At 72.6% G+C, this 57,060-nt stretch carries 51 protein-coding genes and 2 tRNA genes (1 of these 53 cut by a window edge); 28 read left to right on the top strand and 25 right to left on the bottom strand.

Annotation, left to right across the window (positions count from 1 at the left end; genetic code table 11):
* Positions 1–39 precede the first annotated feature (39 nt).
* The 4 genes from CRP30_RS17200 to CRP30_RS17185 all read right to left on the bottom strand — a co-directional run bounded on the left by CRP30_RS17200 (position 40) and on the right by CRP30_RS17185 (position 3,624).
* Entirely contained in the window at positions 40–549 is a 510-nt protein-coding gene (locus CRP30_RS17200) for a Clp protease N-terminal domain-containing protein (protein ID WP_097185215.1), read from the bottom strand.
* Positions 550–564: 15 nt separating this feature from the next.
* Complete coding sequence (locus CRP30_RS17195) at positions 565–792, bottom strand: hypothetical protein (RefSeq protein WP_097185214.1); 228 nt, start codon at positions 790–792, stop codon at positions 565–567.
* 50 nt (positions 793–842) lie between these two features.
* Positions 843–1,628 carry a transglutaminase-like domain-containing protein gene (locus CRP30_RS17190; protein WP_097185381.1) on the bottom strand — a complete coding sequence of 262 codons (786 nt, stop codon included), beginning with the start codon at positions 1,626–1,628 and terminating at the stop codon, positions 843–845.
* A gap of 64 nt (positions 1,629–1,692) precedes the next feature.
* Positions 1,693–3,624, bottom strand: coding sequence for a putative bifunctional diguanylate cyclase/phosphodiesterase (locus CRP30_RS17185; RefSeq protein ID WP_235003499.1), 1,932 nt, complete (start codon positions 3,622–3,624; stop codon positions 1,693–1,695).
* A 329-nt stretch (positions 3,625–3,953) separates the two neighbouring features.
* Between CRP30_RS17185 and CRP30_RS17180 the strand changes: the two genes are divergently transcribed.
* From CRP30_RS17180 to CRP30_RS17170, 3 genes are all read left to right on the top strand, one after another.
* A complete protein-coding gene (locus tag CRP30_RS17180; RefSeq protein WP_097185212.1) occupies positions 3,954–4,325 on the top strand; it encodes a glyoxalase superfamily protein in 372 nt (123 codons plus the stop codon).
* 61 nt (positions 4,326–4,386) lie between these two features.
* Positions 4,387–5,421, top strand: coding sequence for an LLM class flavin-dependent oxidoreductase (locus tag CRP30_RS17175; protein WP_097185211.1), 1,035 nt, complete (start codon positions 4,387–4,389; stop codon positions 5,419–5,421).
* Positions 5,422–5,493: 72 nt separating this feature from the next.
* Positions 5,494–6,138, top strand: a complete 645-nt coding sequence (locus CRP30_RS17170; RefSeq protein ID WP_097185210.1) for a hypothetical protein — start codon at positions 5,494–5,496, stop codon at positions 6,136–6,138.
* Here CRP30_RS17170 and nadC read toward each other — a convergent pair.
* From nadC to nadA, 3 genes are read right to left on the bottom strand one after another with little or no spacing between them, the layout of a single operon-like run.
* Positions 6,127–7,023, bottom strand: a complete 897-nt coding sequence (nadC, locus tag CRP30_RS17165; protein ID WP_235003498.1) for a carboxylating nicotinate-nucleotide diphosphorylase — start codon at positions 7,021–7,023, stop codon at positions 6,127–6,129. The genes CRP30_RS17170 and nadC overlap by 12 nt on opposite strands.
* Positions 7,020–8,687, bottom strand: coding sequence for an L-aspartate oxidase (locus tag CRP30_RS17160; RefSeq protein WP_200814823.1), 1,668 nt, complete (start codon positions 8,685–8,687; stop codon positions 7,020–7,022). The genes nadC and CRP30_RS17160 overlap by 4 nt, the downstream gene beginning before the upstream one ends.
* A gap of 1 nt (position 8,688) precedes the next feature.
* Positions 8,689–9,702, bottom strand: coding sequence for a quinolinate synthase NadA (nadA, locus tag CRP30_RS17155; protein WP_200814822.1), 1,014 nt, complete (start codon positions 9,700–9,702; stop codon positions 8,689–8,691).
* A gap of 71 nt (positions 9,703–9,773) precedes the next feature.
* Between nadA and CRP30_RS17150 the strand changes: the two genes are divergently transcribed.
* Positions 9,774–10,484, top strand: a complete 711-nt coding sequence (locus CRP30_RS17150) for an NUDIX hydrolase (RefSeq protein ID WP_097185208.1) — start codon at positions 9,774–9,776, stop codon at positions 10,482–10,484.
* 13 nt (positions 10,485–10,497) lie between these two features.
* On the opposite strand, the gene CRP30_RS17145 is transcribed toward CRP30_RS17150, so the two are convergent.
* Positions 10,498–10,860: a cupin domain-containing protein gene (locus tag CRP30_RS17145; RefSeq protein WP_097185207.1), complete on the bottom strand. Its 363-nt coding sequence runs from the start codon at positions 10,858–10,860 to the stop codon at positions 10,498–10,500.
* A gap of 122 nt (positions 10,861–10,982) precedes the next feature.
* Here CRP30_RS17145 and CRP30_RS23110 point away from each other — a divergent pair, with 122 nt between their 5' ends.
* The gene (locus tag CRP30_RS23110) at positions 10,983–13,007 is read left to right on the top strand and encodes a transcriptional regulator (RefSeq protein WP_097185206.1); all 2,025 of its coding nucleotides are present in this window, start codon (positions 10,983–10,985) and stop codon (positions 13,005–13,007) included.
* 7 nt (positions 13,008–13,014) lie between these two features.
* Here the strand turns inward: CRP30_RS23110 and CRP30_RS17135 are convergent, their stop codons facing one another.
* Positions 13,015–14,274 carry a lytic transglycosylase domain-containing protein gene (locus tag CRP30_RS17135; RefSeq protein WP_159961772.1) on the bottom strand — a complete coding sequence of 420 codons (1,260 nt, stop codon included), beginning with the start codon at positions 14,272–14,274 and terminating at the stop codon, positions 13,015–13,017.
* 246 nt (positions 14,275–14,520) lie between these two features.
* Positions 14,521–14,593, bottom strand: a tRNA-Arg gene (locus CRP30_RS17130).
* A gap of 204 nt (positions 14,594–14,797) precedes the next feature.
* On the opposite strand from CRP30_RS17130, the gene CRP30_RS22555 reads away from it, so the two are divergent.
* The 3 genes from CRP30_RS22555 to CRP30_RS17115 all read left to right on the top strand — a co-directional run bounded on the left by CRP30_RS22555 (position 14,798) and on the right by CRP30_RS17115 (position 17,662).
* Positions 14,798–15,313: a single-stranded DNA-binding protein gene (locus tag CRP30_RS22555; RefSeq protein ID WP_159961770.1), complete on the top strand. Its 516-nt coding sequence runs from the start codon at positions 14,798–14,800 to the stop codon at positions 15,311–15,313.
* Positions 15,314–15,414: 101 nt separating this feature from the next.
* Positions 15,415–17,085 carry an energy-dependent translational throttle protein EttA gene (gene ettA, locus CRP30_RS17120; protein ID WP_097185203.1) on the top strand — a complete coding sequence of 557 codons (1,671 nt, stop codon included), beginning with the start codon at positions 15,415–15,417 and terminating at the stop codon, positions 17,083–17,085.
* Between the two features lie 163 nt (positions 17,086–17,248).
* The gene (locus CRP30_RS17115; protein ID WP_097185378.1) at positions 17,249–17,662 is read left to right on the top strand and encodes an acyl-CoA thioesterase; all 414 of its coding nucleotides are present in this window, start codon (positions 17,249–17,251) and stop codon (positions 17,660–17,662) included.
* Between the two features lie 161 nt (positions 17,663–17,823).
* Here CRP30_RS17115 and CRP30_RS17110 read toward each other — a convergent pair whose 3' ends face one another.
* The 6 genes from CRP30_RS17110 to CRP30_RS17085 all read right to left on the bottom strand — a co-directional run bounded on the left by CRP30_RS17110 (position 17,824) and on the right by CRP30_RS17085 (position 25,018).
* Positions 17,824–18,420 (bottom strand): biotin transporter BioY, encoded by a 597-nt coding sequence (locus CRP30_RS17110; RefSeq protein ID WP_097185202.1) that lies wholly within the window; start codon positions 18,418–18,420, stop codon positions 17,824–17,826.
* A gap of 90 nt (positions 18,421–18,510) precedes the next feature.
* Positions 18,511–20,094, bottom strand: coding sequence for a glycoside hydrolase family 13 protein (locus CRP30_RS17105; RefSeq protein WP_200814821.1), 1,584 nt, complete (start codon positions 20,092–20,094; stop codon positions 18,511–18,513).
* Between the two features lie 39 nt (positions 20,095–20,133).
* Positions 20,134–20,565 carry a globin gene (locus CRP30_RS17100; RefSeq protein WP_097185201.1) on the bottom strand — a complete coding sequence of 144 codons (432 nt, stop codon included), beginning with the start codon at positions 20,563–20,565 and terminating at the stop codon, positions 20,134–20,136.
* Entirely contained in the window at positions 20,562–21,872 is a 1,311-nt protein-coding gene (locus CRP30_RS17095) for an MFS transporter (protein WP_097185376.1), read from the bottom strand. The genes CRP30_RS17100 and CRP30_RS17095 overlap by 4 nt, the downstream gene beginning before the upstream one ends.
* On the bottom strand, positions 21,869–22,867 hold the full coding sequence (locus CRP30_RS17090) for a mechanosensitive ion channel family protein (protein WP_097185375.1): 999 nt from the start codon (positions 22,865–22,867) through the stop codon (positions 21,869–21,871). The genes CRP30_RS17095 and CRP30_RS17090 overlap by 4 nt, the downstream gene beginning before the upstream one ends.
* A 78-nt stretch (positions 22,868–22,945) precedes the next feature.
* A complete protein-coding gene (locus tag CRP30_RS17085; protein ID WP_097185200.1) occupies positions 22,946–25,018 on the bottom strand; it encodes a prolyl oligopeptidase family serine peptidase in 2,073 nt (690 codons plus the stop codon).
* Between the two features lie 188 nt (positions 25,019–25,206).
* On the opposite strand from CRP30_RS17085, the gene CRP30_RS17080 reads away from it, so the two are divergent.
* The 7 genes from CRP30_RS17080 (at position 25,207) to CRP30_RS17050 (ending at position 31,030) form a co-directional block, all read left to right on the top strand.
* Positions 25,207–25,746, top strand: a complete 540-nt coding sequence (locus tag CRP30_RS17080) for an HNH endonuclease (RefSeq protein WP_235003497.1) — start codon at positions 25,207–25,209, stop codon at positions 25,744–25,746.
* Positions 25,747–25,756: 10 nt separating this feature from the next.
* Positions 25,757–26,632 (top strand): SCO6745 family protein, encoded by an 876-nt coding sequence (locus tag CRP30_RS17075; RefSeq protein ID WP_097185199.1) that lies wholly within the window; start codon positions 25,757–25,759, stop codon positions 26,630–26,632.
* A 198-nt stretch (positions 26,633–26,830) separates the two neighbouring features.
* Positions 26,831–27,898, top strand: a complete 1,068-nt coding sequence (locus CRP30_RS17070) for a hypothetical protein (RefSeq protein WP_097185198.1) — start codon at positions 26,831–26,833, stop codon at positions 27,896–27,898.
* A 1-nt stretch (position 27,899) separates the two neighbouring features.
* The gene (locus CRP30_RS17065; protein ID WP_097185197.1) at positions 27,900–28,574 is read left to right on the top strand and encodes a class F sortase; all 675 of its coding nucleotides are present in this window, start codon (positions 27,900–27,902) and stop codon (positions 28,572–28,574) included.
* Positions 28,575–28,606: 32 nt separating this feature from the next.
* Positions 28,607–30,040: an amidase gene (locus CRP30_RS17060; protein WP_097185196.1), complete on the top strand. Its 1,434-nt coding sequence runs from the start codon at positions 28,607–28,609 to the stop codon at positions 30,038–30,040.
* 29 nt (positions 30,041–30,069) lie between these two features.
* A complete protein-coding gene (gene ctaJ / locus CRP30_RS17055; RefSeq protein ID WP_097185195.1) occupies positions 30,070–30,465 on the top strand; it encodes an aa3-type cytochrome oxidase subunit CtaJ in 396 nt (131 codons plus the stop codon).
* A 109-nt stretch (positions 30,466–30,574) separates the two neighbouring features.
* On the top strand, positions 30,575–31,030 hold the full coding sequence (locus CRP30_RS17050; protein WP_097185194.1) for a DUF5130 family protein: 456 nt from the start codon (positions 30,575–30,577) through the stop codon (positions 31,028–31,030).
* A gap of 171 nt (positions 31,031–31,201) precedes the next feature.
* On the opposite strand, the gene pepN is transcribed toward CRP30_RS17050, so the two are convergent.
* Positions 31,202–33,754, bottom strand: coding sequence for an aminopeptidase N (gene pepN / locus CRP30_RS17045; RefSeq protein WP_097185193.1), 2,553 nt, complete (start codon positions 33,752–33,754; stop codon positions 31,202–31,204).
* 142 nt (positions 33,755–33,896) lie between these two features.
* Here pepN and CRP30_RS17040 point away from each other — a divergent pair, with 142 nt between their 5' ends.
* Positions 33,897–34,562, top strand: a complete 666-nt coding sequence (locus CRP30_RS17040) for a mycothiol-dependent nitroreductase Rv2466c family protein (RefSeq protein WP_097185192.1) — start codon at positions 33,897–33,899, stop codon at positions 34,560–34,562.
* A gap of 3 nt (positions 34,563–34,565) precedes the next feature.
* Here CRP30_RS17040 and CRP30_RS17035 read toward each other — a convergent pair whose 3' ends face one another.
* Positions 34,566–36,254, bottom strand: a complete 1,689-nt coding sequence (locus CRP30_RS17035) for an MFS transporter (protein ID WP_097185191.1) — start codon at positions 36,252–36,254, stop codon at positions 34,566–34,568.
* Between the two features lie 224 nt (positions 36,255–36,478).
* Between CRP30_RS17035 and CRP30_RS17030 the strand changes: the two genes are divergently transcribed.
* Positions 36,479–37,240, top strand: coding sequence for an SDR family oxidoreductase (locus CRP30_RS17030; protein ID WP_097185190.1), 762 nt, complete (start codon positions 36,479–36,481; stop codon positions 37,238–37,240).
* 78 nt (positions 37,241–37,318) lie between these two features.
* Here the strand turns inward: CRP30_RS17030 and CRP30_RS17025 are convergent, their stop codons facing one another.
* The gene (locus tag CRP30_RS17025) at positions 37,319–37,984 is read right to left on the bottom strand and encodes a DUF429 domain-containing protein (RefSeq protein ID WP_097185189.1); all 666 of its coding nucleotides are present in this window, start codon (positions 37,982–37,984) and stop codon (positions 37,319–37,321) included.
* 26 nt (positions 37,985–38,010) lie between these two features.
* Between CRP30_RS17025 and CRP30_RS17020 the strand changes: the two genes are divergently transcribed.
* Entirely contained in the window at positions 38,011–38,502 is a 492-nt protein-coding gene (locus CRP30_RS17020) for a ribose-5-phosphate isomerase (protein ID WP_097185188.1), read from the top strand.
* A 13-nt stretch (positions 38,503–38,515) separates the two neighbouring features.
* On the opposite strand, the gene CRP30_RS17015 is transcribed toward CRP30_RS17020, so the two are convergent.
* The 4 genes from CRP30_RS17015 to CRP30_RS17000 are packed head-to-tail and all read right to left on the bottom strand — an operon-like array spanning position 38,516 to position 42,411.
* Positions 38,516–39,124 (bottom strand): maleylpyruvate isomerase N-terminal domain-containing protein, encoded by a 609-nt coding sequence (locus tag CRP30_RS17015; RefSeq protein WP_097185187.1) that lies wholly within the window; start codon positions 39,122–39,124, stop codon positions 38,516–38,518.
* An 8-nt stretch (positions 39,125–39,132) separates the two neighbouring features.
* Positions 39,133–40,377: a GNAT family N-acetyltransferase gene (locus CRP30_RS17010; protein ID WP_097185186.1), complete on the bottom strand. Its 1,245-nt coding sequence runs from the start codon at positions 40,375–40,377 to the stop codon at positions 39,133–39,135.
* A gap of 52 nt (positions 40,378–40,429) precedes the next feature.
* On the bottom strand, positions 40,430–41,104 hold the full coding sequence (locus CRP30_RS17005; protein ID WP_235003496.1) for a response regulator: 675 nt from the start codon (positions 41,102–41,104) through the stop codon (positions 40,430–40,432).
* Positions 41,095–42,411: a sensor histidine kinase gene (locus CRP30_RS17000; protein WP_235003495.1), complete on the bottom strand. Its 1,317-nt coding sequence runs from the start codon at positions 42,409–42,411 to the stop codon at positions 41,095–41,097. The genes CRP30_RS17005 and CRP30_RS17000 overlap by 10 nt, the downstream gene beginning before the upstream one ends.
* 232 nt (positions 42,412–42,643) lie before the next feature.
* Between CRP30_RS17000 and CRP30_RS16995 the strand changes: the two genes are divergently transcribed.
* From CRP30_RS16995 to CRP30_RS16960, 8 genes are all read left to right on the top strand, one after another.
* The gene (locus CRP30_RS16995) at positions 42,644–43,630 is read left to right on the top strand and encodes a sigma-70 family RNA polymerase sigma factor (RefSeq protein WP_097185185.1); all 987 of its coding nucleotides are present in this window, start codon (positions 42,644–42,646) and stop codon (positions 43,628–43,630) included.
* Positions 43,631–43,703: 73 nt separating this feature from the next.
* A complete protein-coding gene (locus tag CRP30_RS16990) occupies positions 43,704–44,081 on the top strand; it encodes a VOC family protein (protein WP_097185184.1) in 378 nt (125 codons plus the stop codon).
* A gap of 298 nt (positions 44,082–44,379) precedes the next feature.
* The gene (locus CRP30_RS16985) at positions 44,380–45,480 is read left to right on the top strand and encodes an alcohol dehydrogenase catalytic domain-containing protein (RefSeq protein ID WP_235003494.1); all 1,101 of its coding nucleotides are present in this window, start codon (positions 44,380–44,382) and stop codon (positions 45,478–45,480) included.
* A 47-nt stretch (positions 45,481–45,527) separates the two neighbouring features.
* A complete protein-coding gene (locus CRP30_RS16980) occupies positions 45,528–47,084 on the top strand; it encodes a sugar ABC transporter ATP-binding protein (RefSeq protein ID WP_200814820.1) in 1,557 nt (518 codons plus the stop codon).
* Between the two features lie 43 nt (positions 47,085–47,127).
* A complete protein-coding gene (locus tag CRP30_RS16975) occupies positions 47,128–48,156 on the top strand; it encodes an ABC transporter permease (protein WP_097185181.1) in 1,029 nt (342 codons plus the stop codon).
* 16 nt (positions 48,157–48,172) lie between these two features.
* Positions 48,173–49,222, top strand: coding sequence for a sugar ABC transporter substrate-binding protein (locus CRP30_RS16970; protein ID WP_097185371.1), 1,050 nt, complete (start codon positions 48,173–48,175; stop codon positions 49,220–49,222).
* Between the two features lie 152 nt (positions 49,223–49,374).
* Entirely contained in the window at positions 49,375–51,567 is a 2,193-nt protein-coding gene (gene helR, locus CRP30_RS16965; protein ID WP_097185180.1) for an RNA polymerase recycling motor ATPase HelR, read from the top strand.
* Positions 51,568–51,639: 72 nt separating this feature from the next.
* Entirely contained in the window at positions 51,640–52,731 is a 1,092-nt protein-coding gene (locus CRP30_RS16960) for a GNAT family N-acetyltransferase (protein WP_200814819.1), read from the top strand.
* 328 nt (positions 52,732–53,059) lie between these two features.
* On the opposite strand, the gene CRP30_RS16955 is transcribed toward CRP30_RS16960, so the two are convergent.
* Positions 53,060–53,659 (bottom strand): CGNR zinc finger domain-containing protein, encoded by a 600-nt coding sequence (locus CRP30_RS16955; protein WP_097185179.1) that lies wholly within the window; start codon positions 53,657–53,659, stop codon positions 53,060–53,062.
* A 145-nt stretch (positions 53,660–53,804) separates the two neighbouring features.
* Here CRP30_RS16955 and CRP30_RS16950 point away from each other — a divergent pair, with 145 nt between their 5' ends.
* Both CRP30_RS16950 and CRP30_RS16945 read left to right on the top strand, forming a co-directional pair.
* Positions 53,805–54,986, top strand: coding sequence for a multidrug effflux MFS transporter (locus CRP30_RS16950; protein WP_159961768.1), 1,182 nt, complete (start codon positions 53,805–53,807; stop codon positions 54,984–54,986).
* 54 nt (positions 54,987–55,040) lie between these two features.
* Positions 55,041–57,005: a glycoside hydrolase family 2 protein gene (locus CRP30_RS16945; RefSeq protein ID WP_097185177.1), complete on the top strand. Its 1,965-nt coding sequence runs from the start codon at positions 55,041–55,043 to the stop codon at positions 57,003–57,005.
* 11 nt (positions 57,006–57,016) lie between these two features.
* On the opposite strand, the gene CRP30_RS16940 is transcribed toward CRP30_RS16945, so the two are convergent.
* Positions 57,017–57,060: transfer RNA gene (locus tag CRP30_RS16940), tRNA-Gly, on the bottom strand; it runs 27 nt beyond the window's last position.

Genomic DNA, 57,060 nt, shown 5'->3' with positions numbered 1-57,060 from the left:
ACGGCCGGTCCTGGTGTTTCCACCCCAGCCTGACCGCGGTCAGGCTGCTTCGATACCGGCCTCGGCGTATGCGGCCTCCCGGAGCCGGTCGCGGTCGACGCCGAGGGCGGCGAGTGCCCGGACGACGGTGCCGTGCTCCAGCCGGCTGATGGCCGCGACGACGTGGGCGCCCGTCAGTCCGCCGCGCTTCGCCGACTTCGACAGCGCGACGGCCTCCTGGAACACCTGCTGCGCCTGGGGTGTCGAGCGGAAGGCGCCGGTGGGCGAGCTGTGGAGCCCGGCCGCGCCGGGGGAGCCGTGCTCGGCCTCGACGCCCACCGCGGCGAGCGCGCGCTCGTGGATCTCCTCGATCGCGGTGCGCAGCTGCTGCGGGTCGACGCCGAACCGCTCGAGGGCGCGGGCCGCGGAGCCCTCGGGCAGGGACGTCGCGGCCAGCAGCAGGTGCTCCGGACCGGGCGTCTCCTCACCGGCCCTGCGCGCCTCGGCCTCGGCCGCCGTGAGCAGCTGCTTGATCGTGCGCATGTCCCGCACCGCGGTGACGAGTCCCATCGGTGTTCCTCCTGATCAGCGGCCGCGCCGGGCGCGGACCTCGGATGCGAACTTCTTGTGCGCGGCCTGGGCGCTGATCCCCAGCGCCTCGCCCACCTGGGCCCACGTCCAGCCCTGGGCGATCGCCTCGACGACCGCGTCGGACTCGAGTCGGCCGGCCAGCCGGCGCAGTGCCACGACCGCGGCGAGGGCAGCCTCCGGGTCATCGGGAGCGGGGAGGGGCTGCGCTGCGACCACGTCCATCAACCTATATTGATGACTGGGATCCGTCAACCATCGTTGATGGCCCGCCGTCAGGGCAGGGGGAACGGGGCGTCGTCCGGTGCGGGGAGGGGGCCGTCCGTCGTGGCCGTGACGGTCATCGTCCGGAACTGGGCCACCCCGCCGAACAGGGACAGGAACGCGGTGTCGGCGGCGTCCCGGCCGGAGCAGATCCGCACGAGCGAGCGGGTGGGGGCCAACCGGGTCGCGTCGACGACGGACCACACGCCGTCGACGTCGGCCTCCACGACGGCGTGGAAGTCCATGGGCGACAGTCCGGGCGCGTATGCCGCGACCAGCCGGGCCGGGATCTCCAGCGCCCGCAGCAGGGTGATGGTCAGGTGCGCGTAGTCGCGGCAGACGCCCTGGCCGAGCAGGAGCGTGTCGACGGCGGTGTCCACCGGACGGCTCGAGCCGGCGGTGTAGACCAGTCGGCGGTTCACCCACGCGGCGACGGCCGGGACCAGCTCGGCGCGGGGGAGCGTCCGGTCGAACTCGGTGCTCGCGAAGCCCTCGAGCTGGTCCGACGGGCAGTAGCGGCTGGGCCGCAGGGCCTCGGCCCACTCCGCCGGCGTCACCTTCCGCGGTGCCGCACCCTCCTCGACCGACGCCGAGTACGTGACCGTCGTGTCGCCCGCCAGGAGCTGCAGCCGGTGCACGCGTGCGCCGTGCACCTCGAACTCCTCCGGCTCGACGGCGGTGCCGCCGGAGAGGACGGTCAGCTGCTCGGTCGCCGGATCTGCGACGGCGATCTGCAGCAGGGCGGTCGCCGGCTCGGGGGAGGACATCGTGAGCGTGGCGGCGACCTCGGAGCGCATCGCGTCATCCTCGCCCACCTGGGGTTTCGTGCGCATGACGGCGATCACGCGGGACGAGGTCCCTCTAGTCCTCCGAGTCCAGGGGCTCGTCGAAGACCGTGCCGGTGGCGAAGGCCCCCGTGTCGTCCAGATCGGTCGCGCGCAGCGACGGGTGGCTGCGCTGCTGCGGCACGGAGGGGATCTCCCGGTCCTCGGGCAGCAGGTCGCCGGCGACGGCCTCGGCCGGGGCGTCCGTCATCTCGCCGATGAACACCTCGGCCGGGCTGGGCAGGGGGGCCGGGCGGCCGAAGGCGTAGCCCTGGGCCATGGCGCAGCCGTGGTCGAGCAGCCATGCGGCCTGGTCGAGGTCCTCGATGCCCTCGGCGATGACCTGCAGGCCCATGCCGCGGCCGAGCTGGAGGAGGCCCTGCACGAGCGCGGCGGTGGCAGGCTCGGTGACGACGTCGGCGACGAAGGACCGGTCGATCTTGACGGTGTGGATCGGCAGCCGGTGCAGGGCGGTGATCGCCGAGTAGCCGGTGCCGAAGTCGTCGAGGGCCAGGGTGACGCCCTGGTCGGTGACGACGGCGACGGAGTGCAGGGTGGCCTCGGCCGCGAAGAGCGCCGTCGACTCGGTGATCTCCAGCTCCAGGCGGTGGGGGGCCAGCCCCGACTGTGCGAGCGCGTCGGCGACCAGCTCGCTGAAGCCCTCCTCGGCGAGGTGGCGGGCGGAGACGTTGACGTGGACGCGCAGGTCGTCGGGCCACGCGGCGGCGTCGGTGCAGGCGCGGTGCAGCACCCAGGCGCCCAGCTTGGAGGTGAGCCGGTTGTTCTCGGCGGCGTCGAGGAAGGCGGCGGGGGGCAGCAGGCCGCGGGTCGGGTGCTCCCAGCGCACGAGCGCCTCGTAGCCCAGCAGCGCCTCGTCCGCGAGGTGCACGATCGGCTGGTAGAAGAGCCGCAGCTCCTCGTTGTCGAGGGCGTGCTTGAGGTCGGTCTCCAGTTGCAGCGCGTCCACGTCGCCGCGCGTGAGCGCGCCCTCGTGGACCTCGATGCGGGCCCGGCTGCCGTCGGCCTTCGCGCGGGTCAGCGCGCTCTGTGCCTGGCGCAGCAGGTCGTCGGGGGTGGTGTCAGAGCCCAGCGTGAGGCCGACGCTGGCGGAGAGGGTGATCTCGCGGTCCTGGACGATGAACGGTTCGTCGAGGACGGCCAGCAGGCGGTCGGCGAGCGCGCGCAGCCCCTCGAGGTCCTCGACGTCCTCGGCGACGACGAGGAACTCGTCGGCACCGAGCCGCACGGCGGTGTCCTCGACGCGGGTGCTCCAGCGCAGCCGGTCGGCGATCTGGCTGAGCAGCAGGTCGCCGGCCTCGTGGCCGAGCGAGTCGTTGACGGCCTTGAAGCGGTCGATGTTGAGGTGCACCAGGCCGACCTGCAGCCCACGGCGGCGGGACAGGGCGACGGCGTGCCGCAGGCGGTCGGTCAGCGCGCGGCGGTTCGGCAGCCCGGTGAGCGGGTCGGTGAACGCGCGGCGGACCAGGTCCTCCTCGGCGCGGCGACGGTCGGTGACGTCGACGAGGGAGAGGACGACGAACTGCGCCTCGCCGTTGCTGTGCCGGACGATCTCGTGCGACTGGACGACCCACAGCTCCGTGCCGTCGGAGCGCCGCAGCCGGCGCTCGCCGTCCAGCAGGAGGTTCGGGTCCAGGTGCGCGGGCTCGTTCGGGCCCGGCACCAGGCCGAGGTCGGCGACCGGCGGGTCGTCGGGGTGGGCGAAGAGGTCGACGTGCCGGCCGGCCAGGTCCTCGGCGGTCCGCCCGGAGAGGGCACAGAGCATGGGGTTGCCGACCAGGATGCGGCCGTCGAGGTCGACGAGGGCCTTGGGGATGGGCGCGGACAGGAACAGCGCCTGGAACAGCTGACCACGGTCGGCGAGCAGGGTGTCGATGGCCCGCATGCGCTGCCCGGCTGCACTGCCGGTAGCGGCGGGCGTCCGGGGCACCTCGGAAGCGGGAAGAGTCACCACCACAGGGTCACGCATGGTGGGCGGGAAGTGACGGACCCGGATCACGGAGAGTCGTGTTCATGCCGTCACGTTGCGTGAGTTCGGCTCGCGCGTTCGGCGTCTTGTGCCAACGCGGCGACGTGCGTCGGTCACATTGTCGTACGGGTCTGCCCTGGTCGGCCTCGCCGTAGGGCTGCCGACCACGCGGTGTACCGCGAGGTCGGCGACCTCACCGCGTGGGTGACGCCCCTGCGCAGGCATCGCGGTCATGGGGTGTCACCGAGGGCGGGCAGGGTCGGACCACGGGTGCGGCCCCCGCCGAGCCCCCTCGGAGAGGAAGAGTCGTCATGGACTGGAAGCTCGAACTGGTGGCGGTCCCGGTGACGGACGTCGACCGCGCGAAGGCCTTCTACGTCGACAAGGCGGGATTCGTCGCCGACCACGACCACCGGGTGAGCGACGAGATCCGGTTCGTGCAGCTGACGCCGCCGGGCTCGGCCTGCTCGATCGCCCTGGGGACCGGACTCGTGGACACGCCGCCCGGTTCGGCGCAGGGCCTGCAGCTCGTCGTGCCCGACATCGAGGCGGCGCGCGCGGAACTGCTGTCCCGCGGGGTGGAGGTGGGGGACGTCGACCGGCAGCCGTGGGGCGCGTTCGTCTACTTCACCGATCCCGACGGGAACGGCTGGTCCGTCCAGGAGCTCCCCGCCCGCGGGTGACGCGGGAACAGTCGCGGCCGCCGCAGCGCTGCGTCGGTCACACGAGCGAGAGGTGAGTGCGGTGGAGAAGAAGATCGGGTTCCTGTCCTTCGGGCACTGGCAGCCCATCCCCGGGTCGCAGGTGCGCACCGGCAGAGATGCGCTGGTGCAGAGCGTCGAGCTGGCGGTGGCCGCCGAGGAGCTCGGCATCGACGGCGCCTACGTGCGGGTGCACCACTTCGCCCGCCAGCTCGCCTCGCCGTTCCCGCTGCTCGCCGCGATGGCCGCCCGGACCCGCCGCATCGAGGTCGGCACGGGCGTCGTCGACATGCGCTACGAGAACCCCCTGTACATGGCGGAGGAGGCCGCGGCGACGGACCTGCTCGGCGACGGCCGGCTGCAGCTCGGCATCAGCCGGGGCTCACCGGAGACAGCGCTGCGCGGCTCGGAGGCGTTCGGCTACGTGCCGCCGGACGGGAGCACCGACGCCGACCTGGCCCGCGACAAGACCGCCCTCTTCCTGGCGGCCCTCGAGGGGCAGACCGTCGTCGACGCCGACCCGGGCATGACGGGTGGGGCTCGTGGGCGGCTGGCGATCCAGCCGCAGGCGCCCGGGCTGCGCGAGCGGATCTGGTGGGGTTCGGGCACCCGCGCCACCGCCGAGTGGACGGCGCAGCAGGGGATGAACCTGATGAGCTCCACGCTGCTGGTCGAGGACACGGGTGTGCCGTTCGACGAGCTGCAGGCCGAGCAGATCGCGCGCTACCGGGCCGCCTGGGCCGACGCCGGCTGGGACCGCGAGCCGCGCGTCTCGGTCAGCCGCAGCGTGCTGCCGATCGTCAGCGACGAGGACCGCGCCTACTTCGGCAGCGAGCGGTCGAGCCAGGACCAGGTCGGCATCCTCGAGGGCGTGCGCGCACGGTTCGGCAAGAGCTACGTCGGTGAGCCCGACCAGCTGGCCGAGGAGTTGGCCAAGGACGCCGCCGTCCGCGAGGCCGACACCCTGCTGATCACGGTGCCCAACATGCTGGGAGTCGACTACAACGCGCGGCTGCTGGAGAACATCGCGACGCACGTGGCGCCCGCGATTGGCTGGGTGCACCCCGCCCACCGCTGACCGTCACCCGACCGACTGACTGACCCCGGACCGAGCGGACGCGGGTGCCGGTGGTGGACCAAGCTGCCGGGCGTGACGACGGACGACGAGAACCGCTGGTCGGAGGCGCAGTCGCTGCTCGACCGGAAGCCGACCGAACCGGCTGAGCGACGGCTCCGGCGCTCCCGCCGTCGACGGCTGCTCACCGCTCTCGGGGCATCGCTGTTTCTCGGAGCGCCGATCGGCATCCTGGCGTACCGGTTCGCCGATGACGCCGCTTCCAGCTCCCCGGTCGACGTCCCGACGGGACAGGTGGTGGCCGGAGTCGTCCTCGCCCTGGCGGGCCTGGTGCTGGCGGGCGTCGGATTCGTGGCGCAGCTCCGTGCCAACCGGCGGATGTCGGCATGGAACAGCCCGCTGTACGTGCTGACCAAGGAGCAGCGCAAGGAACTCCTCGCCGTCGTCCGCGGGCGGGTCACCGTGGGTTCCGACCGCCTCCCCCTGGCCCGGCACCTGGCGTCGAACACACTCCAGCAGCGCGCGACGCTGCCGCTCATGCTCGGCGTGACCGCGTTCTGGCTCGGGCAGGCGGTCGCCCTCTCCTCGTGGTGGTACGCGACCATGGCCGGAGTGTTCGTCCTGCTGATCGGCGGCAGCGTCCCGTTCGTCCTGCGGCAGGAGCGGCAGGCCCGTCGCTTCCTGGAGCAGTACCCCGCCCCCGACGTCTTAGCCGCGTAGGTCGAAGCCCAGGTCGAGGACGGGCGCGCTGTGGGTGAGCGCGCCGACGGCGAGGTAGTGGAGGCCGGTGGCGGCGACCTCGGCGGCCCGGTCCAGCGACAGCCCGCCACTGGCCTCCAGCCGAACCCCGGAACCGCGCACCAGCTCGACGGCGGACCGGGTGGCGGCCGTCGAGAAGTTGTCGAGCAGGACGAGCTCGACCCCTGCCGCGGCGGCCTCCCGCACCTGGTCGAGGGTGTCGCACTCGACCTCCAGCGCGATACCCGGCGCGGAAGCCCGCACGGCCTCGACGGCGGCGGTGATGCCGCCCGCAGCAGCCACGTGGTTGTCCTTCACCAGCGCCGCGTCGCCGAGCGCCATCCGGTGGTTGACCCCACCGCCGCACCGGACGGCGTACTTCTCCAGCGCCCGCAGCCCCGGGGTGGTCTTGCGGGTGTCGCGGATCGCGGCGTCGGTACCGGCCACGGCGGCCACCCAGCGGCGGGTCAGGGTGGCCACTCCGGAGAGGTGGCTGACCAGGTTGAGCGCCGTGCGCTCCGCGGTGAGCAGTGACCGGGTCGGCCCGGTGACGGTCAGGGCCGGCTGCCCGGGCCGGGCGTCGTCCCCGTCGGCGGCGCACAGGACGACGTCGACCTCCGGGCCGCCCACCAGGTCGAACACGGCCCCGGCCACCGCCACCCCGGCAAGCACTCCGCGGGTGCGCGACACGATGTCACCGGTCGCCCGGGCGTCGGCCGGCACCGTCGAGTTCGTGGTGACGTCGGGGCCGAGCGCGAGGTCCTCCTCGAGGGCCCGGCGGACGACGCGCACCACCTCCGCCGGGTCCAGCCCGGCCGCCGTCAGCATCTCCGCCAGCTGGGGGCGCAGCACCCCGTCGCCGGTCACGCGACCACCTGCGCGGCGGCGAGGGTCCGCACGGCGTCCGTCCGCGTGTGCACGTGCCCGCTCCGGTCGAGCCGGTGCACGAGGCGGACCTGCCACTCCGGCCGCGTCGCGGGGTGGTCGAGCCGTCGGTGGCACCCACGGCTCTCGGTGCGGGCCAGGGCGGCGGACGCGAGGAGCGTGGCGACCGTGTGCAGCGCCGTCGTCTCCACCGCAGCGCAGTCCAGGACGCCGTCCGGCGCGAGCCGGGGGAGCGCGGTGAGCACCCCTAGGAGCTCGGTGAGCCCGTCGGCGTCGCGCGCGACCCCCGCGTGCCGGGTGGCCGCGGCCGTGATGGCCGCGCGGGCTGCCGGGCCGATGGCGCCGGTGGGGCCGACTGCCGCAACCGGAGCAACGGCCGGCGGGAGCTCGTCGGCCAGCAGCGCGGCGCACCGCAGCGCCGCGACGAGGCCCTCGGTGATCGAGTTCGAGGCCAACCGGTTGGCGCCCTGGATGCCGGTGCAGGCGACCTCGCCGACGGCGTGGAGACCGGGGACGGTGGTCCGTCCGTCGAGGTCCGCCACCACCCCGCCGCACGAGTAGTGCGCCGCCGGTGCGACCGGGACCGGTTCGCGGCCGAGGTCGAAGCCGGCGGCTGCGCACGCCCGGGAGATGCCGGGGAACCGGCGGGCGACGAACCCGGCACCGAGGTGGGAGGCGTCCAGGAACACGTGCTCGTCCCCGGTGGCGCGCAGGTGGGCGGCGATGGTCGCCGACACGACGTCGCGCGGAGCGAGGTCGGCCAGCGGGTGGGCGCCCAGCATGATCCGGCGGCCGGCCGCGTCGACCAGGAGCGCGCCCTCGCCGCGCACCGCCTCGGAGATCAGCGCCTGCTGTCCCTCGGCGTTCGGCCCCGACCACAGCACGGTGGGGTGGAACTGCACCATCTCGACGTCGGCCACCTCGGCCCCGGCCCGCAGTGCGAGGGCCAGCCCGTCGCCGGTCGCCCCGGCCGGGTTCGAGCTCGCGGCGTAGACCTGCCCGTAGCCGCCCGTGGCCAGGACGACGGCCCGTGCGAGCAGGTCGCCGGCGTCCACCAGTGCGCCGTCCTGCACGCCGGCGACCCGCAGGCCGACGACCCGACCGTCGGCCGAGCGGAGCGCGTCGAGCGCGACGGTGCGCTGGAGCACCTCGACGCCCCGGGCTCGCAGCGCGGCCGCGAGGGTCCGGGTGACCTCCGCGCCGCTCGCGTCGCCGCCCGCGTGCACGATCCGGTCGCGGCTGTGCCCGCCCTCGCGGGTCAGCGCCGGCCGGCCCGCCGCATCGAGGTCGAGCAGGGCGCCGAGCTCCCGCAGCCGGGCGATGGCCGCCGGTGCCTCGTCGACGAGGGTCCGCACCGCGCCCTCGTCGCACAGCCCGGCGCCGGCGACGAGCGTGTCCTGCACGTGCAGGTCGGCGTCGTCGTCCGGACCGAGCACGGCGGCCAGGCCGCCCTGGGCCCAGGCGGTGCTGCCGTCGCCCAGGTCGCCCTTGGTGACCACGGTGACCGCCCGGCCGGCATCGGCGAGCGCCACGGCGGTCATCAGCCCCGCCGCACCGGTGCCGACGACGACCACGTCGGTGCTCCGCGTCCATCCGGCCTCCGGGAGCGGCAGTGCCGGCACGACCCGGTTCAGGCTCGCGCCCACGTCACTCACCGACCGGCGACGGCGTGCCGATGGCCACCATCGCCTCGACGGCGGACCGGGCGCGGGCGGCGACGGCGGGGTCGACGGTGACCTCGTCGCGGCCCTCCCGCAGGGCGCGGAGCAGCTTCTCCGGCGTCGACATCTTCATGTACGGGCAGGCGGCCCGGGAGTTCACCGGCTCGAACGACGTGTACGGATTGGCCTGGCGCAGCTGGTGCAGCATGCCGATCTCGGTGGCGACCAGGACGCGCTTCGCCGTCGTCCGGCGGGCCTCGTCGAGCATCCCGCCGGTGGAGAGGATGTGCACCCGCTCGGTGGGCAGCTGGCCGTCGGAGACCATCCAGAGTGCGCTGGTGGCGCAGCCGCACTCCGGGTGCACGAGGAGCTCGGCGTCCGGGGCGGCCTCGACGCTGGCGCGCAGGTCGGTGGGGGAGATGCCCGCGTGCACGTGGCACTCGCCCATCCAGATCCGCATGTTCTCCCGGCCGGTGACCCGCTGCACGTGGGCGCCGAGGAACTGGTCGGGGAGGAAGAGCACCTCGCGGTCGGCCGGGATCGACTCGACCACCTCGACGGCGTTGGACGACGTGCAGCAGATGTCGGTCTCGGCCTTCACCTCCGCGGAGGTGTTCACGTAGGAGACGACGACGGCGCCGGGGTGCTCGGCCTTCCACGCGCGCAGCTGGTCGGCGGTGATGGTGTCGGCCAGCGAGCACCCGGCGGCGGCGTCGGGGACCAGCACGGTCTTCTCGGGGCTGAGGATCTTCGCCGTCTCGGCCATGAAGTGGACGCCCGCGAAGACGATCGTCGACGCGTCGCTGGCCGCGGCGATCCGCGAGAGGGCGAGCGAGTCACCGACGTGGTCGGCGACGTCCTGGATCTCCGGGGCCTGGTAGTTGTGCGCCAGGACGACGGCGTCGCGCTGCCGGGCGAGCCGGTGCACCTCGGCCCGCCAGGCCTCCCACTGGTCGGGCGTCCAGCTCGTGGCGGTGGGGACGGGCAGCGTTGCGGTCACCGGGACCTCCGGAGGAGTGGGGTTTCATACTCACAGTCGAAAACCTGCGGAGCGACCGTAGCATTCCCGTCGTGCCTTCCGTGTGGTCCTCGCCGGACCGGCCCGCCTATCCGCACCACGCGCTCGCAGCCGTGCTGCAGGTCCGGGCGGCGCGGCTGCACGTGATGCTCTGGCAGCGGGCGAACGACCCGTTCGCGGGGACCTGGGCGTTGCCGGGCGGACCGCTGCTGGCCGAGGAGACGCTGGGCGCGTCGGTCGCGCGGCAGCTGGCCAGCAAGGTCGAGGTGACGCACCTGGCGCACCTCGAGCAGTTGGAGACGCGCAGCGACCCGAGCCGCGACCCCCGCGGCAGGACGGTGGCCACCGCGTACCTCGGGCTCATCCCCTCGGACCTGGACCCGACGCTGCCCGAGGACACCGCCTGGCATCCCGTCGGCGCCCTGCCGCGGACGGCGTTCGACCACGGCTCGATCGTCGAGTCGGCGCTGGCGCGGCTGCGGGCCAAGCTCTCCTACACCAACGTCGGGTTCGCGCTGGCCCCGCCGGCGTTCTCCATCGCCGAGCTCCGCGACATCTACGTCGCGGCGCTCGGCTACGAGGTCACCGCCACCAACCTGCAGCGGGTGCTGCTGCGCCGGGGCGTGCTGGAGGCGACCGGCGAGATGGCCCCCCCGGGACGGGCCGGGGGGCGGCCGGCCATGCTCTACCGCTTCGCCGCCCCGGCCCTGGAGGTCACCGACCCGTTCGCCGTCCTCCGGCCGCCGTCGAACCGGCGGCGCTGACCCGGGCCGACGGTCAGGCGAACTTGGCCTTGGCGTGCTCGCTGAACTGCCGCATCGCCGCGACCGGCCCGATCTCGAGGAAGGCGGTGTCCTCGTCCATCCGGGCCGTGTGGCCCGCCGGCCAGTAGTAGGCCTGCCCGGCGCGGGTGATCTCCTCGTCGCCGTCGGCCCCGGTGAGCCGCACCGCCCCCTCCAGGACCAGACCCCAGTGCGGGCTCGGGCAGCGGTCGCCCGGCAGGCCCTCGAGCACCGGGCTCATGTCGGTTCCCGCAGGGACGCGGGCGAAGCGCACCGCCATGTCGCCCCACTCCGCGTACCGGGTGGTGATGCCGCCCTGCTGCACCTCGAGGGGGAGGTCGTCGAGCGCGCCGTTCATGGTCGTGTCCTCTCGTCGTCCGGGGCCGGCGTCCTCGCCGGTCACCGGGGAGGCGGAACAAACGTTGTTACGGCGGGGAGGTCGCCGCCCCTACGCTCGGGCGCCTCGGCGGCGGAGGCGCGATGACGGTGGGCGGGCCCGGCCAGGTCGCTGCGGACGGGCGCGTCGAGGCGACGTTGGCACGGGGCGAGTGGTCGGCCGCGCTGGGGCTGCTGCGGGGGCTGCAGGCGCAGCGTCCGCTGGCGCCGGCGGAACTGGGCCTGCTGGGTCGCGCCGCCTACGGCGCAGGCGAGTTCGAGGCCGCGATCACCGCCTGGGAGCAGCAGTGCGCGGTCTGCCAGTCGTCGGGGGACGACGCGGCCGCTGCAGCAGCGGCCGCGACGGTCGCCCTGTACCTGATGATGGACACCGGCCTCATGGCACCGGTGCGTGGCTGGCTCGCCCGGGCGGAGCGGCTGCTGGGCGACCGGCCCGAGTCGCCGACGCACGCCCTCGTCGCGATGGCCCGTACCTACGAGCGGTTCATGTGCGGCGATGCGGAGTCTGCCGCCCTCTGGGCGGAGCGGGCCATCGAGCTGGGTGGACGCCAGCGCGTCCCGTTGGCGGCCGCGCTCGGCCGGGTGGCGGCGGCGCGGCTGGTCATCCTGGGCGGTTCGGTGGAACGCGGGCTGGAGCTGCTGGACGAGGCGGCCGTCAGCGTGGTGTCCGGGGAGCTCGACCCGCTCGGTGCCGGGATGGTCTATTGCGAGCTGATCTGCGCGATGCAGGGACTGGCGCAGTACGACCGGGCCGAGCAGTGGACCGAGGCCATGGAGCACTGGCGGGTGGGCACCGCCTACGGCGGCATCAACGGGCGCTGCCGCGTGCACCGGGCCGAGATCCTCCGGCTGCGCGGGTCGTGCGCGGCCGCGGAGGAGCAGGCGCTCGAGGCGTGCCGCGAGTTGCGGCCGTGGATGCGCCGCGAGTTCGGCTGGCCGCTGACCGAGCTGGGCGCCATCCGGCTGCGGACCGGCGACCTGGCCGGAGCGGACCAGGCGTTCCGCGAGGCGCTGGAGCACGGCTGGGACCCCCAGCCGTGGCTGGCACTGCTCCGGCTGGCCCAGGGGGACGCCGTCGGCGCCGCGGCCATGATCGCCGACGCGTTGGAGCACCCGTGCCCGGTGCCGTCCAAGGAGTGGCCGCCCCTGGGCGCCCTCCGCCGGGCACCGCTGCTCGCGGCGCAGGTCGAGATCGCTGTCGCCGTCGGGGACGGGGAGACCGCCCGCCGGGCATCGGATCAGCTGTCCGACATCGCGGCGTCCTTCCGCAGCCGGGCACTGGCTGCGGCGGCCGCGCTCGGGCGGAGCCGGGTCGCGCTCGCGGACGGGGAGGCCGAGAGCGCCGTCCGGGAGTGCCAGGAGGCCCTGGCCGGCTGGAGCGAGGTCGGCGCCCCGTACGAGGAGGCCGCCGCGCGACTGGTCCTGGCCGACGCCGAGCGGCTCTGCGGCCGGACCGATCGGGCGCAGCGGGAGGAGCGGGCTGCACTCGCGACGGCGGACCGCATCGGTGCCCGACTCCCGGCCCGGGGCGCTCGTCGCGCGGGGCCGGCCCCTGCCCGGTCCGCCGGCGTGTTCCGCAGGGACGGCGACGTCCGGACCATCACCTTCGCGGGTCGGTCCGTCGTCCTCCGGGACCTCAAGGGCATGCGCTACCTGGCCCGGCTGATGGCGGCGCCGGACCGGGAGTTCCACGTCCTCGACCTGGCCGCCGGCGAGGTCGGCGAGATCGCGCCCACGGGCGGTGACCTCGGTCCGGCCGTCGACGGTCAGGCGCGGGCGGCCTACAAGCGCCGTCTGGCCGAGATCGACGACGACCTCGACGAGGCCGGGGCGCTCGGCGACTCCGAGCGCATGGCCCTGGCCCGAGCCGACCGCGACTACCTGCTCCGCGAACTGGCCGGGGCCTTCGGGCTCGGCGGGCGGGACCGGATGTCGGGGTCCGCGTCCGAACGGGCGCGCGCCAGCGTCACGCGGTCCCTGCGCTACGCCGTCGCACGCATCGCCGAGCACCATCCGGAGCTGGCCGACCATCTGGAGCGGATGGTCCGCACCGGCACCTACTGCTCCTACGTGCCGGACCCGCGGGTGCCGATCACCTGGGTGCTGTGATGCCCGTCTAGCAGACCGGGAGGTTCGGCAGGTCCGGGATGAGATTCCCCGGGACGTTGCAGGTGACTCCCTCGACGAGGTTCGCCACCGGCGCGGGGGGCGGAGGCGGGGTGACCACCGGCGCAGGAGCCGGTGCCGGAACGGGGAGCGGGACGCTCGGGACCGGCAGCGGGGGCTGCGCGGCAGGAGCAGGGGCGGCCGGTGCCGGTGCCGGCTGGCCGCCGGAGGTCGCCGGCGGAGCCTGACCCGACGCGGGCGGTGCGGACGAGCCCTGCTGAGGTGCCGCTCCGGCTCCACCGCCACCGGCAGCGGGGGGAGCGCCGTCGGCGGACGCGGGCTGGGCGGTCGGGGCCCCACCGCCGGCGGACGGCCCGGTGTAGGCGGTGGTCTGCTCCGGCGGCGACGACGTGGTGTCGCGGTAGCCGATGGCCGGGCCGGGCGCCGCCGGCGCGCTGTAGAAGCCGGACGGGGCGGGGACGCCACCGGTCGTGTTGCCCACCAGTGGCAGGTCGGCGACGGGCATCCCGGTGGCGTAGGCCCGGGCGAGGGCCAGGACCTCGGCCACGTACTCGTCGGAGTGGTTGTAGGCGAGGACGGCCTTGCGCTGGCCGGCGTCGGTCCGCAGGTTGCCGCCGGCGACGCACAGGTAGTTGGCCGCGGCCAGGGCAGCGTCGTTGATGTTGAACGGGTCGGTCACGCCGTTGTCGTCGGCGTCGATCGCGTAGGACCGCCACGTGGTCGGGATGAACTGCATCGGGCCCATGGCGCGGTCGTACGTCGTGTCGTTGTCCCACCGGCCGTCGTCGCTGTCGCCGATGTAGGCGAACTGTCCGCCGTCCAGGGCAGGACCCAGGATCTTCGGGGTGGCGGAGCCGTCGGGCCCGAGGACAGCACCGCCGTAGCGGCCGTGGTTGGACTCGATGCGGCCGATGCCGGCGAGCAGGGACCAGTCGAGGCCGCATTCACCCTTGGCAGACGCCATGCGGGCGGCGGCCACGCGGTACGCGTTGAGCGCGACGTTCGGGATGCCGTTGGCCGCGAGGCCGGTGACGACCACCTCCGGTGCGGGCTGCGGCCCGGCCGACTGGGCGGGCACGGCGGTCAAAGTGGTGGCGCCGCGCGGCGCCCCCTCGGAGAGCGCCGGGATCGACCACTGCGACGTGAGCGACCGTGGGAGGTCGGTGACCTGCCCGGCCGCGGAGAGCCCCTGCGACTGGGCCGGCGGGGCGACCATGGCGGTGAACGCGGCCACGACGCCGGCGGCCACGAACCACCGACGGCGGCCGTGAAGCCCACGCCGCCTCTCGCGCGCATGGTGCCGCCCGTCGCTGGGCGGCTCGACCTGACCGGACGACATCGACTGACCCACCGTCACTCCACACGATCCGTCGTTGGTTCGTTTGGTTCCCCCGTGACCTGGCGGACGCCGTCTACCCCGGTGGTTGCCGTGCAATGCATGAAACTGCGACCCGAATTCACGGGTACCTACGGCTCCGCGGACGGCGGGTGGGGGTGCGCCCGGCAGGGATCGAACCTGCGACCAAGTGCTTAGAAGGCACCTGCTCTATCCACTGAGCTACGGGCGCTCGGCTCCCGATCATCGCATCGGCTCGTGGCGGCGTGCCGCCAACCGGCCCGTGCGTCCCACCCCCGGGTGGGCGTCCACAGGCGCCGGCGCCGTCCACAGATCACCCGAGCGGCCGCCGCGCGCCTTCGGGAGACCCGAGGGTTCGGAGCACACCGGCACACCGCCGGCCGCGCCGCCCGGCGCAGCACCCCTGAGGAGCACCGTGAACGACACCGAACTGACCGTGGTGGGCAACGTCGTCGACTCGCCCCGTCGAGTCCGCCTGGAGAACAGCGCCGTGACCAACTTCCGAATGGCGTCGACTGCCCGCCGGTACGACAGCGGCCGGCAGGAGTTCGTCGACGCCGGGACGCTGTGGGTCGACGTCGAGGCGTGGGGTGAGCTGGGCGGCAACGTCGCCCGCAGCATCAGCAAGGGCGATCCGGTCATCGTCCGGGGGACGCTGACCACGCGCAGCTGGGAGTCCGAGAACGGGCGACGGTCGGCTCCGCAGATCAAGGCGAACGCCGTGGGCCCCAACCTCGCCCGCGGCTGGACCGACTTCCACCGGCCTGCCCGCTCCGCGCCGGCCGGGCAGGACCCGGGCGCCGTCGGGGCGGAGCCTGCGGAGGACGAGGACCCGCAGGGACTCGTGGCCGGCCGGGACTACGAGGCGGGGGACGAGACGTTGAATGAGGAGACCCCCACCGGCCTCGCCATGGAGCCCGCGCACGTCTAGTTGCCCGGGCTGGGAGGATCGGAGGCGAGAACGCACGGGGTGGGGCTGCCGGCCGGTGGCCCCGCCCCCGCTCGCGAGACGACGGAAGGCTCCGAAGCCCAGTGGCTCAGTACATCTACACGATGGTCCGCGCGCGCAAGGCGCACGGCGACAAGGTGATCCTCGACAACGTCACCCTGTCGTTCCTGCCCGGCGCGAAGATCGGCGTCGTCGGCCCCAACGGCGCCGGCAAGTCGACCGTGCTCCAGATCATGGCCGGCATGCAGCAGCCCTCGAACGGTGAGGCCGCGCTCGCTCCCGAGGCGACCGTCGGCATCCTGCTCCAGGAGCCGCCGCTCAACGAGAACCTCGACGTGCGCGGCAACGTCGAGGAGGCGGTCAAGCCGCTCCGCGACGCGCTGACCCGCTTCGAGGAGGTCAGCGCGGCGATGGGGGAGCCCGACGCCGACTTCGACGCCCTCCTCGCCGAGCAGGGCGAGCTCATGGAGGTCATCGAGAACAACGACGGCTGGGAGCTCGACGCACGCATCGAGCAGGCCATGGACGCGCTGCGCTGCCCGCCCGGCGACGCAGACGTCACCGTCCTGTCCGGTGGCGAGAAGCGCCGCGTCGCGCTGTGCAAGCTCCTGCTGGAGGCGCCCGACCTCCTGCTCCTCGACGAGCCGACCAACCACCTCGACGCCGAGAGCGTGGCTTGGCTGGAGCAGCACCTGGAGAAGTACGCCGGCACCGTCGTCGCCGTCACACACGACCGGTACTTCCTCGACAACGTCGCCCAGTGGATCCTCGAGCTCGACCGCGGTCGGGCCTACCCCTACGAGGGCAACTACTCCACCTACCTGGAGACCAAGGCCGCCCGACTGCAGGTCGAGGGCGCCAAGGACGCCAAGCGCGCCAAGCGGCTCAAGGAGGAGCTGGAGTGGGTGCGCTCCGGCGCCAAGGCCCGCCAGGCGAAGAGCAAGGCGCGCCTGGCCCGGTACGAGGAGATGGCGGCGGAGGCCGACAAGTTCCGCAAGCTCGACTTCGAGGAGATCCAGATCCCGCCGGGCCCGCGCCTGGGCAGCGTCGTCGTCGAGACGAAGAAGCTCACCAAGGGCTTCGGGGACCGCGTCCTGATCGACGAGCTGTCCTTCACCCTCCCGCGCAACGGCATCGTCGGCGTCGTCGGCCCCAACGGCGCCGGCAAGACCACGCTCTTCAAGATGCTGGTCGGCGAGGAGAAGCCCGACGACGGCGAGATCAAGGTCGGCGAGACCGTCAAGCTGTCCTACGTCGAGCAGAGCCGCGGCGGCATCGACCCCAAGAAGACGCTGTGGGACGTCGTCTCCGACGGGCTCGACCACATCAAGGTGGGCAACGTCGAGATGCCCTCGCGCGCCTACGTCGCCGCCTTCGGGTTCAAGGGCCCGGACCAGCAGAAGCCGGCCGGCGTGCTGTCCGGTGGAGAGCGCAACAGGCTCAACCTCGCCTTGACCCTCAAGCAGGGCGGCAACCTGCTGCTGCTCGACGAGCCCACCAACGACCTGGACGTCGAGACGCTGACCAGCTTGGAGAGCGCGCTGCTGGAGTTCCCCGGCTGCGCCGTCGTCGTCAGCCACGACCGCTGGTTCCTCGACCGCGTGGCGACGCACATCCTCGCCTACGAGGGCGAGTCCAAGTGGTTCTGGTTCGAGGGCAACTTCGCCGACTACGAGAAGAACAAGGTCGAGCGGCTGGGCCAGGACGCGACGCGGCCGCACCGCGCCACCTACCGCAAGCTCTCCCGCGACTGACGAAGGACCCCGCTGCCCCCCACGCCTCGCAGGCTCGGCGCGGGCCCCTGCAGCCGGGCCGTTCCAGCAACTCACCGGCCGGTCGGAGCTCAGGCTCCGGCCGGCCGTCGTGCGTCCGGGACCCGGGTGCGCGCCGGCGCCGGCATGCGGCAGGGTGGCGGCCGTGAGGCACACCGTGCACGTCCCGATGCGCTGGTCGGACATGGACGCCTACCAGCACATCAACAACGTCGCCTTCCTCGGCTACTTCGAGATGGCGCGCGTCAACCTCTTCTTCGAGCACCCCACCCACGACGAGAAGACCGGCATGCGCCGCGGTCTTGTCGTGCACTCGCACGAGATCACCTACAAGCGGTCGGTGCTCTACGACGCCGACCCGCTGGAGATCCAGGTCTGGGTGTCGACCATCCGCGCGGCGTCCTTCACCTGCCACTACGAGCTGTTCGACCACGGCCGGCTGGCCGTCACGGGCAGCACAGTCCTCGTGCCGTTCGACTTCGCGCTCGAGCGGCCGCGGCGGATCACGCCGGACGAGAAGGCATTCCTGCTCCGCTACGCCGACGAGCCCGCCGCCTGAGCAGGGCTTCGCGGCCCATGATCACCTTTGCCCCCGGAGGCCTTCCTCGTCGATGAAGCCCCCGCTGGGACAGTGCTGATCACCGGGACCGACGAGGCAGGCCCGCGAACGCAGCGACCCCCCGACGCAGGGGCATCGGGGGGTCGCTGAGCGGGTGAGGATCAGGCGCGGCGGGTGAGCTTCCACGCCGTGCCGAGCACCGCTGCAGCCACTGCAGCCTTCACGAGCCCACCCAGGATGAACGGGTAGAAGCCGGCGTCCAGCGCCTGGCTCGCCGAGAGGCCCGCGCTGAGCGCCAGCCACGGGACGCCCACCGCGAAGATGACCGCCTGGCCGGCGACGAACAGCGGGACGGACTTCAGCGGGTTGCGGTCCGCGCCGTGCTTGGCCGCCAGCCCGATGAGGAACGCCGCCGGGATGAAGCCCACGACGTATCCACCGGTGGCACCGAGGACGACGTCGATGCCGCCGCTGGCCTCCGAGTAGAAGGGCAGCCCCACCAGCGCGGCCAGGATGTAGACGACCTGCACGGCGACGCCGCGGGCCGGGCCCAGCGCGGCGGCGGTGAGCACCACCGCGAGCGTCTGCCCGGTGATCGGCACCGGTGACCCTGGGACCGGCACCGCCACCTGGGCGAGCAGGGCGGTGACGAGCACGCCGAGCGCCACGAGGCCGGCGTTGCGGGCCCGGACGGCGGGGACGAGGTCGGCGAGAACGAGCGGCCGCGACGGCAGCGCGGGCAGGGAAGCGGTGGCCACGGATCCTCCAGGAACGACTGGTCGGCGCAGCGCGCCGCTGATCACCGGAGAGTCTGCACTACCGCCCGAGCCGACACGGGAGGAGCCCGGTCAGGCCGTCAGCCACACCGCGGCGTCGGTGGGCAGGTGCCCGTCACCGACGTCCGCACTGGCCAGCAGCACCCGTCCCTCCGGCAGCGGCACCGCGGCGGCGGAGAGGTTCACCAGGCAGACCAGGCCGTCCGGACGGCGGAACGCCAGGCAGCCGTCGGGTGCGGGCAGCCACTCCAGCTTCTCGCCGCCGAAGGCATCCGCCGATCTGCGCAGAGCCAGCGCGCTCCGGTACAGCCACTGTATCGACGTCGGGTCGGCGGCCTGGGCCTCGGCGGTCAGGTCACCCCAGCCCTCCGGCATGGGCAGCCAGGTGTCGGCGCGGCTGGAGAAGCCGTACGACGGCTCGGTGCCCGACCACGGCACGGGGATCCGGCAGGCGTCGCGACCCCGCTCGGTGTGGCCGGACCGCTCCCAGATCGGGTCCTGCAGCGCCTCGTCCGGGAGATCGACGTCGGGCATCCCGAGCTCGTCGCCGTTGTAGAGGTAGGCCGCCCCGGGGAGCGCCAGTTGCAGCAGCGCGGCGGCGCGGGCACGCCGCAGGCCCCGCTCGCCGCCGCCGTAGCGGGTCACGTGCCGTGGACGGTCGTGGTTCGACAGCACCCAGCACGCCGGGGCGGGCGTCCCCTCGACCGTCGCGAGCGAGTGCTCGACGGCCAGGCGCAGCGCGTCTGCATCCCAGTCCGCCGTGAGCAGCTTGAAGTTGAACGCCATCTGCAGCTCGTCCGCGCGGATGTACCGGGCCAGCCGGTCGTCGTCGGCCAGCCAGACCTCGCCGACCGCCATGGTCCCGGGGTACTGGTCCAGCACCGACCGGATGCGCCGGTGCATGAGGTGCACGTCGTCGTGGTCGAAGCGGTGGTCGCCGGGGGCATGGTCGGCGAGCAGCCCGGTGTTCTCCAGCGGGACCATGTCCGGCAGCCCGTCGGGCTTGGCCATGCCGTGCGCGACGTCGATCCGGAAACCGTCGACGCCACGGTCCAGCCAGAACCGCATCGTCTCCTCGAGGTCGGCGACCACCTCGGGGTGGGTGAAGTCCAGGTCGGGCTGCTCGGGCGCGAAGAGGTGCAGGTACCACTGGCCGTCCGGGACCCGCGTCCACGCAGGTCCGCCGAACACCGAGGGCCAGTTGTTGGGCGGCTCGGCGCCGTCCGGGCCGGTGCCGTCGCGGAAGAGGTAGCGGGCGCGCTCCGGCGAGCCCGGCCCCGCCACCAGGGCCGCCCGGAACCACTCGTGGTGGTGCGAGCTGTGGTTGGGCACCAGGTCGATCGTCACCCGGATGCCGAGCGCGTGGGCCTCGGCGAGCAGCGCGTCGAACTCGGCGAGGTCGCCGAACACCGGCTCGACGTCGCGCGGGTCCGCCACGTCGTAGCCGTGGTCGGCCATCGGCGACGGATAGAACGGCGTGATCCAGAGGGCGTCCACGCCGAGGTCGGCGAGGTAGCCCAGGCGGCTGCGGATGCCGGCGAGGTCGCCGACGCCGTCACCGTTCCCGTCGGCGAAGCTGCGGACGTAGATCTGGTAGAACACCGCGTCCCTCCACCAGTCGGCGGAGGGGGAGAGGACGGTCGGGTCCGGGTGCACCGGGCTCCTCAGGGTCGGAAGTGGTGCAGGGGGCCTGGCTCAGGGCGAGAGGTCGCCGCCGGCGTCGTCGGGGAACCGGTTCTGCATGCTGCGCGCTGCCATCTCCAGGTAACCCCACAACGTGGCGTCCTGCTCGGGCGTCAGCCCGAGCGAGTCCACGGCCGCCCGCATGTGCGTCAGCCACGCGTCCCGCTCGGCCGGGCCGATGGCGAAAGGCGCGTGCCGCATGCGCAGCCGGGGGTGCCCGCGCTGCTGCGAGTACGTGGTCGGGCCGCCCCAGTACTGCTCCAGGAACGCCCGGAGCCGGACCTCGGCGCCCTCCCAGTCGTCCTGGGGGTACAGCGGCGCGAGCACCGGATCGGTCCGCACGGCGGCGTAGAAGTGGGCGGTCAGCTTCGTGAAGGTCGCGGCGCCGCCGACCTCGTCGTAGAAGGTGCGCGCCGAGGGCAGGGACCTGCTCGACTCGCTCATGCCCCCGATGGTCCCTCACCGGACCCGGCCGCCGCCACGGCGCCCTGGGTCCGCAGGTAGGCGAGCAGCGGGGGAGCCACCGCGAGCAGGCCGATGCCACCCGACAGGGCGAGCACCCAGCTGGCCGACACCCCCTCGGCGCCGAGGCCGGCGCCCAGGGCTCCCAGCGCCTGCACCCCGTAGAGCCCGCTCACCGCGACACCGAACGCCCGGCCGCGGTAGGCGTTCGGCACCGCCCGGACGAAGGACACGTTGAGCGGGATCAGCCACGACGCACCGAGCCCCGACACGAACATCAGCGCGACGACGACGGCGAACGGGAGCCGGCCGGGCCCGGTGAGGACGGCCACCAGCCCCGCTGCCAGCAGGGGCGTCAGGGAGAGCGCGACCAGTGGGGCGACGAGGCGTTCCCGGCGGTCGGGGGGCACCAGCCGGGCGATGACGAGACCACCGAGGGCCACGCCCAGGGGGTTGGCGGCCAGCAGGATCCCGATCGCCGCCGTGGACCCCGAGCCCAGCTCCTCGACCAGCGGTGCGGCCACGCCCTCGGAGGCGTAGGCGAACATCGTCCCGACCCAGAGCACGCCGATGATGGCCAGCAGGCGCGGCGAGCGGCGGATGAACTGCAGGCCGGACGCCGTGTCCCGCCACAGCGAGCCGGGCCCGTCCGCGGCGGCCGGCGCGGGCCGCCGCTCCAGCCCGGCCCACAGCCACGTCGCGGACACCGCGAACGTGAGGGCGTCGATGAGCAGGGCCGCGGACGGGCTGAGCAGGGCGACCAGCGCACCGGCGCCCAGGAACCCGACGACCTGCGCGAGCTGCAGGGTGATGTTGGTCAGGGAGTTGGCGACGGCGTAGCGGTCTCCGTCGAGCACCTCGGCCATGAGGGCGGACCGGGCCGACTCGAATGGGGGCGCGCAGAGGGACACGAGGAAGAGCAGGCCGAGCAGCACCGGCAACGGCGTCCCCGGGATCGCCATCCCCGCGAGGACGACGGCCCGCGCGACGTCGGTGGCGATCAGCACCCGGTGCCGCGGCAGGCGGTCGGCGAAGGTCGCCAGGAAGGGACCGCCCAGCAGCCACGGCAGGTGCCCGATCGCGAAGGTCAGCGCCGACAGCAGCGGGGACGACGTCCGCTGGTAGACCAGCACGGTGAGGGCCACGCGGGCCAGCTCGTCGCCGGCCGTGGAGAGCAGGAACGTCCCGAACAGCGGCCGGAACTCACGGACGGCGAAGACCTCCCGGAAGGTCGCCTGCCGTTCGGGGGCGCCGGTCGAGGTGCCCTCCTCCGGCGCGGGCGCGCTCAGCGGGCCCCCGTCGCGGCGCTGGTCAGCAGCGGCAGCGGGGTGCGGATGCCCTCGGCGACGAAGCGCTCCTTGAGCCGCATCCGCAGCTCGCGGCCGACCTGCCACTGGTCGGCGTTGGTGCTGCGCACCTGCAGACGCAGGAAGACGCCCTCGGAGGTGATCTGCTCGACGCCCAGCGACTCGGGCTCGGCGAGCAGCACCTCCGCCCACTCCTCCTCGGCGTACATCGCGTCGGCCACCTCCTGCATGACCGTGCGGGCCCGCTCGAGGTCGGTGTCGTGGGCCACCGGCATGTCGATGACCACCTGGGCGTAGCCCTGGCTCTTGTTGCCCACGCGCAGGACCTCGCCGTTGCGGACATACCAGACGACGCCGTTCACGTCGCGCAACCGCGTGATCCGCAGCCCCACCGCCTCGACGGTCCCGCTGGCCTCCCCGAGGTCGACGACGTCACCGACCCCGTACTGGTCCTCGAGGATGATCCCGATCCCGGCGATGAAGTCCTTGATGAGGTTCTGCGCGCCGAAACCCAGGGCGACGCCGACCACGCCGGCGCTGGCGACGATCGGGGCCAGGTTGATGCCCAGCTCGCCGAGCACGAGGACGACGGCGATCCCGAGGATGACGATGGAGGCGAAGCTGCGCAGCACCGAGCCGATCGCCTCCGCGCGCTGTGTTCGGCGCTCGGTGATCTGGCCGTCGGGGTCGTTCTGCACCACGCGGTTGCGCAGCGGCCGCAGGATGGTCGGCACCGCGCCGGTCGCGGTCCGGTCGGTGAGCCGCCGGATGGCCCGGTGGGCGAGCGCACGGGCGACGCCGGCCACCACGACGACGAGCACGATGCGCGCCGGCGTCGCGACCAGGACCTGGGCGTTCTCCGCCAACCAGTCCAGGCCGAACCAGTCGTAGAGCTTCTGGCAGAGCCAGTAGTCGGCGCAGTCGGGCATGCCGGAGGACGCGTCGTCCGCAGCCAGCACCGTTAGTGATCGGCTCATCACCGGAAATCCTTCCAGGTGACGGGTCGCGTGTCAGTGAGGTGGGCCTCGCGTCCTCGCGGTGGGCCGGTCGCCGTCCTAGCGATGCGCCAGGCCGGTGTGCCGGGCCAGGAACGCGAGCTGGTCGGCGGCCAGACCTACCGTCCGGCTCACCGCCCGCGCGCCGTGCCCCACGGACGTCTCCCGGCGCAGCACGATCGGCGCTTCCGCCGTCGTGGCGTGCTGCAGGGCCGCGGCCAGCTTGCGGCCGTGCAGCGGGTGCACCCGGGTGTCGGACTCGAAGGTCGTGATCAGGACCGCCGGGTACGCCGTCCCCTCGCGGACCGCGTGGTACGGCGAGTAGCCGAGCAACCAGCCGAGCTCGGTCGGGTCGTCGGCGGTGCCGTACTCGTCGTTCCAGGTGCGGCCCAGGCCGAAGAGCTCGTACCGGACCATGTCCAGCAGCGGGGCGCTGCAGACGACGGCGGCGGCGAGTTCCGGGCGTTGGGTCAGGGACGCGCCCACGAGCAAGCCGCCGTTGGAGCCGCCGAAGATGCCCAGCTGCTCGTGCGTCGTCCAGCCGTCGGCGACCAGGTGCTCGGCCGCGGCCGCGAAGTCGTCGAACACGTTCTGCTTGCGCTCGCGCATGCCGGCGCGGTGCCACTCCTCGCCGTGCTCCGAGCCGCCGCGCAGGTTGGCCACGGCCCAGACGCCGCCGGCGGACACCCAGGACAGCGCCTGGGCGCTGTAGGCGGGGGTCACCGAGACGTTGAAGCCGCCGTAGCCGTAGAGGACGGTCGGCCGGGGCGTGTCCGGCGAGCCGTTCGCGGAGAGGACGAACAGGTGCACCGGCGTGCCGTCGGCCGACGTCGCGTGCGTCTCGACGACGGTCAGCTCGGGCACGTCACCGGCGACGGCGGCCTGCTCCCAGCTCTCCAGGGTCGTCGGCGAGCCGGCGTCCCAGCGCAGCACGGACGGTGGCGTCGCGTAGTCGGTGTAGCCGACCCAGGCGGTTCCGCCGCCCTCCGGGGGCGAGCTGACGCCGGAGATGCTGCCGGCGCCGAGGCCCTCGACGTCGGCCAACCGGCCGGAGCCGTCCGCGGCCCACACCGACAGGCGGTCGGTCGCGTCGACGGCGTGCACGGCGAGGACCTGGAGGGAGCCGTCCGGTGCGTCGACCAGGGCGATGTCGGAGAGGACGGCCTCCGGGCTCTGCGGGACGACGTCCCGCCAGGCCTCGGGTGCCCAGGTGGCGGGGTCCGCGGGGTCGGCGACGGCGAGCCGCCATCGCGGGGTGCCCCGATCGGACATCAGCCAGAGCCGGCCGTCGCGGGCGACGAAGGCAGCGGTCTGCGCGTCGACCCCCACCTGGAACTCGCGCAGCTCACCCGTGCCGGCGAGGTCGGCGATCCACACGTCGTCGCGAGGAGCCGTCCCGGCGGCGCCCGACACCACCAGCCAGCGGCCGTCGCGGCTGGTGTGCACGCCGAAGTAGGTGGTGGGGTCGCTGCCCTCGCCGTGCACCAGCTGGTCGTCGTCGGCTGGCGTGCCGACACGGTGGCGCCAGACGCGGCGGTGGAACTGGTCCTCACCGGCGGGGACCTGGTCGGGGGCGAGCCGGCGCACGTAGAACAGCTCCTCGCCGCCGGGCAGCCAGGCGACGGGGGAGTAGCGGCACCGGTCGATCGGGCCGTCCAGCGGCTCGCCGGTCGTCACGTCGAGGACGTGGAGCTTCGACTCCTCGTCCCCGCCGGTGGACAGCTGGTAGGCCAGCCGGTCGCCCTCCCACGAGGGCGACCAGGCGTCGAGCGTCGTCGTCCCGGCCGGGTCGAGCGCCATCGGGTCGACCAGGACCCGGACGGTGCCGTCGGGCTCGCGCACCCGGAGCACGGCGTGCTCCTGGCCGGGGTCGCGGCGGGTCGAGAACGCCCGCCCGCCGCGCCAGACGGGAACGCCGACGGCGCCTGACCGGACGAGCCGTTCCAGGCGGGCGGCGAAGTCCGGGCGCATGGGCAGCGCGGACAGGAGCTCACCGGCCAGCGCGTCCTGCGCCTCGCTCCAGCCCCTGGTGCGGGGGTCGGCGTCGTCCTCGAGCCAGCGGTAGGGGTCGGCGACGCGGTGTCCGTGCAGGTCCTCGACGAGGTCGAGCCGGGGGGCCTCGGGGTAGCGCATCGCACCCACGGTAATGGCCGGACGTTTTCCCACTACGCCGATCGGGCCGGCGCAGGTCAGAATGGGGCTGCCCGCGGGTCTCGGAGCCACCGGCGGTCCGGGGCGACCGGAGGTGAGCCGTGCCGCGTGCCGCGTCCGGGTCGACGTCGGTGGGTCACCCAGGCCCCCGCCGCGACCCACACCGTTCCTTGCTGCAGCCTGTCACGTCACCGGGCACCACCCACGCGACGCTGCTGCTCAACGCCACGTACGAGCCGCTGTGCGTGGTGTCCAGCCGGCGGGCCATCGTGCTGGTCCTGGCGGAGAAGGCCGAGCCGGTCGACTCCGCGGCGGACGTGGTGCACGCCGAGCGGGTGAGCCTGCCCGTGCCGGTCGTCGTCCGGCTGACCCGGTACGTGCGGGTGCCGTACCCCGCCTCCGTGCCGCTCTCGCGCCGGGCGGTCTTCACCCGCGACGGGCAGACCTGCGTCTACTGTGGGGGGTCGGCCACGAGCATCGACCACGTCGTCCCGCGCAGCCGGGGCGGGACGCACACCTGGGACAACGTCGTCGCCGCCTGCCGCCGCTGCAACCACACCAAGGCCGACCGGTCGCTGGCCGAACTGGGGTGGGCGCTGCCGCACCCACCGCGCACGCCCAGCGGTGCCGCCTGGCGGCTGCTGGGCACCCGCTCGGTCGACCCGCGGTGGCGGGACTGGCTCGGCGTGCCCGAGAGCGTGAGCGCATGAGGAAGGACCGGTGAGCTCACCCGGGACCGCACGGAGGTTGTGGGCGCTGGCCGAGCCCTTCCACGCGCTCACCTACTTCGCGCAGGAGTGCCGCGACGCCGCCGAGCGGGCCGGGTTGCACGGCTTCTGGAACGGCTACTTCGCGCTCCGGGCCGCTCCGCTCGGGGCGGTGGGCCCCGAGGTCGTGACGGCGCTGTTCTTCAACTTCGAGCCCGACTTCGTCGCCCGGCGGGTGCCGGCGATCTGGGACCTCACGTCGCCCTCAGCCGCACTGGAGGCGCGCCTCGCGGGGATCGACGGAGCCGTGCGGCGGGTGCTCGGGGACGACGTCGTCGGCTCGCCCGAGCTCGCCGAGGCGGCGGACCTCGCCGCGACGGCAGCGGCGGCCGTCGACCAGCCCGGTCGGCCGATGGCCGCGGCGAACACCGGAGTCCCGGTGCCCGCCGAACCGCACCTGCGGCTGTGGCAGTCGCTCACCACGCTGCGCGAGCACCGCGGGGACGGGCACGTCGTGGCGCTGGTGCAGCGGGAGGTCGACGGCGTCACCTCGCACGTCCTCGCGGCGGCCGCCGGCCGGTCGGACCGCGAGTGGCTGATGCGCGCCCGCGGCTGGGACGACGCCGCGTGGGACGACGCCGAAGCGCGGCTGGTCGACCGGCGCTGGATGGACGAGGGCGAGCTGACCGCCGAGGGCCTGGCGATGGTGGCAGCCATCGAGGCCGACACCGACCGGCTGGCGCTGCGCCCGTGGCAGGCGCTGGGTGACGCCGGCTGCGACCGCCTCGCCGGACTGCTCACCCCGCTCCGCCGGGCCGTGGTCGCGGCGGGGGACTGGCCCACCGGCAACCCGATCGGTGTCCCCGAGCCGGACGGATCGCACGCCTGACAGTCCCGAACCGGGAGGCATGGCAACTCTCGCTGTGACGGCCGCCATCTCGGACGACTGCCTTGTTGCCCCTTCATGACGATTGTCGCCACGACGGGCGACACGCGTTCGAGAACTCCGCCGATCAGCATCCGGAATGGCAGCGTTCACGACTGGTCGGCGCGGTCAGCGCGCCTGTTCCGGAAGGCACCGCACCGCATGAGCATCCGTCCTGCCCGCCGGGCCCTCGCCGTCCGAGCCGGCGGCGTTCTCCTGGCCTCACTGATCCCCCTCGCCGCATGGGTTCCCGCGGCCCAGGCCGCGCCCGCGGCGACGATCGTGCTGGACCCCGGCGATGATTCCGGTCCCGGGATCGGCGTCCGGCCGATCGAGAACCTCGGACCGTTGGACGTCACCGCCTTCGGCAGCGAGCCGGTCACGCCGGTGGATGCCGGGTGGTCGGGCTCGGTGACCGTCGAGCTCCCCGCGGTGATCGACGGAGCGGTGACGCAGGCGCAGCTGTTCCTCTACCCGACGCTGGACGCCGCCACCGCGCCGCTGGAAGACGACACCCCGACGCGGGTGTACGACAGCGAGAGCACGGTGCCGGCTGACCAGCTCACCTTCACGGACCTGGGCTCCAACCGGTTCCAGGTCGACATCCCGGCAGACGACACGGTCAACGGGCCCTACGGCAGGCTCCTGCTCAAGCCGCTCTCCTCGACGATCGGTGTGCTGGGGAGCGGGTCCCAGAGCTACGTGTTCGACCTCGCCGCGGGCGTGTCCGCCGTGACCGTGACCCCGCAGACCGTCCTCTCGGACTACCAGGACGCCACGGTCGACGCGGGTGACACCGTCGAGGTGGTCCTGCCGGCGGACTCGCTGTACTCCACGTTCGGGTTCACCAGCCTCACGCCGAGCGCCTTCGCCCTGCTGCCCGCCGACGGGTCCCTCATCCCCACGGCGCCGAGCGGTACCGCGCTCACCGGGTCGTACTCGGGCGACGGCCGGTCCGCCTCGCTGGTGATCCCCGCCGGGACGGCGGCGGGGAAGTACCTGCTGGCGATCACGCTCGGCAACGGCACGGATCCGGTGGTGTCGCGCACGTTCGTCCGCACCACGGTGACGACGCCGTCCAACGACGGACTGACGTCGAACACCGGGTGGACCGAGCCGGCGGGGGACGAGGGTGCCTCCCCGCTGGTGCCGATCGGCGCCGGGATGGTGCTCGTGGCGGGGATCGGTGCCGCCGCGGTGCTCCGGCGGCGGACCTCGCACCAGGAGTGACGTGCGTCTGACCCGACGCGCGGCGGCCCTCACCGGGGCCGCCGCGCTGGGGCTCTCCGGCCTGCTCGTCCTCGGCATCGGTCTCTCGGCCGGTGGTGCGGCCGCTCCGCGACCGCCGGCTCCCGCCGCGTCGCCGTCCGTGCCGCGGACGACCGCCGCACCGGCACCGGAAGCGGCCCCCGAACCGGAGCCGACGCCCACGCCGACGGCTCGCTACACGCCGTCGTCGGCCACGCGGCTGGTGATCCCGTCGGTGGACCTGGACCTGCCGCTGCTGAGCCTGACCCCACGGCGCGGCGTGATCGACCCCCCGCTGCTCACCGCCGGCTACTGGATCGAGCCGTACGGAGCGCCGGTGGCATCGGCCGGCGAGGCGACGAACACCCTCTACGTCGCCGCGCATTCGGCGGGCTCCGGGGACGACGGCTTCGATCCGCTGCTCACCGCGGACCACGAGGGTGCCGCGATCGCGGCGGGGGACACCGTCGAGGTGCGCACGCCCGGGGGTGAGGTGACCTACACCGTGGAACGGGTCGAGCGATACGGCAAGAACGCCTTGGCCGATGCCGCGGAGGTGTGGGTGGCGGTGCCCGGGCGGCTGGTGCTCATCACCTGCTTCCAGCGCTCCGACGGCCGCAACGCCACGGAGAACCTGGTGGTGTTCGCCCGGTCCTGAGCTCCGGATGCGGACGGTCTAGCGTCCCGCCCGTGACCCAGCTGCACGACCTGACCGCGCTCGAGCAGGCCGCGGCCGTCCGGTCCGGCGAGGCGAGCCCGACCGATCTGGTCCGGCACGCGCTGGACCGCATCGAGGAGCTCGACGCCGGGCTCGGTGCCTTCCTCACCGTCACGCCCGAGCGGGCGCTCGCGGCCGCACGCCGGGCCGAGGACCTGGTCCGATCCGGCGGAGAGCTGCCCCCGCTGCTCGGCGTCCCGACGGCGATCAAGGACCTGAACAACACCGCCGGCGTCCGGACGACGTTCGGCTCCGCGACCATGGCCGACGTCGTCCCGGACGTGGACGACGCCGTCGTCACCAAGCTGGCCGCGGCCGGGACGATCAGCCTCGGCAAGACCAACACCCCGGAGTTCGGCTTCCCCTGCTACACCGACAACGAGCTGGCCGGGCCCGCGCGCTGCCCGTGGGATCCCTCGCGGCTGGCCGGTGGCTCGAGCGGAGGCGCGGCGGTGGCGGTCGCCGCCGGGATGGTGCCCTTCGCGCAGGGCAGCGACGGCGGAGGCTCGATCCGCATCCCCGCGAGCGTCAACGGGATCTACGGCATCAAGCCGAGCCGTGGCCGGGTGAGCAACGCGCCCTACGGCAGTGAGATCACCGGGCTGGGGACGAACGGGCCGCTGGCCCGCACCGTGCGCGACGCCGCCGCGATGCTCGACGCCATGGCCGGCCCTGTCCTCGGCGACCCCGCGTGGGCGCCACCGCTGCCCGCGGGGGAGACCTTCCTCGGTTCCGCCGACCGCGCGCCGGGGCGGCTGCGGATCGGACGGTGGCTCCAGTCGCCGATGCCCGACGTCGACCTGGACCCGGAGGTCCGGACGGCGTTCGAGGACGCCTCGGCCCTGCTCGAGGGTCTCGGGCACGAGGTGGAGGACGTGCCGGCCGGCCTCCTCGGCCCCGACGTGCTGCCGTCCTTCGAGCGGGTGTGGGCCCTGAGCGGCACGCTGCTGCCCGTGCCGCCCCGCCGGGTCGCCGAGCTCCGGCCGCTCACCCGGTGGCTCCGCGAACGGGGGCTGGCGTTGTCGGCCCAGGAAGCCATGGAGGCGATGACGGCGCTGCGGCTCTTCTCCCGCCGCTTCCTGCTCGCAACCGCGGACTACGACGTGCTCCTCGCGCCGGTCTGCACCATGACCCCGCGCCCGATCGGCTGGTTCGGCGCCGACGGCGACGCCGCCGCGGACTTCGAGCGGCAGAAGCGCTACGCCGCGTTCACGGCCCTGTTCAACGTCACGGGGCAGCCTGCCGTCAGCGTTCCGCTGCACTGGACCGAGGACGAACTGCCCGTCGGGAGCATGCTCGTCGGGCGCCCTGCGGACGAGGCGACGCTGATCGCGCTGTCCGCGCAGCTGGAGGTGGCGCGGCCGTGGGCGGACCGCCACCCCGCGGCGTGGGAGCAGACCGGCTGAACGGGGGCGGTGCCGGTAAGTTGTCGCCCGTGAACACCGTCGAGGTCCTCCTCATTCTCGTCGGCATCCCGCTGGCCGTCATCGTGGTGCTGGCGCTGCTGACCCTCCCCGGCGGGCGCAAGCGCACCCGCTACAAGCCCGGCCAGCCGTGGGACCACGCGCCGGTCTGGTACGAGCCGCACCCCGAGGGTGGCGGCGGCGGGCACGGGCCCGGCCCGGGGAGCGGCGCGGCCGCGGTGGGCGGCGGCTCGACGAACGCCCTGGGCTCGTCGATGTACCCGGAGCAGCCCGAGGAGCGGAACACCGACTCGGCGTCCGGCGGGACCTCCCACGGCGACTCGTCCCATGGCGCTCCGGCCCACGGAGCCTCCGCTGCGCGCCCGGTGAACGCCGGGCCGCTCGGCGGAGCGCGGGGCACCTGGTGACCACGATGGCCCACGAGACGGTGGCCCACGAGACGGTGGCCCACGAGACGAACGCCCGCGAGACGAACGCCCGCGGGACGACCACCCGCGAGACGACCGGAGGACGGCGATGACCAGCTCACTCGAGGTCGAGTCGCACGACACGGCCACCAAGGACACTGCCGCCGCGCGCACCGACGAGGGCGCCCCGGACGAGCTCTTCACCTTCCAGGAGCTCGCGCGGCTGGACGAGGCGCTGACCATGTCCTCCCGCGAGACCGGCCTGCGGTTCACGCTCTACATCGGTGACCTGGGCCCGCGCACCCGGGTCCAGGCCGAGGACCTGCACGCGCGCTCCGGCTCCCACCCGACCGACGCGGTGCTGATCGCAATCTCACCCGGGCAGAAGGTCGTCGAGGTCGTCACCGGCGCCGGCGCGAGCCGACGGCTGCCCGACCGCGCCTGCGCGCTCGCCGTGCTGTCGATGACGACGTCGTTCGCCAACGGCGACCTCATCGGCGGCATCATCAACGGCCTTCGCCAGCTGTCGGACCAGGCCGGTCACCCGGCGACCCACCGCCACTAGAACACCGCGGTCCTCCGGACCGCACCGCGGCCATGTGCCGTCCCGCCCGGCGCTGAGCCGCTGCCCATGTCCCTATCGGGAGGCCTCCGGCCCCCGCGATCGGTCCACGGCGCTAGGTCCAGTGCACGACGGAAGCCCGTTCCCGGTCGGGAACGGGCTTTCGTCGTCGCCCTAGAGGTTCGCGTCCCCGTCCCGCTCGCGTGCGCGCAGGGCCCGGGCGATCCCGTCGCGGCCCTCGGAGACCAGCCGGCGCAGCGGTGCCGGCTGCTCCGTGTCGGCCAGCCAGGCGTCGGCGGCGGCGATGGTGCGGGGCTCGACGACCGGCGGGAACAGGTACTGCACCGCGTTCTTCGCGATCTCCCCCGGGCGGCGGGTCCACAGCGGACCGATCTCGGCGAAGTACCGGTCCACGTAACCGCTGGTCAGCTCGCGCTGGGCGGGGTGCCAGAAGCCCTGCAGGATCGCCTCGTGGACGGCGTTGGGCACGTCCTCGTCGTGGAAGGCCCGCTGCCAGGTCTCCTCCTTCGACTCCGCGGTCGGGCGCAGGGCGCGCAGGGTGGCGGCCCGGCGGGCACCGGTGGCCGTGGCGTCCCGCGCGGCCTCGGCGTCGATCTCGGCGTCACCGGCCGCACCGATCGCGACCAGGCCGGACAGGAAGGCCCAACGCGCGTCGGCGTCGACCTCCAGGCCCTCCACCGTCCGGGACCCGGCCAGGAGCTGCCGCAGCACCTCCGCGTGCTCGTCGGTGCGCGCCGCGCTCGCCAGCGTGCGCGACCACTGGAGCTGCGCGTCGCTGCCGGCGGGTGCCGTCTCCAGCGCGCCCATGGCGTGGTCGGCGAGCGCAGCCCAGCCGGTGGGCGCCCACGTGGGGTCGGCGTAGGAGGAGAGGGCGGTCTGCACGCGGGCGAGCAGCGCCTGCACGACGCTGATCTCGGACTCGGCGTCCACCCCGGCGAGCACCAGCTGCACCCAATCGCGAGCAGGCAGTTCGGCGTCCCGGGTCATGTCCCAGGCCGCCGACCAGCACAGCGCGCGGGCCAGCGGGTCGGGCATGGCGCCGATGCGCGTGCGCAGCGTGCCCAGTGACCGCTCGTCCAGCCGCAGCTTGGCGTACGTCAGGTCGTCGTCGTTGACCAGCACCAGGTCCGCCGCGGGGTGCCCCACCAGGTCCGGGACCTCGGTACGCGCGCCCGCGACGTCCAGCTCGACGCGGTCGCTGCGGGTGAGGCCCTGGGGCCCCTCGCTGTAGAGACCCACGGCCAGCCGGTGGTTGCGCAGCACCGGGTGCTCCGCGACCGCGGTCTGCTCGATGGCGAAGCTCGCGTACCGGCCGTCGTTGGTCAGCTCGAAGACCGGGCGCAGGGTGTTCACCTGGCTGGTCCGGAGCCACTGCTCGACCCACTCGGAGAGGTCGCGGCCCGAGCTCTCCTCCAGCGGCGCGAGCAGGTCGGCCAGGGTGGTGTTGCCGAACTCGTGCTTGCGGAAGTAGCGGCGCACGCCGGCGAGGAACTCCTCCCGGCCGACGTAGGCGACCAGCTGCTTGAGCACCGAGGCGCCCTTGGCGTACGTGATGCCGTCGAAGTTCACCTCGACCGCCGCGACGTCGGGGATGTCGGCGGCGATGGGGTGCGTGGAGGGCAGCTGGTCCTGCGCGTAGGCCCAGGCCTTCTCCGTGTTGGCGAACGTCGTCCAGGCGGTCGTGTACTCCGTCGCCTCCGCCTGGCAGAGGGTGCTGATGTAGGTCGCGAACGACTCGTTGAGCCAGAGGTCGTCCCACCAGCGCATCGTCACGAGGTCGCCGAACCACATGTGGCCCAGCTCGTGCAGGATCGTCTCCGCGCGGCGCTCGTAGCGGGCACGGGTGGCCTTCGACCGGAAGACGTAGTCCTCCAGGAACGTCACCGCGCCGGCGTTCTCCATGGCCCCGGCGTTGAACTCCGGCACGAAGAGCTGGTCGTACTTGTCGAACGGGTACGGGTAGTCGAAGACCCGGTGGTAGAAGTCGAAGCCCTGCTTGGTCACGCGGAAGAGCTCGTCGGCGTCGAGGAACTTGGCCAGCGAGGCGCGGCAGTACAGCCCCAGCGGGATGCCCTCGTGCGAGTCGGTGACCTTGGCGTACGGCCCGGCGATCAGGGCGACGAGGTAGGTCGAGATGCGCTTCGTCGGCTCGAAGTGGGCCAACTGGGAGCCGGCGGGTCCGGCCTCGATGGTGCGGCCGCCGGTGTTGGAGACGACCTGCCAGTCGAACGGCGCCACGACGTGCATCGTGAAGGTGGCCTTGAGGTCGGGCTGGTCGAAGCAGGCGAACATCCGCTTGGCGTCGGCCGGCTCGAACTGCGTGTAGAGGTAGACCTGACCGTCCTCGGGGTCCGCGAATCGGTGCAGGCCCTCGCCGGTGTTGGAGTACCGGCAGTCGGCGACGACCTCGAGGGTGTTCTGCTCGGCCAGGCCGGGCAGCGGCAGGCCGCCGTCCTCGGTGTAGGTGCTGACGTCGAGCTCGACGCCGTTGAGCGTGGCGGAGTGCACCGTCTCGGCGACGAGGTCGATGAACGTGTCGGCGCCGGCCTCGCGGGCGGTGAACTCGACGGTCGTGACGGAGCGGAAGGTGCGCTCGCCCGGGTGCCCGTCGCCGTCGGTGACGTCGAGCTGGAGGTCGTAGCTCTGCACGGCGAGGAGCTCGGCGCGGGCAGCGGCATCGGTGCGGGTCAGGTTGGGTGCAGCCACACTGGCCAGCTTCCCATGCCCCGGGGACACGGTCCGCGCCGCGCCGGTGGCCCCGGCGACGGGAACAAGTCGCCGTCGATCCGGTTGTCCATCCCCAGCGGGTCCGGCACGAGCGGCGGGCCGACGATATCGAGGAGCACCCATGACCGAGGCAGTGCAGAGCGCGCCCACCAGCGCACGCGTCGACTTCTGGTTCGACCCGCTGTGCCCGTGGGCCTGGCTGACCAGCCGCTGGGTGCTGGAGGCGGCCAAGGTGCGCGACATCGACCTGCACTGGCACGTCATGTCCCTCGCCGTCCTGAACCGCGGCCGGGACCTGCCCGAGGACTACCGCGCGATGATGGACCAGGCGTGGGGCCCGGTCCGGGTCGCGATCGCGGCTGCCCAGAAGCACGGCGACGAGGTCCTCGGCGACCTCTACACCGCCATGGGCACCCTCCGGCACCACGAGAAGCTGGAGCTGGACGAGCTGATCGCCCCCGCCCTCGAGCGGGTGGGGCTCCCGGCGGAGCTCGCCGAGGCCGCCACCTCCACCGAGTACGACGAGGAGCTGGAGAAGAGCCACCACGCGGGCATGGACCCGGTCGGAGACGACGTCGGCACCCCCGTCATGCACATCGACGGCGTGGCGTTCTTCGGTCCGGTGATCAGCAAGGTGCCCACCGGTGAGGACGCCGGCAAGGCCTTCGACGGCGCCGTCCTGCTGGCCAACCTGCCCGACTTCTGGGAGCTCAAGCGCACCCGGCTCTCCGGCCCCGACATGGACTCCGTCCCGGCCGACGCCCTGGAGCTCACCGGTCGCAACTGACGCTCAGGTGACGCGGCGCCCCTCCGGGGCGTCGCTCCCCGAGGCGGCCGGGTCGTCTGCCGGGGACCCCGCCTGGGGCGGGATCTCCGGTGCCTCGCCCACGCCCGCGCCCTCGGACAGAGCCGCCGCCTGGCCCGGCGTGACGTCGGTGGCCAGGTCTTCGTGCCTGATGCTCAGGCCGACGACGATCACGACGGTGACGGCGGCCATCATCCAGATGGCGACCATGAATGCCTGCGACGTCCCGTGGGCCTGCGCCTCGAGAGCGGCCTCCGGCCCAGGAGGGCCGGCCGCCGCGAGCTGGGCGAAGCGCTCGCTGATGCCGTTGGCGAAGACGGTGCCGAGGACGGCGATGCCGACGGCGCCACCCACCTGCTGGACCGTGTTCAGGACGGCCGAGCCCACGCCGGCGTCACCGGCGTCGACGCGGCTCACGGCCGTCAGGGTGAGGGGCACGAACAGCAGCCCCATGCCGACCGCCTGGACGACGATCCAGGGCAGCAGGTCGGTGGCGTACCCGGCGTCGGCGTCCATCCGGCTGTAGCCCCACATCGCCAGGACCGACAGCCCCCCACCCGCGCCGGCGATCCAGCGGGGGTCCACCCGCGAAGCGAGCGTCGAGGCGATCTGCGCGGCGACGACGATGCCGACGGTGAACGGCAGGAAGGCGATGCCGGCCTCGAGCGGGCTGTAGCCGAGCACCTGCTGCACGAACAGCGACACGAACAGGAACATCGAGAAGATCGCCGCGCCGATGACCAGCATGACCGCGAAGCTCACCGCCCTCGTCCGGTCCGCGATCACCCTCATCGGCAGCAGCGCGTGCGGGGAGCGGGCCTCGACGAGGAAGAAGGCCACGAGCAGCACGACCCCCACGACGATCGGTCCGTAGACCAGGGTGTCGGACCACTCCTGGGGCAGCCCGGTGTCGGCGTCGGTCTGCGCCTTCCGGTTGAAGCCGTAGACGATCGCGGCGAGGCCGATGGTCCCGGTGAGGGCGCCGGGCAGGTCCCAGCGGCCGGGCTGCGGCGCGGACTCCGCGAGGAAGCGCGGCGCCATGAAGGCCACGATCAGCCCGATCGGCACGTTGATGAGCATCGTCCAGCGCCAGGAGGCCTCGGTCAGCGCGCCGCCGAGGATCAGCCCGACGGCGGCACCGGCACCCGACATCGCCGCGTAGACGGCGAACGCCCGGTTGCGCGGCGGGCCCGCCGGGAACGTGGTGGTGATCAGCGCCAGGGCGGTCGGCGACGCAGCCGCAGCGCCGGCGCCCTGCAGGGCGCGGGCCGCCAGCAGCTGCCACTGCTCCTGGGCCACGCCCGCGAGCAGCGACCCCAGGGCGAAGAGCAGCACGCCGGCGAAGAAGACCTTGCGACGGCCGATCAGGTCGCCGAGCCGCCCGCCGAGCAGCAGCAGGCCTCCGAAGGCGATCGCGTAGGCCGTCACCACCCAGGTGAGGTCGGCGTCGCTGATGGCGAGCTCCTCCTGGATGCGGGGGAGCGCGATGTTCACGACGGACCCGTCGAGCACCACCATGAGCTGCACGGTGCTGATCAGGACGAGCGCGACCCACAGCGGCCGCCCGCCAGGGCCGGTTCGCCGCTCCTCCACCGGCGCGGCTGCGCGGCCGTCCGACGACGCGGGGTCCACGGGATGCCGCGGACCGGGTACGGGTGGGCGACCGGTGGCCATGCTGTGTCCCTCCGAGCGGATGACCCCGTGCTTGCGCTGCCACGCAGAGCCCGAGCGGCGCCCCGGCCCTGAGACCGCGCGGGACGCTAGTCATGGAGACGCCGCAGCGGTCCTCTTCGTGACATGGCGGTGCGCCGGCTCCCGGCGCGTGGTGCTGGCCCGCGACTGCCCGGTCACGAGGGGTCCGCACGCGCAGGGCCGGAAGCCCCGGGCATGCTGTCGCGATGCCCACCCCCACCCGTCAGCGCATCCTCATCACCGGCGCCAGCTCCGGCCTCGGCGAGGGCATGGCCCGCCGGTTCGCCGCGCAGGGTCGCGACCTCGCGCTGGTGGCCCGCCGCACCGACCTCCTCGAGGTACTGAAGGAGGAGCTGCTCCGCGCGCACCCGGCGATCCGGGTGGAGGTCGCGGCCCTGGACGTCGACGACCCGGAGTCGGTCGCGACCGTCGTCCCCGACCTGGTCGGACGGCTGGGCGGCCTCGACCGATTCATCGTGAACGCCGGCATCGGCAAGGGCGCCTCGATAGGCACGGGCGGGGCGGCGGCCAACCGCGCCGTCCTGCACACCAACGTCCTCGGGGCGCACGCCCAGTGCGAGGCGGCCATGGAGGTGTTCCGCGCCCAGGGAGCGGGGCACCTGGTGCTCATCTCGTCGGTCGCCTCGGTCCGGGGGATGCCCGGCACCCGGACGGCGTACGGCGCCAGCAAGGCCGCGGTCAACGCGCTCGCCGAAGGCATCCGGTCCGACGTCTGGGGCGCCGGCATCGCCGTGACGACGATCCTGCCCGGCTACATCGCCACGGACATCAACGTCGGTCGCCGGGGGCCGATGACCGTGGACCTGGACACGGGGGTCGACGCGCTGGTGGCCGCGATCGAGCGGGAGCCCGTCAAGGCATACGTGCCAGGCTGGCCCTGGACCCCGGTCGCGCGCCTGCTGCGGGTGCTCCCGTTGTCGGTGGTCCGCCGGCTCACCGGATCGTGAGGGACTTCTTTCCGTATTCCGAGGCCCGGTCCGGAGGCTCGCCGCGAGCTTGCGAGCGGTGAGAGGGACGGGGTCCTTTCAGAAGGAGATCCGCATCGGCCGGCCTCGGCTGTCGACGGCGCCGTCCCCGAGGCACTCGCCCCGGCCCTCGGCCAGCCGGGCGGCCGACCACGCGGCGGCGCAGGCATCCAGTGCGTCGACCATGGGCACGAGCGGCGGGGCGTCGGGCAGCGCCTGCTCGACGTCCATCGCGCCGCGCAGCGCGGTCAGCCGCTGCATCGTGCCGCGGGCGGTGACCTTGGGGTCGGACACCCGCAGATCCATCCGCCGGAAGGCCAGCTCCGGATGCACCTCGACCACCCGCTCGGACGGGGGATCGCCCAGCGCGTCGTCCAGGGACCGGATGGCCGGCACGAGGTTCCAGGCCTGCTTCGACAGCGCCTTGCCCGAGGCCTCGACCGAGATCCGGCACGCCTCCAGGTAGTCCTCCGCCGCGAGCACCTGCCGCAGGGGAGCGGGGAAGACGGAGCTGCCCGCCCGGCCGAGCCGCTTGCGCGCAGCGACGTCGCAGGCGCGGACGCCGTCCTCCGACAGCCCGATCGGCATGTCGATGGCGATCACGTCGACGTCGGGGACGGCGAGCGCTGCGGTCACGTCCTCCAGCACCAGGAGCCGCACCGACCTGCCCTCCAACAGCGCTCCCACCCAGCGTCCCCGCCAGCCGTCGACCCCGAGAACCGCCACGCGGTCAGCCTGTCAAACTGCTCGCCATGCGCGTCTTCGTCGGAACCGATCACGCCGGCCTCGAGTTCAAGGAGCACCTGAAGCAGGCGCTCACCGAGGCCGGCCACGAGCCCGTCGACTGCGGCGCCTTCGAGTACGACGCGCAGGACGACTACCCTCCGTTCTGCTTCGAGGTGGGGGAGCGGACGGTCACCGAGCCCGGCTCCTTGGGCGTCGTCATCGGCGGCTCGGGCAACGGCGAGCAGATCGCGGCGAACAAGGTGCCCGGCGTCCGCGCCGCGCTCGTCTGGAACACCTCCACCGCCCAGCTGGCCCGCCAGCACAACGACGCCAACGTCGTCTCGATCGGGGCCCGGCAGCACAGTCCGGAGGAGGCGACCGAGCTGGTGCTCGAGTTCCTCCGCACCGACTTCAGCGGGGACGAGCGGCACGTCCGCCGGATCGGGCTGGTCAGCGACTACGAGCGCGACCGCCACCGTCCCTCGGGCGGTCTGCCCACGCGCCCCGACCACCCCTGATCGGGCCGGCGCGTCAGAGCACGGAGAAGTCGGACGTCGGGCGGCCGGTCGCGGCGAGGAGCAGCGGACCGGCCCGGCCCCCGGCGACGGCGAGGTCGGTGACGAGGCGCAGGGATGCCGTCGCGGCCGTCGCCGGGACGTCCAGCGGCCGGCCGAGCGCGGTCGCGAGGTCGGCGGTGTGCACTGCCAGCTCGAAGGTGCGCGTCGGGAGGTAGTCGGCCAGGCGCATCCCGCCGGCGATCGTCGTCAGCAGCTCGGTGCCGTCCGTGGAGCCGACGAGCGCGAGCACCCGCGCGGCGATGCCGGCCACCGCGGCCGCCGGGTCTGCGCCCAGCGCGGCTCCGGCCTCCCGCCCGCGTTCCGCGACGGCCGCTCCCGCCGCCAACGCGCTGGTGACGCGGTAGTACTCCACGGCCGAGCCGACCTCGACGGTCCCGGCCGGGCGGCCCAGGTACGCCTCGACGGTGAGCAGCGACCGGCTGGTGTGGCCGACCAGAGCGCGGACGTCCCACTCTCCGAGCCCGGGCCGCTCCCACCGGCTGCCCACCTGTGCGGCCGTCTCGACGAACCACTGCGCCGCGTCGTCGAACGCCCGGCGCGCGTCGTCCCACTCCGCCGACACCCGACCTCCTAGAAGTCGTCCGGGCACCATGGGGTGACCGGCCAGCCGAACGCCGTCGACGCGTTCGTCACCGCACCCGGGCTGATCTCGGTGACCCGGCCGGCGGCCTGCAGCGTGGCCAGCGAGGTGCCTCCCAGGTACGCCGCCGACAGCGCCTCGATGCCGAGCACGATGTCGGGATCGCGGTCGGTGCGGTCGCAGAAGGCGCCCGACGGATGGCCCCAGACGTGCCAGCGCCCGTCGTTCCACGGGCAGAACGGGTCGCGGACCTCGAGGACGAGGTCGATGCGGGCGGGGTAGCGCCGGGCCGACAGCGCCCGCCCGACGTCGACCAGCCGGACCCACAGGGCGTCGAGGGCCGGACCGGTGAGCGCCCGTGGATCGGTGATCAGGTGGCGGACCGGGTCGTCGGGGGAGGCCCGCTTCACCTGCACCGTGCTCACCAGGTCGATGGAGAGCAGCACCTTCCACAGCGAGGCGTAGGCCGGGGTGCTGGTGGCGCGCACGTCCTCCACGACGAGGGTGCCGTCGGGCTGGTCGGTGTCGCTCCACCGCGACTTCACGCGGTACGCGGCGTAGCCGCTCACCGTGCCGTCCGCCTCGGTGTGCAGCAGGTACCGGCGGGCGGTCGCCCCGTGCCGCTCCGCCGGGTCGTCACGGAGCAGCCGGTCCCACCAGCGACCGTCCCGGTCCATGTTGCCGGGCACGAACCGGCGAACCGCGTCGTGCACGGCGCCCGCGGCGGGGCGGAACGCCGAGTCCTCGACGATGTCCACCCGGCCGGTGCCCAGGTCGACGTCGGGCCGCAGCCGCAGCCGGTGGGTGGGCCCGGAGAGCTCGGCGCGGGTGGTCGCCGGGCCGTAGCCGAACCGGCCGTAGATCGGCGCCTCCGACGCCCACAGGGCGGCCACCGGTTCGCGCTCCTGCTCGTGCAGCTCGGTGAGCTGGCGGCGCATCATCGCGGTGAGCACGCCGCGACGGCGGTGCGTCGGGGCGACGGTCACCCAGGTGACGGCGGCACAGGGAACGACGGCCCCCGGCACGCTCAGGGTGCGGCTGTAGATGCCCGACGTGGCCACGAGCCGGCCGTCGTCCCACAACCCGAGCGACCGGTCCAGCTCGGCGGTGGGGGGCGGGCTGTCGAGGTACGGGCCGCTCGGGGTGTCGCCGAAGGCCCCGACCATGGTGTTCAGCCAGCCGGGCCACTCCTCGGCGGTCGCGGGTCGGAGCTGGTCGTAGAGGTCGTCGGCCACGGGACGTGTCTACCGGGCGGGTCCGACGGTCCGCCATCGAGTTCCGGCGTGGTCAGCCGCGCAGGTAGGCGAGCGTCGCCATCACGCGCCGGTGCTGGTCGTCGTCCTGGGCCAGGCCGAGCTTGGCGAAGATGTGCTGGGTGTGCTTCTCCACCGCCCCGGGCGTGACGACGAGGAGGCGGGCGATCGCGCCGTTCGAGTGGCCCTCGGCGATGAGCCCGAGCACCTCCCGCTCGCGGGGCGTGAGCCGGCGGACCGGGTCGTCGGCGCGGCGCCGGGCGAACAGCTGAGCGACGACCTGCGGGTCGAGCACGGTGCCGCCGCCGACCACGTCCTGGAGTGCCTCGAGGAACGTGTCCACGTCGGCGACGCGGTCCTTGAGCAGGTAGCCGACGCCGCCCGCGCCGTCGGCGAGCAGTTCGTCGGCGTAGGCGACCTCGACGTACTGGGAGAGCACCAGGACCGCCGTCCCGGGCACCTGCTGGCGGGCCTCGACCGCCGCGCGCAGCCCCTCGTCGGTGTGCGACGGGGGCATCCGGACGTCGACCACGGCGACGTCCGGGCGGTGCTCGCGCACCGCCCGGACCAGCGAGGGGCCGTCCCCGACGGCGGCGACCACCTCCGTGCCGGCCTCCTCCAGCAGCCGGACCAGGCCCTCCCGCAGGAGCACCGAGTCCTCCGCCAGTACGACGCGCATGGGACCGGACCCGCCCTGGGTCACGCGCACGGCAGCTCCGCCACCAGCTTCGTCGGTCCACCGCGCGGGCTCTCTACGGACAGGACGCCGTCCACGGCCTGCAGCCGGTCGGCCAGCCCGGCGAGGCCGTGCCCGGGGGCCAGCACGGCACCGCCCACGCCGTCGTCCTCGACGACGACGTGCAGCCGGTCGCCGGTGCGGACGACCGCGACCCGGCAGGCGGTGGCGTCGCTGTGCTTCGCGACGTTGGCCAGCGCCTCGCTGACCACGAAGTAGGCGGTGTTCTCGGTGACCGGTGCCAGGCGTTCCTCAGGCAGGTCGACGGCCAGGTCGACGGCGACGGGGGAGCGGGCGGCGACGGCGGCCAGGGCGGCCGCCAGGCCACGGTCGGCCAGCACCGGGGGAGCGATCCCGCGGGACAGCGCGCGCAGGTCCTCGAGGGTCTCGCGGGCCAGGCCGGCCGCCTCGCCGAGGGCCTCGCGGGCGGCGTTCGGGTCGCGCTCCAGCGTCCGCTGGGCACGGGCGAGGTCCATGTTCAGCCGCACCAGCTGCTGCTGCGGTCCGTCGTGGATGTCGCGCTCCAGCCGGCGCAGGGCCACGGCCTCGGCGGCCACCGCGGCGTCCCGGCCCTGGGCGAGGCGGCCGATCTCGGCCTGCGCGGCGGCGCGGGAGGTCAGCATGACCCGGCCCAGCTGGGCCTGGAGCAGCGCGACCGCGCGGACGGCGAAGGGCAGCAGGACGGCAAAGACGACGCCGATGGCCGTGTAGAGGGCGATCCGGGTCCAGGCGGAGCTCTCGATGCCGACGAGCTCGAGGAGGTCCATGTTGTCCGGATCCGTCGACGCGTCGGGCAGCGCCCAGTCCCAGGCGGCGTAGGTGAGGCCGGCGAGCGCGATCGACCAGAACGTCACGGTGACGACGAAGGAGGCGATCGCCACGGGGAACCGGACGATCGCGTGCAGGGCGTCCAGCCAGGTCTGCGGGTCGCGCAGCGGGGTGAGCAGCTTGCGCGTCGCGCTCCCCTCGGGCGTCCGGTAGGCCGGCTGGGGGACCGGGCGGTCCAGGACCGACGGCAGCCAGGCGCGCTCCACGACGGCGAAGCCGCGGGCGGCGACGAGCGTCGCGGCGAGGACGGCGACGCCGACCCAGACGACCAGCAGCCCGGCACCCACGGCCAGGCCGGTGACGACGACGACGAAGGCGGCGATCGCCACCGGGAAGCCGGTCAGCGTGTACCCGGTGTCCACCCCGAGCTGGCGCAGGAGACCGGTCCGCCGCCGGGGAGGGGGCTCGGCCGGGAAGGACATCGTGGGGAGCACGTCGGTGTCGGTGGTCATGTCGTCGAGCCTGGTCCGGAGGAGGCCGGGAACCCATCCCGCTGGCTGGCCGGTCGGGGGTCGGGCCGGCCCGACCGTGGCTGGTTGGTCATGTCGGGCTGAATGCTGGTGGGCCGCCAGGACGAAGTCCAGTTCCGGCCCCCTGCGCGGGTGACCGGCCCGCAGGGGCTCCCGAAGTGTCGTCGTCCTGTGGTGTGCTGACGGGCACATCGACTCGGAGGAGTGGTCTCAGGTGACCAGCGTCGCGATCGGCCCGCCGGATCAGCTCGATCCCCGGCTGCTCGAGCACCGCCGTGAGCTGACCGGCTACTGCTACCGGATGCTCGGCTCGTCCTTCGACGCCGAGGACGCGGTGCAGGAGACGATGGTGCGGGCCTGGCGCGGTCTCGCCGACTTCGAAGGCCGGTCGGCGCTGCGTTCCTGGCTGTACCGCATCGCCACCAACGTCTGCCTCGACCAGCTGTCCGGCCGGCAGCGTCGGGCACTGCCCATGGACCTGGCCGGTTCGCCGTTCCCGCCGGTGCAGGCCTCGCTCGCCGGCCGGCGGCCGGCCACCGCCTGGGTCGAGCCCGTGCTCGACCGCCAGGTCCTGCCGGAGGACGGTGACCCGGCGGAGCGCGCGGTGGCGAAGGAGTCGATCCGGCTGGCCTTCGTCGCTGCGCTCCAGCATCTGCCGCCCCGGCAGCGCGCCGTCCTCATCCTCCGCGAGGTGCTGCGGTGGAAGGCCGACGAGGTCGCCCAGCTCCTCGACACCACGGTCGCCTCGGTGAACAGCGCCCTGCAGCGCGCGCGGGCGACCCTGGCCGCTGCGGGTGACGGCGTGCCCGCGCCGCGAGCCCTGGACGCCGACCACCGGGAGCTGCTGGCCCGCTACGTCGACGCCTTCGAGCGGTACGACATCGAGGCGTTCGTCAGCCTGCTGCACGAGGACGCGACCCAGCACATGCCGCCTTTCGAGATGTGGCTGCGCGGTCGCGACGACATCGGCACCTGGATGCTCGGCCCGGGGTCGAAGTGCCGGGGCTCGGCGGTCGTCCCGCTGAGCGCCAACGGCTCGCCGGCGTTTGCCCAGTACCGCCCGCGCGAGGGTGGTGGCCGCGAGCCGTGGGCCCTGCACGTGCTCGAGGTGGAGGACGGCCGGATCGCCCACATCTCGAGCTTCCTCGACCTCGACAACGACCTGTTCGCGACGCTCGGGCTGCCGACGTCCATGGACTGAGCGCCGGGTGCCGCCGATGAGTCCGGTCCGTTCGATCGGTCCACCGTCGGAGACCTTCGAGAGGGGACGACCCATGCTCGCCGACAGCAAGGCATTCAGTGGCTTCTCGGTCAAGGACCCGGTGGCGGCCCGGCGCTTCTACGAGGAGACCCTCGGGCTCCGCGTGAGTGACGAGGAGATGGAGGGCATCATGCGACTCCATCTCTCCGGCGGAACCGACGTGCTGGTGTACGGGAAGGCAGACCACACGCCGGCCACGTTCACGGTCCTCAACTTCCCGGTGCCCGACGTGGAGAAGGCCGTCGACGACCTGACCGCGCGCGGCGTCCGGTTCGAGCGCTACGAGAACCCGCCGACCGACGAGAAGGGCATCATGCGGGCCGGCGGGCCGCTGATCGCCTGGTTCACCGATCCCGCGGGCAACGTCTTCTCGGTGATCGAAGAAGGCTGACGCCGGGCGATCGGTCAGACCTGAGCCGACAGGAGCGAGGACCACCGAACCACCGCGGCAGCGGGCTGCTCAGCTCCACCTTCCTCGCCATCGGCGCGACTCTCGACCCGCTCTCCGTGAGCCGGTCCGAGCGCAAGCTCTTTCCTCTCGGCCACGTCCGCCCCTGCCGTCGTGCGTTCCACCCGCGGTCGGAGAACCGCTGGTCAGCTCCCTTGGACAGGCGTGCGGCCGCCACTTATGGTCTGCATCACACCGGGCCTGACCATGGCCGAGACGCCTCATGACCGAAGAAGGCTCGATGAGCGGTGAGAACGATGCCCCGGCAATGCCGGACACGATGCGGGCGGTCGTCTGTCACGGCCCTCTCGAGTACCGGCTCGAGTCCGTGCCCGTCCCCGTTCCGGGGCCGGGCGAGGCGCTGGTCAAGGTGGAAGCCGTAGGCATCTGTGCGAGCGACCTGAAGTGCTTTCACGGTGCCGCGAAGTTCTGGGGTGATGAGTCGCGTCCCGCGTGGGCCGAGACCGACGTGGTTCCGGGCCACGAGTTCGTCGGCACCGTGGTCGAGCTGGACGGCGAGGCCGCGCAGCGGTGGGGCATCGTCGTCGGCGACCGGGTGGTCAGCGAGCAGATCGTGCCCTGCAGGCAGTGCCGTTACTGCCTGGATGGCAAGTACTGGATGTGTCAGCGGCACGACATCTACGGCTTCAAGCGCCGCACCCCCGGCGCGATGGCCGAGTTCATGCTCTTTCCCAGGGACGCGCTGGTGCACAAGATCTCCGCGGACGTGCCCCCCGCACACGCGGCCTTCGCCGAGCCGCTGTCGTGCGCGCTGCATGCCGTGGAGCGGGCCGACATCCACTTCGGGGACGTGGTCGTGGTCGCGGGATGCGGCCCCATCGGGCTCGGGATGGTTGCGGGTGCCAAGTCCAAGAACCCCGAGCTGGTGATCGCTCTCGACCTGGCGCCGGACAAGCTCGACCTGGCGCTGGAGTGCGGCGCGGATCTGGTGATCGACATCGGTTCCGAGGACGCCGTCGAACGGGTCAGAGCACTGACCGACGGTTATGGCGCCGACGTCTACCTCGAGGCCACCGGCCACCCCTCCGCCGTCGGCCAGGGGCTCAACCTGCTGCGCAAGCTCGGCACCTACGTCGAGTACAGCGTCTTCGGCAGCGACGTCACCGTCGACTGGTCGATCATCAGCGACGACAAGGAGCTCGATGTCCGCGGCGCGCACCTCGGCCCGCACTGCTGGCCGGCCGCGATCCGCATGATCGAGTCAGGCCGGCTGCCGATGGACGAGATCTGCAGCCACCAGTTGCCCCTCGCCGAGTTCGAGAAGGGCCTGGAGCTCGTGGACAGCGGCAAGGAATCGATCAAGGTGTCACTCATTCCCTGACCATTCACCTCTGACGTCGCAAATTCCAGAGCAGATACGGAGTCATGGTGGCCACGACCGACCAGCGCGGAGAAGAAGAAACACGTGTGACAGGCCCGCGGCAGGTGGCATTCACCGCGGTCGGGGTGAAGAAGCACTATCCCGGTGTGAAGGCGCTCGACGGTGTCGATCTGGAGGGCTACGCCGGAAGCGTGCTGGGCATCTGCGGCGCCAACGGGGCGGGGAAGTCGACGTTCGCCAAGCTGCTGGCCGGCGTCGAGACGCTGACCGACGGCGAGATCACGATCAGTGGTTTCCCGCACCCGGTCAGGAACGCCGCCGAAGCGGAGCGGGCGGGCGTTCTGATGATGCACCAGGAGCCGCTGATCATCGACGACTTCACGGTGGGGGAGAACGTCTGGCTGTACAAGCTGCGCGAGGGCCGTGACATCCGGCCATGGGCGCGGAAGGTCGACACCAACAGTGCAGAGACCCGAGAGGTGCTGCAAGGAGTCGGTCTCGGCCACCTCTCGACCCGCCAGCTCGCACGTGGCCTCGGACCGGGACAGCGGCAGATGCTGTCACTGAGCCGCGCGGCAGTGACCAAGCACAAGATCATGATCTTGGACGAGACGACCGCGTCCACGAGTGAGGAGCACTTCAACGACATCCTGCGCCTCGTGGAGCGGGAGAAGAACGAGGGGACGTCGATCATCTTCGTGTCCCACCGCCTGAACGAGGTCTTCGCCATGTGCGACCGGATCGCGGTGCTGCGCAACGGCACGCTGGTCAAGGTCCTCGATGCCGCCGAGACCGACCCGGACGAGGTCACGGCGTTGATGATCGGGCAGGCCCTGAAGGCTCTCGCCCGGCCCGACCCGGTGCACGCCGCGCCGGACCAGGTCCCCGCCCTGTCGGTCCGGGATCTCCACGGCGGTTCCGCGAACGGCGTGTCGTTCGACGTGAACCCGGGGGAGATCGTCGGTCTCTACGGGCTCGTCGGCAGCGGGCGCTCGTCGGTCGCGCGGACCATCACGGGGCAGCGCCCGGCCGCGGGCGGTTCGATCAAGCTGCACGGCCGTGAGGTCAGCCTGCCCAACCCGACAGCGGCGGTGGCGATGGGCATCGCCTACCTCACCGAGGACCGCCGACTCGAGGGCTTCGTCAAGGACTTCGACAACGGCGAGAACATGAGCCTCGTTGCGCTGCCCACGATGGCCAAGGCGGGCGTCGTCGATGCCAAGCGCGAGAAGACGCGGATCCGCGAATTGATCTCCGAGTACCAGGTCAAGGGCGGAACCAAGACCTACACCCGCAACCTGAGCGGCGGGAATCAGCAGAAGGTCGTGGTTGCCAAATGGCTGGAGACCGATCCGGAATTCGTCGTCCTCGACGAGCCGACCAAAGGCATCGACGTCGGCGCCCGTTCGAACATCTACCAGATCATCCACGGCGTCGCAGCGCGCGGAAAAGGGATACTGGTCGTATCGAGCGAAGCCGAGGAGCTCCTCTCGCTCTGCCACCGCATCCTCGTCATGCGCAACGGCGAGATCGTCGCGGAATTCGATCCCGAGCACGCCACCACGGACGACCTGGTCCGCACCGCACTGACCCACGAGGGCTGACCGGCCCTTCCTCCCGCAGCGACAGAGACCAAGGAGCTCCTCGATGACAGCGACACCTACGGTCCCTCCCGTCCATCACCACGAGGAGGACACATCCAGGGGCACCGCGATCAGCACCTGGCTCAAGGGCCAGTACGCCCTCTACATCCTGCTGGCCCTCCTGATCGTCGCCACCATCACCCGGGGGTCGATCTTCTGGGGCCGCACCAACCTGACCAACCTGCTGCTGCAGATGTCGATCATCGGCGTCGTGGTGCTGGCCCAGCTGATCGTCGTACTGACCGGGGGGATCGACATCAGCGTCGGCTCCGCGCTGGGCCTCGCCGCGGTCGTGGCGGCCGGACTCTTCGGTGGTCCCTCGGTGCTGCTAGGGCTGGTCGTGGCGCTCGGGATCGGGGGCCTCATCGGCGCCGTGAACGGCTGGCTGGTGGCCTTCCGTGGCCTCGAGCCGTTCATCGTGACGCTGGGCATGCTCGCCCTGGCCCGCGGTCTCGTCTACGCCTACGGCAACGGCATCCCGATCAACCCGGAGGCCGCCGATTCCTACGCGAGCTTCGGACAGTCCACACTCCTCGGCATCCCGGTACTGGCGCTCATCTGGCTCGCGATGGCGGGGCTGATCGCCTTCCTGCTGTACCGCACGGTCTGGGGACGCCGGGTCTACGCCATCGGGTCCAACGTCGAAGCCGCCCGCAGCTCCGGTATCCCCGTGAAAGCGACCCTGTGGTCGGTGTACATCCTGGCCGGACTGCTCGTCGGTCTGGGCGGCTGGCTGTTCCTCGCCCGATTCGCCAGCGGCACCTCCACCGCCGGGAATCTCCTCGAGTTGGAGGCGATCGCGGCGGTGGTCATCGGCGGCGCCCGCCTCTCCGGTGGGTACGGCAAGGTGTTCGGCGCGGTCGTCGGCACGATCATCTTCGCCGTCATCGCCAATCTGCTGTCCCTGCTGAACGTCTCCACCTTCCTGCAGGACGCGTTCCGCGGCGCGCTCATCCTGGTCGCGGTCACGTTGGCCACGGTCCAGATCGTGCGCAAGCGCAAGACCAACCCGACTCAACCCGCGACCGCGTGAGGCGAGGACGACAGTGATGCGTGCGAATTGGACGAGGCCCCGGCTCCGGCGCCTGGTCGCGGTCGCCGCCGCCGCGACAGTGGTGGCGACGGTGAGCTCCTGCGGGCAGATCTACCCGTCCGAACGGCCGGCTGAGGGACCGGCGAACGGCGTCAGGTCCGATGTCAGCGATGTGGTGATCGGCTTCGCTCAGCAGCAGTTGCAGGCGCCGTACTTCGCGGCCATGCAGGTGCGGGCGGAGCAGATCGCCCGGGACCAGGGATTCCAGCTGCTCTTCCAGTCCGCCAACAAGGACCCGGCCATCCAGCTGAACCAGATGCAGGCGATGATGGCGCAGGGAGCTGATGTGCTGGTCGTCAACGCGACCAGCGTCAAGGGTCAGACAGAGATGATGACCCAGGTCGCCTCGGAGATCCCGGTGGTCTACATCGACACCAGTGTCCCCGAGACCGGGATGACGAGCGTCCAGTCCGACAACCTGACCATCGGCCGCGAGTCGGGAAAGATCAGCGCCCAACGGCTCCTCGACATGGGCAAGACGAGCATCAAGGTGGCAATCCTCACCGGCCCGGCGACCGATGAGTTCGTCGGGCCCGCCCGGCGCCAGGGCTTTCTCGACGGGCTCGAGGAGGGCGGACTGCCGTACGAGATCGTCGCCGAGCAATCGGGGGACTACGCGCAGGACAAGGGACAGGTCGCGGCGGAGAACATGCTGGCCGCCAACCCCGACGTCGACCTGATCTTCGGGTTGAACGACTCCATGGCACTTGGTGCCTACGCGGTCGTCAACGGGAAGGCGCAGTACGAGAACGTCTACGTCGCTGCCTCGGCCGACGGCCAGAAGGAGGCGCTCGCCCTGATCCAGCGGGACGGTTGCGAGGGGCGCTACCTCTCCACCGGCCTCAACTCGCCGTCGCTCGCCGCCGAGGAGGCGTTGGCGATCGCCGTCGACGTGGCCACGGGCAAGACGGAGCCGAGCGACTACCCCGAAGAGTCCTTCACCCTGGCGGTCGGGATCGGCTGCGAGAACATCGAGGAGTACTACGACCCGAACAGTGTCTTCTGAGACGTACCCGGACGTCCTGATGGTGCGTTTCGAGCGGGCGACCAGAATGGAGCCGGCGGGGGCGGGAGAAGGTCCTCTCAACTCCCACTTGAACGTATAGCGCACCCAGGGGCTTGCGGCAAGACCCCCGTCCGGTCCCACACTCGCTCGTCGTGAACGGTCTGACGCACGTCTTCGCCCTTCCCGACCAGCTGGCCGCCAAGGCCGATCCGGCCCTGATCGCCGGCGACGAGCAGCATTTCGCGGTGATGGCCGCCAGCCTCGAGCAGTCGCTCGCCGACCTGTCGGAGCGGCTCGACGCCGAACGCAGGGCCCCCGGCGGCAGCGGCGAGGAGGCGCTGAACCGGGATCTGGAGGTCCACCGGCTGGCGGCCCGACTGCGCACGCTGCGCCGCTTCGGTCTCGACCTGTGCCTCGGGCGGATGGACCCGGCCGACGGCTCCGACGCCGTGTACGTGGGCCGGCTCGGGCTCACCGACAGCTCGGGCCGCCGGCTGCTGGTCGACTGGCGCTCGCCCGCGGCCGAGCCCTTCTTCGGCGCAACGCACGCCGATCCGATGGGCCTGGCCGGCCGGCGCCGGTACCGCTGGACCCGGGGCCGGATCACCGACTATTGGGACGAGGTGTTCGTCGCGGAGGAGTTCGACGGGCACGCCGCCGCGCTCGACGACCAGTCGGCCTTCATCGCCAGCCTGGGCAGCAATCGCTCGGCCCGGATGCGCGACGTGCTCGGGACCATCCAGGCCGACCAGGACGCCATCGTCCGCGCGGGCTCGCAGGGCGCCCTCGTCGTCGACGGTGGACCGGGCACCGGGAAGACCGTCGTCGCCCTCCACCGCACCGCCTACCTGCTCTACTCCGATCCCCGCCTGGCCCACCGGCGCGGCGGGGTCCTGTTCGTCGGACCGCACGAGCCGTACCTGGCCTACGTGTCCGACGTCCTGCCGAGCCTGGGGGAGGAGGGTGTGCGGACCTGCACGCTGCGGGACCTGGTCCCGCAGGGAGCCGGCGCGGGCATCGAGACGGACCCGCGGGTGGCGCGCCTGAAGTCGTCCGCGGACATGGTGGGCGCGATCGAGGCCGCGGTCGCCTTCTACGAGGAGCCCCCCGCCCGGGAGACGGTGATCAGCACCGCGTGGGCCGACGTCCGGCTCGGCGCGGAGGACTGGGCGGAGGCCTTCGAGGCGCCCGATCCCGGGACGCCGCACAACGAGGCGCGCGAACAGGTCTGGGAGGAGCTGCTCACGATCCTGGTCGACCAGCACGACGACCTCGTGGACACCGACGACGGCGACGTCGCGGCCGGCCAGGTGCGGACGTCGCTGCAGCGCAACCGGGAGCTCGCCGAGGCGTTCGACCGCGCGTGGCCGGTGCTCGAGGCCGCCGACGTCGTCGGGGACCTGTGGTCGGTGCCAGCGTACCTGCGGAGGTGCGCGCCGTGGCTGGAGCCCGACGACGTCCGGGCGCTGCAGCGGGCGGATCCACATTCGTGGACCGTGTCGGACCTGCCGCTGCTGGACGCGGCCCGGCAGCGGCTCGGCGACCCGGCGGCGTTCGGCCGCTCGCGCAGGAGGGAGGCGGTCGTCGCCGCCGAACGGTCGCGCATGGCCGACGTCATCGACGAGCTGATCGCGGCCGACGACTCCGAGCTGCTGCTGATGACGAGCCTGCGCCATGGAGACCTGCGGGACGCGCTGGTCGACGAGGCGGCGCTGCCGGTCGGCGACCCCGACCTCTTGGCGGGCCCGTTCGCGCACATCGTGGTGGACGAGGCGCAGGAGCTGACCGACGCCGAGTGGCAGATGCTGCTGCACCGCTGTCCGTCGCGGAGCCTCACCGTCGTCGGCGACCGCGCGCAGGCCCGGCACGGGTTCCCGGAGTCGTGGGAGGAACGGCTGCAACGGGTCGGGTTCGACGACGTGCGGATCGCCTCGCTGAGCATCAACTACCGGACGCCGGAGGAGGTCATGGTGGAGGCCGAGCCGGTCATCCGTGCCGTGCTGCCGGACGCCAACGTGCCGACCTCCGTCCGCAGCACCGGCGTGCCCGTGGTGCACGGACCGCTCTCGGAGCGGGACGCGATCCTGGCCGCCTGGCTCGCCGAGCATGCCGAGGGCGTCGCCTGCGTGATCGGTGACCCGACGTTCGAGGGCTCCTCCCGCGTGCGGTCGCTGACGCCGCAGCTGTCGAAGGGACTCGAGTTCGACCTCGTCGTCCTCGTGGACCCGGAGGACTTCGGCACGGGGGTGGAGGGGGCCGTGGACCGGTACGTCGCGATGACGCGGGCGACCCAACGGCTCGTCGTCCTGAGCAACAGACCGGAGGCGGCGACCCGGCTCAGGTAATGACGCCACGGCGACTCGCCCCGATTCTTCGCATGACCGACCCTGGAGCGCCATGCAGGTAGCGTCGCCGGCGTGAGATTGCGCGCAATCGGTCGCGACCCCGTTGTCATCACGGTCGCGGCGGCTCTTTTCGCCCTGTCGGTGCTCGCGGTCAATATCCTGTGGCCCGCTGCATTCGGTGTGTTCATCGCGGTCGGCGGTGTGGTGGGTGCGCTCGTGGTCGTTTACGAGGTCAGGTTGACCAAGCGGCTCGCCCAAGCGGAATTCATCCGCGACCTCCAGACCGGCTTCGCCTCCGACGCCAACATCGGCGCGCTCTGGCGCAAACTTCTCCTCAAAGAGGAGGTCGTGGCTGCGGACCGACCCCTCGTCAGCAGTTACCTCACATTCTTCGAGACGCTGCATCTCCTCGTCCGCAAGGGCGCTCTCGACCTTGCGCTCACCGACGACCTGTTCCGGAACCGATTCTTCACGGCAGTCGGCAACAAGGGCGTCCTGGAGACCGCGCTGGTCAAGGAGGCGGGGTCCTTCGCGAACATCCACGCGCTCATCGAGAGCTGGCACGGCCACCTGTTGCACCACAAGATTCCCATGCACCCCGGCTATTACGGGTACGTGCAGGCGCTGACCGAGGCCAAGGGTTACGAGATCACCCGGCTCGGCCCGGCGGACCTGCCGGATCTGGAGCACCTCCAGAGCGAGGTCCTGAGCACCATTAAGGACGACTCGTGGCTGCGCGCCAATACGGACGTCATGCTCAAGGAATGCCTCATCGACCACATCACCCTGGGTGCGCGACAGCATGGCACGTTGGTCGCAGCAGCGATTCTGTACGACGGTGGTGGAACCGATGAGAGCATCAAGCACTATTTCACTGACGAGGCCGAAGCCCTGCAGGATTCGATCAACCTCAAACTAGTACTTGCGCTCCCGGAGCACCGGAAGAAGGGTTTGGCCCGGGCTCTCGTCGAGCTGCTCGAACAGCAGGCGACCGATCTCGGTAAGAAGGAGATCATGTGCACGGTCCACCCGGACAACACCGCGAGCCAATCTCTGTTCCGACTCCTGGGGTATCACAAGGTCGACTCTGTGTCGACGAGTTACGGAAAGCGCGTGGTGCTCCGTCGGAAGCTCCCGGTGCTCAACAAACGCTGGGCCCGCTGAGTGCTCAGCAGGCCACCTGACTCGGGGTGTGCGTGGAGCGGGTGACCCGCATCGAACCGGCATGGCCAGCTTGGAAGGCTTGAGGCTTCGAGCACCATCTGAACTGGTCACCGCCCAGTGAGAGGTGGATGCCGTGCCTTCAGCGTGCCTTCGGCGCCGCACAGTGCGCAGGAAGAGCAGCGTTCTCGCTGTCGGCCGGCCCTTGCTGCACGCCGAGTGCCGCGCGGTTCCTGGATGTTGCTGCCGGCGGCCCGGCGAGAGTGACGTCTCGCTCCTGCGGCGCCGGTGATCTAGCAACCGGTCGCTCCGCTCCGCCTGCGATCGCCCGTTACGTGGGGGGTTGGGTCCGTGGTGCGGTACTCGACAGGGCTCGATCTCGCCGGGTGGCGTAGGCCCGACGCATCTTGACGTGATTGCCACAACCGGCCATGGAGCACCAGCGCCGCGTCTGGTTGCGCGAGGCGTCGTAGAAGGCCCAGCGGCAGGTGTCGCGGGCGCAGACCTTGAGCCTTGTCCAGGTCCGGTCCTTCTCGCATTCACGGATGGCGTCGATGATCGACGCGAAGGTCCGAACGCGTGGAACGTCGTTTGCGGGGAGGAGGCGCAATCCCTCTGCGGTGACGAGCAACCGCATCGGCAGCTCCGCCAGGGTCGCGTCCAGGGCTGCCAAGGATCCGGCGTCGCTGTCATGGCCGGCGTGGCCGAGCAGGATCTGGCGCAGTCCTTCGCGCAGCGCGAGGGCTGCGGCGAGATCCGACGAGCCCAGCCGGTTTCCGGGGGGCAAGAGCCCGCGGGCGTCGAACCAGGCCTCCAGTTCTTGCGGAGAGCTGAGCGCCTCCGCAGCCACCTGCGGCTCGTGCGTGTTGACGAAGTCGCGCACCAATCCGGCGGCCGCGGGTACGACTGACTCATCGACGGACTCGGTCATGGGGCTCCTCTCCGCTCACACCACCATAGCGCTTTGACAGGTGTGCGGCGACATGCCACGATCGCCGCACGACACCACCAAATGCATGTGACCGGTGTGAGGGGCGCGGGTGGCAGCCAGCGGGGCGCATCGCGGAGGACCGAGGGTGGCCGTCGTGCTCGTTCTCGGGCTCCTGACGGCCTTGGGGCCGTTGTCGATCGACCTGTACCTGCCGGCTTTCCCGGTGCTACGGCACGACCTCGGCGCCACCGACGGGATGGTGCAGGCGACGTTGGCCGGGATGACCATCGGGCTGGGAGCCGGGCAGCTGGTCGTTGGCGCGTGGAGCGATCGGGTCGGACGACGCCGGCCACTGCTGCTGTCGACCGCACTGCACGTGCTTGCCACGCTCGCCTGCGCGATGGCGTCCACGGGCCAGATCCTGGTCGTCTGCCGTGTCGTGCAGGGAATCGGTGCCGCCGGCAGCGCCGTGCTCGTCCTCGCGATCGTCCGGGACCTCGCTGACGGCCAGGCACTGGCCGTGCTCCTGTCCCGGGTGACGCTCGTGACGACGACCGTACCGCTGCTCGCGCCCGTGCTCGGTGCCGAGCTGTTGCCCGTCGTCGGGTGGCGCGGGATCTTCCTCATCCTGGCCGCGACGTCGGCAGTGATGCTGGTCACGACCGTGCTGGTGATTCCGGAGACGGCTGATCGCCGGTCGAGACCGGCACCGCTGACCGTGCGCGTCCGTGCGGTGTGGGCCGATCGAGCCTTCCGCCGGGCGACGCTGGTGGCGAGCATGACCTACGCCGGGGTCTACGCCTACGTCGCCGCGTCCCCGTTGCTGCTGCAAGACGCGTTCGACCTCAGCGCACGTGCGTTCGCGGTGGTCTTCCTGTGCAACTCACTCGGCCTGGTCGCGGGTGTGCAGCTCGCCTCCCTGCTCGTGCGGCGCTACGGGACCGCGTCCACGCTGGCCGGATTCACCGTTGTCACCGCGGCGGCCGCCGCGGCGATCCTGCCGCTGCAGGCCTGGGGGACCGGGGCTGTGCTCGTCTGCCTTTGGTTCTTCGTGGCCGGCTGCGGTGGCTGCTTTCCGTGCGCGGAGGCGATCTCGTTGGACGGTCAGGGCGCGCAAGCGGGCACCGCGACCTCGGTCCACGGATTCGCCACCTTCACGGTTGCGGGACTGGTCTCGCCCATCGCTGGCCTTGTCGGCATCACGGATGCCACGCCGGTCGCCCTGGTGCTCCTCGCCACCTCGCTCATCTCCCTCGTCGGCACGGGACTCCTCCTGCGGGCGCCCGCGCAGCCGGACCCAGGGGACCCGGCCGTCGCCAGAACCTGACGGTCAGCCGTCGGCAGCAGCCCACCCACCGCCCCCCTCTCGGACAAGGAGTCGATGTTGCAGGTACGAGCGTTCGAGCAGGACGGGACATACCCGCGGCCCCAGCTGATGCGTGACGCCTGGACGGACCTGACCGGAACCTGGCAGTTCGCCTACGACGACGAGCGCGAGGGATTGCTCCACCGCTGGCACCAGCACTCCGACCTCCACGACCGGACGGTGTTCGACCGCGACATCGTGGTGCCGTTTCCACCGGAGTCGCCGGCCAGCGGGATCGGGGATACCGGGTTTCACCCGGTGCTCTGGTACCGGCGCAGCCTGCGCCTGGCCGACATCGCCGCGAAGGCAGCGCTCCGGCGGCCCGGTCACCGCCTCTTCCTGCGCCTGGGGGCGGTCGACTATCGCGCCCAGGTCTGGTTGGACGGCGTCCTGGTGGCCTCGCACACGGGTGGGCAGACTCCCTGGCACGCCGATCTGACCGACCAGATCGATCCAGGTGACATGGACGCGGACCACGTCCTCGTCATCCGCGCGGAGGACGACCCGCACGACATCACCCAGCCCCGCGGCAAACAGGACTGGCAGGAGGCGCCGCACGACATCTGGTACCACCGCACCAGCGGGATCTGGCAACCGGTGTGGTGCGAGGTGCTGCCCCCTTTGGCGGTGGAGCACCTCGCCTGGTCGCCGGACCTCCCCGGTGCCCGGGTGCACCTCGGGCTGACGTTGACCAGCGTGCCCCGTGAACCCGTGACCGTCGTCGTGCGCTTGTCTCTAGACGACGCCCCACTTGCCACGCAGCGCGTGCGGGTGAGCGAGCAGCGCAGTGAGGTGACGATCGTCGTGCCCGCACTCGCCAACGGCGAGGCGCGACAGCGGCTGGTCTGGTCCCCAGAGAACCCACGCCTGGTCGATGCCCACGTGCGGGTGCTACACGGCTCTGGAGACGGGGGTGACGAGGCCGGCCCGGAGGTCCTCGATGAGGTGTCCAGCTATCTCGGGTTGCGGAGCGCGGGCGTCGGGAACGGGGCCTTCCTGCTCAATGCGCGGCCTTACCACCTGCTCGCGGTGCTCTCCCAGGGGTATTGGCCCGGGTCGCACTTGGCAGCACCGGACGCCGCGGCCCTGCGGCACGAGGTGGAGATGATCAAGACGCTGGGTTTCAACGCTGTGCGGATGCACCAGAAAGCGGAGGACCCCCGCTTCCTGCATTGGGCCGACCGGCTGGGCCTGCTCGTGTGGGGGGAGACCGCCAACGCGTACGCCTTCAGTCCCGAGGCGGTGCGCCGGCTGACGAGCGAGTGGCTCGATCTCGTCCATCGCGACGTCAGCCACCCGAGCATCGTGACCTGGGTGCCGATCAACGAGAGCTGGGGAGTCCCCGACATCGTCACCGATACCGGACAGCAGGATTTTGTAGCTGGCCTGACAGCGCTGACCCGCGCTGTCGACCCGAGCCGGCCGGTCATCAGCAACGACGGGTTCGAGCACGTTGACTCCGACGTGTGGGGCGTGCACGACTACGCCGACGACGGCGCCGGACTGCTCGTGCGGTTCGGCTCCGCGCACGCCTTCGCGGACCTGCTGGCCGGCTTCAACCAGCAGGGACGGCGGGTACACGCGCGCCATGGTGTTGTTCGCGGCCAACCAGTGATTCTCAGTGAGTTCGGTGGCCTCCGATTCTGCCCGGATGGCGCACCGGCAGGAGCCGAGGACGTGTGGGGCTACTCCACGGTCGACGACCCCGAGGAGTACCTGGCCCGGCTGGCTGACTGGTTCGGAGCGATCAGAGCTGCCCCTGTGCTGGCTGGCTCCTGCTACACCCAGCTGACCGACACCCTGCAGGAGGCCAACGGCCTGCTGGACGAATACCGCACACCCAAGGTCGCGGCCCACCGGTTGCGAGCCGTCATCACCGGGCGGTCCACGGGCGGCGCTTCGCACGAGACGTACCGCGTCGAGGTTGCTGAGACACTGGAGCGAGATAAGCGGGATTTTATGGAGTTTCCAGGCGCATAACGGGTCCGCGGAGCGGGTGACCGGGATCGAACCGGCATGGCCAGCTTGGAAGGCT

Origin of the sequence: Blastococcus haudaquaticus (assembly GCF_900230285.1) — a bacterium.
GTDB lineage: Bacteria > Actinomycetota > Actinomycetes > Mycobacteriales > Geodermatophilaceae > Blastococcus_B > Blastococcus_B haudaquaticus.
Note: the sequence above shows the minus strand (reverse complement) of the source record. Positions and strands in the feature narration are given on the sequence as shown.

What these genes read in the sequence shown, in the direction of transcription:
- CRP30_RS17035 (WP_097185191.1), bottom strand. Translation starts at nt 36,254, where the DNA reads ATGGCCACCGGTCGCCCACCCGTACCCGGTCCGCGGCATCCCGTGGAC.
- CRP30_RS17090 (WP_097185375.1), bottom strand. Translation starts at nt 22,867, where the DNA reads ATGAGCCGATCACTAACGGTGCTGGCTGCGGACGACGCGTCCTCCGGC.
- CRP30_RS17180 (WP_097185212.1), top strand. Translation starts at nt 3,954, where the DNA reads ATGGACTGGAAGCTCGAACTGGTGGCGGTCCCGGTGACGGACGTCGAC.
- CRP30_RS17020 (WP_097185188.1), top strand. Translation starts at nt 38,011, where the DNA reads ATGCGCGTCTTCGTCGGAACCGATCACGCCGGCCTCGAGTTCAAGGAG.
- CRP30_RS17195 (WP_097185214.1), bottom strand. Translation starts at nt 792, where the DNA reads ATGGACGTGGTCGCAGCGCAGCCCCTCCCCGCTCCCGATGACCCGGAG.
- CRP30_RS17030 (WP_097185190.1), top strand. Translation starts at nt 36,479, where the DNA reads ATGCCCACCCCCACCCGTCAGCGCATCCTCATCACCGGCGCCAGCTCC.
- CRP30_RS17085 (WP_097185200.1), bottom strand. Translation starts at nt 25,018, where the DNA reads ATGCGCTACCCCGAGGCCCCCCGGCTCGACCTCGTCGAGGACCTGCAC.
- CRP30_RS16990 (WP_097185184.1), top strand. Translation starts at nt 43,704, where the DNA reads ATGCTCGCCGACAGCAAGGCATTCAGTGGCTTCTCGGTCAAGGACCCG.
- CRP30_RS16975 (WP_097185181.1), top strand. Translation starts at nt 47,128, where the DNA reads ATGACAGCGACACCTACGGTCCCTCCCGTCCATCACCACGAGGAGGAC.
- CRP30_RS17200 (WP_097185215.1), bottom strand. Translation starts at nt 549, where the DNA reads ATGGGACTCGTCACCGCGGTGCGGGACATGCGCACGATCAAGCAGCTG.
- CRP30_RS17145 (WP_097185207.1), bottom strand. Translation starts at nt 10,860, where the DNA reads ATGAACGGCGCGCTCGACGACCTCCCCCTCGAGGTGCAGCAGGGCGGC.
- CRP30_RS16945 (WP_097185177.1), top strand. Translation starts at nt 55,041, where the DNA reads ATGTTGCAGGTACGAGCGTTCGAGCAGGACGGGACATACCCGCGGCCC.
- CRP30_RS17070 (WP_097185198.1), top strand. Translation starts at nt 26,831, where the DNA reads ATGAGCATCCGTCCTGCCCGCCGGGCCCTCGCCGTCCGAGCCGGCGGC.
- CRP30_RS17000 (WP_235003495.1), bottom strand. Translation starts at nt 42,411, where the DNA reads ATGACCACCGACACCGACGTGCTCCCCACGATGTCCTTCCCGGCCGAG.
- CRP30_RS16985 (WP_235003494.1), top strand. Translation starts at nt 44,380, where the DNA reads ATGAGCGGTGAGAACGATGCCCCGGCAATGCCGGACACGATGCGGGCG.
- CRP30_RS17050 (WP_097185194.1), top strand. Translation starts at nt 30,575, where the DNA reads ATGACCAGCTCACTCGAGGTCGAGTCGCACGACACGGCCACCAAGGAC.
- CRP30_RS23110 (WP_097185206.1), top strand. Translation starts at nt 10,983, where the DNA reads ATGACGGTGGGCGGGCCCGGCCAGGTCGCTGCGGACGGGCGCGTCGAG.
- CRP30_RS17100 (WP_097185201.1), bottom strand. Translation starts at nt 20,565, where the DNA reads ATGAGCGAGTCGAGCAGGTCCCTGCCCTCGGCGCGCACCTTCTACGAC.
- CRP30_RS16955 (WP_097185179.1), bottom strand. Translation starts at nt 53,659, where the DNA reads ATGACCGAGTCCGTCGATGAGTCAGTCGTACCCGCGGCCGCCGGATTG.
- CRP30_RS16970 (WP_097185371.1), top strand. Translation starts at nt 48,173, where the DNA reads ATGCGTGCGAATTGGACGAGGCCCCGGCTCCGGCGCCTGGTCGCGGTC.
- CRP30_RS17190 (WP_097185381.1), bottom strand. Translation starts at nt 1,628, where the DNA reads ATGCGCTCCGAGGTCGCCGCCACGCTCACGATGTCCTCCCCCGAGCCG.
- CRP30_RS17040 (WP_097185192.1), top strand. Translation starts at nt 33,897, where the DNA reads ATGACCGAGGCAGTGCAGAGCGCGCCCACCAGCGCACGCGTCGACTTC.